Raw genomic sequence first — 57,671 nt, 5'->3', positions numbered from 1 at the left:
GCGGTGACGAGGAGGCCAACAATCGCTGCTTGCAGTTGCTCACCCGGGCGGGTTCCGCCCGTGGAGTGACGCCGCGATGCCCGTCACCGTTGACGTTTCCCGCCGCTCGCGGCTGCTGTGTGCCGCATGACGTCGTGGCGTGGATAGATGCGCAGCCACCGGCGTTGTGGTACGGAGATGACACCAATCGACCCTTCGCAGGAGCCAAACCCCCGTGACGCACGATGATGACGACGAACCAGACCTGTCCGACGAGGTTCCCGGTGGGCGACACAGCACGCCCGAGCGGGACCGCGGTAAGGGATCCTGGCTCGCCCAATACGGACTGACGCCCGCTGACCTCGCGGGTCGCATCGTGAGTGTCGCGTCGTACAAGGGTGGCGTCGGCAAGACCTTCCTCGCCTACGAGGTCGCGTACCTGCTCGGAGCCATCCTGCTCGACCTCGACTGGGACGACGGCAACGCCACCGTCGCCTGGGGCTACAACGAGGAAGAACGGATGCGTTCTCCCCTGCTCGACGCACTGGAGGCCGGGCGAACTCCCCGACCGCTGGCCGGCGGCCCGTGGCGCCCTGACCTCGTGCCGTGCTCCAGCCTCTTCAGCGACAGCCAGCCTTCGGCCAAGGAGATGGCGAAGGCCGTCGGGGGATGGGCCGCGCACTGGGGACGGGAACTTGGCCGCCCGGTCGTGGTCGACACCCACCCGGGCGGGGTGCCCTCCACGCTAGGCGCGGTGGCAGCGTCACACCTCATCCTGATGCCGACCGTCCTCGGCGAACGCGAGATGGCAGCGGCGAAGAAGATGCTGCGGGAGCTGAAGTCCTATCCGCTGCTGGTGGTGCCGAACCGGATCCCGCTGAGTCCCCCCGAGCGGTACATCACCCAACTCGAACGCGCCGCTGGCGAGGCGCAGGTGCCGATCGGACCCGAGATCGGCGAATACCGGTGGCTAACCACCAGGGCCCGGCGCATGGCAGTCACTGCCACGACGCCGGTGCCCAAGAAGGCCCGAACCTTGGTCGACGAGCTTCACAAAGTGGGGGAGACGGTGGTCAGCTATGTCCGAGCAGCCTGAACAGGAGCAGCACGCCCCCGCCTCGGGATTGCGCGCCCGTAAGGAAAACGCCCGGGCCAGGAACAAGGGCGGGCGCGGTACCCGCGAGATCCCCGCGCCAGATCACCCGCGCGTGCTCGGTCAGCAACTGGGCACCCACGTCACGGCCACCGCTGTTGGCGCACCAGTGGCCGGCGTTCGGCCGCTACCCGCAGTGGCGTCGACGACTCCGGTCGGTGGCGTGCTGGCGCAGCCGGTGGAGAACGTCGCACCCAACCCGTTGAACACCCGTGACTTCGGGCGTGGGTCAAGCAAGGTGGTGGAGCTGGCGACCTCCGTCAAGGAATGCGGGCAACTGCAGCCGGTCCCGGTCGTCACCGCGGCCGCGTTCACGAAGATCTTCCCCGAACACGCGAACACGATCGGCTCAGCCCAGTACGTGCAGGTGGCCGGCGGCCGCCGCCGTGCAGCGATCGTGCTGGCGGCCCTGCCGAGCATCGACGTGGTCGTCAACGACGACCACGCGACCTCCCGTCTGGTCTTCCTCAAGGTGACCGCGGCGGAGAACATCGACCGGGAGAATCTCGACCCGATCGAAGAGGCCCGCGCCCTGGAGCAGATGGTCACCGAATGCGGATCCGCCAGGGCCGTCGCCGACGAACTGCACAAGACCGAGGGCTGGGTGTCCCAGCGTCGGGCGCTGCTGCGCCTTGCGCCCGAGGTCCAGGACGCCATGCGGGCAGAGGACCAGGAGCGGCGGCTGCCGCTGCGCGAGGTGCGGGGGTGGCGCAAAGACTGGGACGAGGCACGGCAGATCGAGGCCCTGCACCGATGGCAGCGCCGCAACGGCCTCGCCGAAGATGACGCGAACGGTCCGCAGATTCCCACCCAGTTCACCAAGGCCGCTCGCCCCACTCCCGCGGCAGCCGCCTGGCGAAGGCTAGGCGGAAATCCCGTCGCGGTGGCGGCGAAGCTGCGTGAGGCACTGCCGGCGGACGAGCTTCGCCAGCTGGCCCAAGAACTTCTGCGCGAGCAGGTAAACGAGCCAGGGTAGGCGCTGTCGTCGCGCCCGTACGGAAGCGTGCGGGCTGCACTTGTCAAAGAAGGGCCAGGATCGCCGTGAGGCGAGCCGGGGCCCTTCTGGTCGCAGTCCACCCAGCCTCGGAGCGGTCTTTACCGCGGTAAAGACGGGGACCAGAAGAGTGCGGCGACTCGGGGAACTGGGGCGAAGGCAGTCGTGGCACTAGGTCAAGAAGTGGAGCGCGGGGACATCCTCGCCCTAGTCCCTTGGGGGTGCCGACGCACAGGTGAGGGATGGAAAGCCACAGGAATTCCGGGTCGAGCTGCGCGCCGTCGGTCGCCTTCAGTTGGTGGGCAAGGAGCAGGGCTGTGACGAGGGCGTCGAGCAGCTCCTCATCGGGTTGGGGAGTGTGCTGCCTGACCACTCGCCACGTGGCTTCCAGTCGGAGACACCGGTGGGTGGCGTCGGCGTCCTGAATGACCCAAGGGATTGCCGCCAGCCGGCGCAGGCTGCTGCTGACGTCGCGGATGCGCAGCTCGCGATACCGCCGTGCGCGGGCGGCGGCGTGTACAGCGCGAAGAATGCGCTGCGAGGCGCCGTTTCCAGCGAAGCGCTCGTGGGATCCGAAGACCTCGGCCGCCGGACGCGCCCGATACGACGCGATCACCGGTAGGTCCGCGTCCGCGCGGCCTTCCAGCGCGTTGCAGGGGTAGCAGACGCAGCCTCGGACAGCCCTCGTCTCGTGGTCATGGTCGACGACCAGAAGGTCGGTGGGCTGTCCGCAGATCGCGCAGCGTCCTGCGTGGAAGTCGACAAATCTCCAGGTAGCCGCAGGCTCGGCGGCGGCATTGCGGCTGACATGCGGCCGAAGGCCGTGTCGGGCGAGGAGTGGGCTGAGGGCCGCTTCGCCGAGCAACTCCGGGACAGGCCAACTCCAGCACGCCGGCTCCTGAGTGCCTCGCAACTCGACGGCCTTCACGAGTAGTCGAGCTTACGGGTATCGAGGCGGTTGAACTCATCGCGCAGGTGTCGATGCCGGACCAGGGCCTGGCTCACCTCGGAGTCCGGGTCGAGGCCGATCGGCTTGGATTGGGGAGAGTGACCCAGTGCGAGTCCCATGGCCCGCACGACAGCGCTGGCCAGGGCCTTCGAGGGCCCCCTGCCGTAGACCGCGGCCCCGGCGGCATCGATCGCCTCGGCGAGAAGCTCCGGCGTCGAAGACGCTGCCACCAGGTCCTCTCGCCAGTCGCTGAGGGCCTCGGCGACCTCGAGCACCGCTGTGTGGTTGGCCTCCAGCCACGCTTGCAGGGCGGGCGCCACCTCCGGGGTCGGTTCGGCCAGCGCGGCCGCGTCCCGCTCGCGCCGGTCAGCCTTCTTCTTGCGCAAGTCGGAGCGATGGCCCCGGCCGAGTCGGTTCGCTACGAACGCGTCGACGGTGGACGCCCGCCAACGCGGCCGGCGCCGGTACTTCGACACATCCGTGCCCTGATGCTCGTCGTCGGGATCGTCCGGCGGGGGCAGAAGGTTCTTGTGCTTGTAGTAGCTCCAGGTCGACCGGGCGAGGTGGGCCCGCTTGGCGGCGTCCTCCGACCACAGCAGCGGATCGTCGTCATCCGCGGGCGCCTGCCTGTTCGACGTCATCGGATCACTATACAAACCAGATTTTTATAGTTGAAGAGTTCCCCTTCAGGTGGCTCATACTGCAACTCGCTCGGGGGATGCGGCGCCCCGGAGGTCAGCCGTTGCTCACGAACCCGCAAGTCAGCGGGGGGTCTGTTCGCTGTAGGAAGTCGCGATATTCCAGTGGGCAATCAGGCTGGGGTCGGCCGAGGCTGGCTCCTTAGCCTGCGGCCGGGGGGCGACGGGCGTGGCCGTGCCCGGCCTCCTGAAAGGAGGGCATGTACTACGTGTTGTACGCGTACGCCAGGTCCAACGTGTTATACGCTTCCGCGATCATGATTTTGTTCGCGAACGCGGGGGAGTGGCCATGAACGCGCCGGTGACAGAGAGCCCGACCTTCCCTGAGATGAAGCGCAACACCCTGTACCACGGCGCCGACATCGAGAAGCGGTTCGACGCCGCTGTCGACGAGGAGTGGCTGCAACGCGGCGCCCGGATCAACAAGCACGAGCTGATCGATGCGTTGCTGCTGCTGGCGATCAGTAACCGCGACCAGTTGCCGGCGTACCTGGCGCAGCTGCGCCACGAACGTCAGAAGGCGGCGCAGCTGGCCGGGTTGCCGGACATGGTCGAGGAAGGAGACGCACGGTGAGCTGGACGGACCTGACCACGTTCCTGTCCGACTACGCCGTGCCGCTGCTCGCGGTAGCCGGCGTCATGGGCATGGCGCTGCTGCTGGTCATGATCGTGTGGGTCAAGCGCACCGGTCGCCCGCTACGGCCGATGGCCTTGGCGGCGTCAATGAACCTGGCGCTGATGCTCAACGCCGAGGGCATGTGGCGAATCGCGGTCGGCGACCTCGCACTGCCGCCGCTGTTCGCAGTGTTGGTGTTCGCGGTGTTCGAGATCTGCTTCTTGACCGCGACCAGCATCGCGGCGGACCAGTACCGCAGCAGCACCGTGTACGGGCCTGACGGCAAGGTGATCACGCCGGGTGACACGGGCCCGATGCTGCACGTGGCGGCGGTGATCGCCGTGATGTCCGGAGTGGTCGTCGCCAGCAACGCGCACACGACCACCGAGCAGATCCTGCGGCTGGCGATCCCCTGCATCATCTTCTTCATGTGGTGGGCGGCGCTGACCGCCGCCGGCCGGCGCGTGCGCCGCGGCCGTTTCGCGCACTCCCCACGCCGGATCGCCGAGCGCCGCGGCTGGATCATCCCGGACGACGATCCCGACCTGGACCGGATGGCAGCGGAGCGGCGCCTGCACAAGATGACGATGCTGGCCCACCGCCTGCACAACACCCCGCTGACCCCGAAGCAGAAGACGAGGACGTCGACGAAGCTCGCGCTCCTGAGCCTGGCGGCGACCCCGGAGGAGTTCCTGGAGGTCCAGCGGCGGGTTGGCCAGGCCGGGCAGGTCGAGCGGCTCACCGACCCCGCAGTCCTGGCTGCGCTGATCCCAGCAGCAGCTGCGGCGCCGGCCGTGCCCACCTCGACCAGCTCGTCGCCGGTCGAGCCCGACGCCGGGCAGCGAGACGACGCTGCGGTCAGCACCGTCGCGCCGGCCGCAGGGGGCCGGCACGCGGCACGCAAAGCGGTGAAGCCGGCCGACACGACCGTGGTGGACACCCCGGCCACGGTGAAGTTCTACGAGCAGTGGCTGACCATCTGGCAGGCGATGCAGGCCGACCCTGATGCCAAGAACGAGGAGCTGGCCGACCGCCTGTCCGTGGCACCGCGGACGATCAGCAAGATCCGCAAGGCAGGCAAGGACGGGCTGCTCACGGCCGAGCGCCTGCAGGAACTGCGGGTCAAGGAGGGAACGGCGCCAGCCGCTGAGGCCGACACCGGCCAGGTGACGAGCGCCGGCCCGCCCGTACCAACCGTGCCGGCGCAGTCGTCCAGGTCGGCCGGCACCGTGGCGGTCGTGTCGACCGACACCGGCGCCGCCGCGGTTGCCAGAGACCAGGACGACCGCGAGCCGGCCCTGGCAGGCTGATCTTCCGTCCAGGGCGGGTCAGGAGCTCGGCACCGGCACTCGGCATCCAACCCGAATGCCCCCGGCTGCGCTCGACTGGCCCGCCCGGCCGGGACACCGCCTTGCCGGCCCATCCCGGACTCCGGCCGACAACCCTCTCCGGTCGCGAACCGCTCACCGGCGCAGGCTCGCAAGTCCACGATCGGCAGGCTCGCAACTCAGCGCCGACGAGGTGGCAAGTCCGGGGGTAGCAACCCGCTTCGACGGGGTCGCAAGTCGGGGTAGCAACCAGCCGTCGGCAGGGTCGCAAGTCCACGATCGGCAGGTCGCAAGCGGCCGGCCCGCGGGTCGCAAATCCGCAGGCTGCGAGGGTAGAAACACCGGGCAGGCAAGGTAGAAATACCCCGGGCCGGCAAGCTAGAAACCCACCAGGGCGGGGCGCCGAGGCGACTCTCGGCGACCGGAGTCCAGGGTAGAAAACAGCAGGTCAATCGCCTAGAAACACCTGCCGTTGCGAGGTAGAAACACCCCCGGCTCGGCGGGGTCGCACATCGACGTCAGGCGCAGCTAGCAACCGCAGCCGCCGGGCGCCGCCCATGGTCACGCGCCGATAGAAAGCAACCCGGGTGCCGAGGGCGCAAGCCCGGCCGGCGGGGGTAGCAACCACTGCCTCGGCGAGGCTCGCAAGTCCACGATCGGCAGGGTCGCAACCGGGTGCCGGCGGGGTCGCAAGTCCGGGTCGCAACCCCGTGCCGGCGGGTCGCAAGTCGGGGGTCGCAACCGCCGAGCGGGGGTAGCAAACGGCGCCTCGCAACCGCGGCCGCCCGGGGGTAGCAAGCCCTGAGATCCGCGTTGCCGACCCGGCCGGCTGGCCGCGTCCGGCGACCGCCTGCCCCGGTAGAAGCCCTCGGCGCCCTCGAGGACCAAGGCCCGTCCAGAGTGCGCGGCCCGGCGGTGGACGGCTCCACGGCGCCAGCCGACGCCGGGTGTTCGCGGCCGGGCGGACACCAGTACGCAGGTCCGCAACCCGGTCCGAGGCTGCGGCCAAGCCCTAGCCGTGGCTCGGGACCGGGCGGTGTTTCTACCCAGGTGGGCCGGTTCTCGGGGGTGTTTCTGCCCAGGTCAGCGCCTACGGCGGGCCGCCGCGGTGTCGGCGGGCCGGGCGGTAACGGGTGTCGTGGGTAGAAACACCTGGCAACACCGCCGGGCACAGCAACGCCTACAGGTCGCATAACACCTGCTCAGCAGGCTTCTCCCCAGCAGCGCAGAGCGGGGGAGGTCGACATGCGACAGGGACTGGTTCGGCAGATGCAAGACGAGTGGCAGGCGCTGACCGCGGCGTCGGCGACCGGCCGGGCCCTCGCCCGGTGGACAGCGGCCTACCCGGCGCTGGCCGGCTACGCCGACCTGGCGGCGCTGCAGACGGCCACCGAGGACCGCAGCGACAAAGACCGCTCCGACGCGATCCTGGCCGCGCTGGCCCGCCTCGCCGCCCGCGACGGCGGCGACGACCCCCTGGCCGCCCGGGTGCTGCTACAGCTGCTGATGGCCGGCGCGGTCCGGCTCGCGCAGCGCATCACCGCGGTGACCGGCGACCCGATCGGCGCCCAGGCGGACGTCCTGGCGGAGCTGTCTGCCCTGATCCGGACCTACCCGTGGCGGCGGCGGCCGCGGCGCATCGCCGCGAACCTGCTGCTGGACTGCCAGCAGCGGCTCAGCCGCGCGGCCCGCCACGACCGCGGGGAGGTCCCGGTCGGGCTGCAGCCGCTGCCGGACGACGAGACGGACCAGGCCGCGAGCCGGGAGGCCGACGAACGCGTCGAGGTCATCGACCTGTTCGTGTGGGCGCAGACCCGTGGCGTGCTGTCGGCCGAGGAGGCGCTGCTGCTGGCGGCGCACCGCGTCGACGAGATCCCCGTCCGGCAGCTCACCGGCCGGCTCGGCCGCTCCGCGACCGGGCTGTTCACGCTGCGCAACAACGCCGAAGCGCGCCTCCGCGACGCCCTTACCAACGCGGCCTGACCTGCGGGTTGTACTCCAGACGGTCCCCGATGCGCTTGGTGTAGGTAGAGGCACTTTCCGAAAGGAGGCACGCGCCGTGGACGACGACCTGCACCAGGTAGCGGCCGGGCTGGCCCACATCACGCAGACCGAGACCGAGCTACGGCTGCTGCTCGACGAGCTGCTCGCCTCCCGGCGGGCCCTGGACCGGCCCCTCCTCGAGCGCCTCGACACGTTCCTGCACGGGCCGGCCCGCCAGGCCCTCGCCGTGTTCGACGAGCTCGCCGCCGTGGACCTGGCCGTGCTGCTCGCGGCGATGCCGCAGACCCGGCGCCGGCTGGCGGTGGCCTGATGCGCCGCCCCCCGGCCCGCCAGGTGCCGACCTTCGTCGCCGCACCACCACCCGCTGCCGGCCGCGCCCCGCAGCCGGCTCCGGCCGAGACCCTCGACGACTGGCCGGTCGACGGGCTGCGCGGCTCCAGCCGTACCCAGGCCGCCACCAGCCGCGGCGTGCACGGGCTGCTGTGGACGCTGCTGATCGGCGCGGTCGCGCTCGGCGTGCTCGGCCTGGCCAACCTCGGCAGCCGCCGCGCCGCGCCCGCTGCCGCCGCGCCCGCTGTCCCACTCGTGGCGGCCGCGCCGCCGGGCGGCTGCGCCGAACTGCTGGTCAGCGCCTGGCTGGCCGGGGACGCCACGACGCTGGGCACGCTGGTCAGCGCCGACGTGCCGCGGCTGCCGGCCCGGCAACGCGCCGCAACCCGCACCTACACCGTCAGCGCCCAGGCCGACCCGGCCAGCACGGCGGGCTGGTCGTACGTGATCGGCGCCGACGTGGTGACCCTCGACAAGCAGGGCCGCAGCACCGGCGCCGGCGTGCAGTTCTTCGCCGTCACCCTCACCCGGCCGGCCGCCGGGGCGGCCGCCGGCGGGACCTGCGCCGGATGGGCGGCGCCGACACTGCCCGCGCAGGTCGCCGGCCTGGCCCCCGCCGGCCGGCAGGAGCTGGCGTACGGGCGAGCACTGCCGGTGACCGGCCAGCCGATCCCGGACACCCTCAACCCGTTCTTCACGGCGCTGCTCGCCGGCGGCCCCGAGATCGAGCGGTACCTCGCCCCGGGCACCACCATCGCCGCGGTCACCCCGGCGCCGTACACGGCGGTCCGCGTCGAGCGGCTGTCCGCGCTCAAGGACGCCGAGGTGGGCACCGGCCAAACCCTGCCCGCCGACGGCACCCGGGTGCAGCTGCTGGCCACCGTCGCAGCGAAGGTCGGTGACCAGCCGGGGGAGTGGCGACTGACCTACCCCCTGACCCTCGCCGTCCGCGGCGGCCGGTGGGAGATCACCGCCATCGACACCACCCCGGCGGTCCCGACGCCGACCCCCAGTTCGTCGACGCGGCCCGCCGTCATCGCCCCGTCCGCCCGCACGGGCGCCCCATCCGCCCCGGCGTCGGGTACGCCGGGCACCCCCCGCTAAAGGAGCTCCGCTGTGGAACCCGTTGTGCTGGCCGGCGACATCACCAACTGGGTGGACAACACCACCAACTGGTTGAGCACCACCATCCCGGTCGTCTTCCTCACCCTGGTCTTCGGCTTCGGGGTCTGGTTGCTGATCATGACCCGGGGCGGCATCCGCAAGCTGATCGTCTTCGCGATCGGCGCGGCGGTCGTCTACATGCTGCTGACCAACGTCGACGCGCTCGCCCGCATGTTCGGGACCGAGGTCGTGGGTGCACCCGCCCCCGCCTCGATGGTGGCCGTGGTCGACGCCGGCCGGGAGATCTGATGGCCGGCGCCGAGCAGCGGCACACCGCCGTCGGCCGCTCGTACACCGCCGGTCGGCGCCAGCCGTACCTGATTCGTAAGTGGCCCGGCAGCCGGTGGACGCTGCCGCTGGGCCCGTACACCCTGACCCAGCTGACCATCCTGGTCGGCAGCATCGTGCTGCTGGTCAAGACCCGGGCGGTGTGGGCGCACTTCGGGCCGCTCAACCTGGTCATCGGTGTCGGCCTGCCGGCGGTGCTGACGTATGCGGCCCGCCGGACCCGCATCGAGGGCCGCGACCCGGTCCGCACGCTGCTGGCCGCCGCCACCTACGTGCTGCAGGCCCGCGCCGGCTACCTGCGCGGCCGCGCCCACCGGCTGCCCGCCCCGGTGAGGTTGGCCGGGCGCGGGTTCGTCGTCGCCGAGCTGCCCGACCCGTCCGTCCTGGCCGTGCAGCCCGCTGCCGCCGCGGTGGCGGCCGTCCGGGCCCGCCCGGCCGCGCCGCGGCCGCGGACGGTCGGCCTGGCCGACCTGCTCGCCGCGGCCGCCGAGAACGGAGGCCGCTGATGCTGGGCGCCGCCCTGCCCGCCGAGCCGCTGCGCGCGGTCGTCGGCAATTTGGCCTGGACCCACGACGGCAGCGTGTGGGCACTGTGGCGGGTCGACCCGGTGCCGTACCGGTACGCCACCGCCGAGGACAAGGTCTCCTACGGCCGGTCGGCGGCCACCCTGCTGCGCGCGTTGCGCGGCGAGCCGCTGCTGCTGAGCCTGTGCGGCCGGGTCGGCGCCGATGACACCGCGCGGCGCACCCTGGCCGGCATCGACGCCGCCCGGCACCCGGTCTACACCGAGATCTCCGCCGCGTACCGGCGGCTGCTGTCCGGCACCGACCTGCGCGAGCGCTCCTACTGGCTGGCGCTGCCGTTGCCGCACGGCAACACGCTGACCGCCGCGGTCGGTGCGCTCGCCGGCGCCGGGTCGCAGTTCGCCCGCAGCTTCGGGCTGGCCCCGTCCGCGCCGTCGCTGGCCGAGGTCCGGGCCCGCTCGGCGCAGGCCACGAAGGTCACCCGGGCGATCACCGGGCTGACCCCGGCGACCCCGGACGAGGTGCTGTGGATCCACCGGCGGGCACCGCGGCGCGGCACCGCCGGCGAACCGGAGCTGGCCGCCGCGCGCCGGCAGGGCCGGGCCGAGGCGACCTGGCGCGGTGGCCGGCTGCGGGTGCCCAGCTACGCCGCGCTCGGCGAGGTCCACCTGGACGAGGGCGGCCGGGCCGCGGCCGCCGCCGGCACCCGCCCGGCCGGGCGCAGCTCACTGCTCGAGTCGGGGATGCGCTGGCTGCGCGACGGCGGCCCGGCCACCGGTGGCAACCCGTTCAGCCACCGGTACGTGCGGATCACCACCCCGGACGCCGGGGTCTCCCACCAGGCGTTCCTGGTCCTGTCGGACCTGCCCACCGAGTGGCTGTTCCCGGGCGGGGAGTGGCTGGCCGGGTTGCACGAGGACGTGCCGTTCCCGGTCGACTGGGCGATCCGGGCCACGGTGCTGCCCGGCGGTGAGGCCAAGACCAAGGTCGGCCGCAAGCGCCGGCAGCTCGCCGACCAGCTCGGCGAGTACACCCCCGGCGAGAACGAGGACCCCGGCCTGACCGAGGACGTGCCCGACTGGGTGCTGACCGGCCAGCAACAGCTCGCCGACGAACAGGCCAGCCTGGACGCCAACCAGGCCGAGGTCGAATTCCAGATGAGCGTCGTGCTGGGCGTGTGGGGCGCCAACCGCACCGAGTGCGAGGAACGTGCCGAGGCGCTGCGGCTCACCTTCTCCGACGACCTGATCGCGGTGCGTCCGACCGGCGACCAGATCGCCTGCTACGCCGCGATGCTGCCCGGCGTGCCCCCGCCCCGGGTCGTCGACGACTACCGGCAGTACCTGCTGGCCGACGACCTGGCCAAGGCGATGCCGCTGGTCGGCGGCCGACTCGGCGACCGCACCGGGCAGGTTCTCGGGCTGACCGCCGACGGCGGCCTGGCCGAGCCGGTCCAGCTCAACATCGCCGGCTGGACCCAGCGCGACATCTCCGCCAGCCTCGGCCTGTTCGCGGAGCTCGGCGCCGGCAAGTCCGTCACGCTGAAGAAGATCCTCGCCGACGTCGGCGCCGGCGGCGGCCGCACCATCGGCTGGGACCGCACCCGCACCCAGGAGCAGTCGGTGTTCCTGCGCGCCGTGTTCGGCGACCACGCGGTGCAGGTCGTCGACCTGGCCCGCCCCACCGCGTTCTCCCTCGATCCGCTGCGGGTGCTGGCCGGCCTCGACGGGATCACCGCCGCGGAGACGTTCGTCGCGCAGCTGCTCGGCGTCGACGCCACCAGCGAGACCGGCACCGTGCTCGCCGAGGCCCTGGCCAGCATCGCCGAGGATGCCAAACGCAGCATGAGCGTGCTGATCCAGGCCCTGGCCGAGGACGCCGAACGCGGCAGCACGGCGGCCGGGACGCTGGCCCGGCAGCTGTCCGCTGCCGCACGCCGTCCGGTGTGCGCGGTCATCTTCGACCCCGACCTGCCCGCGCTGGACCTGACCGCGGCGCACATCGTGTTCGCGACCCACCAGATGGCCCTGCCCAAGCGGCACGAGCTGCGCTCGGACCTGCAGGCGGCGAAGCTGCCGTTCGCGGCGCTGTTCGGCCGGGCGGTACTCACCTTGAGCGCCCAGCTCGCCAAGACCGTCGCGTTCGGCGACCCCCGATTCGTCCTGGTCCACGCCGACGAGTGCTACTGGCTGACCCGCGAAGGTGAGGGCTCGCCCGGCTACGACACCGTCCTCGAGCTGATCCGCGACGGCCGCAAGAACCACGCCGGGATCCTGCTCGCCGGTCACGACCCCGACGACACCGGCGACGACACCCTGCTCGGGCTGCTCTCGGCGACCTTCATCGGCCGGCAACGCAACCGGCGCCTCGCGAACCGCTACGTCGACGCGCTCGGCGTGTCCGACCCCGACGTGCGGGCCCGGCTGCTGCGCACCATCACCGACGACCTGTCGCCGCTGTCGCACATCGACCCGGCCAGCGGCGACGCGGTCGTGCAGCCCGGCCGCGAGGGCGAGTTCATCGCGAAGATCCACCAGCGGCTGGGCCGGCTGCGGGTGCTCATCCCACCGATGCCGCGGCTGCAGGCCGCCATCCGCACCACCCCGGACACCGAAACGAGCCGACCATGACCACCACCAAGGCGACCATCACCGCTGCGGGCCGCGGCCGGCGGTGGCTGTACCGCGCCATGGTCATCCTCGCCGCGGTGTTCGTCGCGTGGCTGCCGACCAGCCCCGCGGCCGCCGACCCCGGCGACGCGATGTGCTACGTCGGCTCCGGCAAACCCTATGTGGAACAGCCCGGCCCCGCCGGTCCCGGCACCGGTGCCCCACTGCCACCGACCAGCCCGATCGTGCCGTGCGACCAGCTGACCAGCTACACCAAGCCCGGTACCTTCTTCGGCGGCGGCTCGACCGTCATCGACCGCCAAGGCAACCCCCTCGACAGCTACTACTTCGACTCCGGCTACCACGGCATGACCGACAGCCTCACCCACGGCGACGTCAAACTCGCCACGATGGTCGCCGACTGGATCTTCAGCCTGAACTCGATGATCGTGTGGGTGGCCTGCTGGCTGCTCGGCGTCAGCGTCAACTTCGGCGTGGCCGACGCGATGCTCGGCCCGGTCGCCCAGATCGCCCAGAAGTATCAGACCCAGGTCGTCGACCGGTTCGGCCTGCCCACCCTCGCGCTGATGCTGTGCGTGTTCTGGTTCGGCTTCGCCGCCCTGCGCGGCCGGGTCGGCAAGGGCGCCGGCGAAATCCTCATCTCCTTCTGCCTGGCCGCGATCAGCGGCGTCGTGCTCGCCGCGCCGGCCGACACCGTGCTCGGCGACGACGGCCTGCTCGGCTCCACCCGCGACGTCGGCATCACCTTCGCCGCGCTGCCCCTGGACGACACCGGCCCGGCGACCAACACCGGCCAGCTGACCCCCGACAACATCATCACCCCGTTCCAGAACGCCGTCATCGACACCTTCGTGCGCCAGCCCCACGAACAGCTCGCCTACGGCGTGATCTTCGACGACACCGGCGACGGCGCGCACCCCTGCCTGGACACCTACAACAAGATCCTCAAAACGGAGCACGCGGACGACGAGAGCCCCATGTACGACCTGATGAAGCAGTGCGACCCGCGCCTGGCCGAGCACCTACGCCAGGACACCGGCACCCGCATCGTCGGCTCGATCCTGGTCCTCATCGGCTCACTGATCATGCTGTGCTACGTCGTCGTCGGCGTGGTCATCCCGCTGCTCGGCGGGCAGATCGCCCTGGCCGTCCTCGCGATCCTGCTGGTCCTGGCCCTGCCGGCGTCGCTGCTAGGCGGCCCCGGCCGGCGCGCCCTGTGGCTGTGGGTCGGCTCCACCGCCACGGTGCTGGCCGCCATCGTCATCGGGTTCGCCAGCCTGTCGTTCTTCCTGGTCACCACCGGAGCGCTCACAGCCGTCGAGGGCACCGGGTTTCTGCTGAGGCTGCTGCTGGTCGACATCGTCGCGGTCATCCTGCTCGCCTGCCACCGCCGTCTAGGCCAGAGCACCCGCTCGCACGTCCGGTTCGCGGTACGCCGCCTCGACCGCGCCAAGATCGGCGGATCCGGGATAGGCGGCATGGGCATCGGCGGCCGCGGCTGGAGCGTGCGCGGTGTTTGGCGCGACGTGCGCACCCTCGACGCGAACGCGGGCCGGGCCTTCCAACGGGTACAGGTCCTCGGCCGGGAGTTCCGGCGCGGCTTTACCGGCGAGGAGCGCGACGACGGCGGCTACCAGCGCGACCCCTTCCCGGTCGATCGGCGCCCGGAGCCGGCCGGCACCTGCCCGACCTGCGACGGCGAGGGCACGATCAGCGTCTACCTTGAGTCGGCCGATGACTTCGAGGACCGCGAGTGCCCCACCTGCGGCGGAAGCGGTAACGCGTGAACGCCCGCCGGGTCGCGCTCGTGCTAGCGATCGCGGCGGCCGCCGTCATCGGGCTGCTGCGCCTGGCCGGCACCGACGACGCCCCCGCACCCTCGGCCGCCATGACCTCGGCACCCCTACCGACCGGCGGCACCGCCACCGCTGTGGAAACGCCCTCGGCGGACGCGGCCATTTCGTCGCCGGCCCGGGTCACGCCGCCGGTCGCGGCCACCATCTCCCCGGACGACATCGACGACGACTCCACCCACGACCTCGACACCGCCGCCGCGGCCGCGGCCACCAGTCGCTTCGCCCGATCCTGGACCCGGCACACCGGCGCCGACGCCACCAGCTGGGCGCCGCGGCTGGCCGCCCTGAGCACCCCCGTCCTGGCCGGCAAGCTGCGCCACGCCGACCCGGCCGGCGTGCCCGCCGACAAGGTCACCCGCACGCCCCAGATCACGGCCATCCCCGGCGGCGCCGACGCCCGCATCACCACCGACGCCGGCACCCTGCACCTGACCCTGCTGTACCAGGGCCGCTGGCTGGTCCACACCCTCGACTGGATCCCGGCCCGATGAGGCTGCGAACCGCCGCCGTCATCGCGGCGGTGCTCACCGTGCTGTGCTGCGTCGGCACCGGCGTGATCGGCGGCGGCTACCGGATGCTGACCAGCAGCGCCTCCGCCGGCTGCGACGTCAGCGTCGACCCCGACCTGTCGTCGCCCAAGGTCGGCGACCTCAACGACGAGCAACGCCACAACGCCGCCATGATCATCGCCGTCGGGCGGCAGAAGAAGGTCCCGGCCCGCGGCTGGGTCATCGCGATCGCGACCGCCCTGCAGGAGTCCAACCTGCACAACCTCGGCGACCTCGGCGCGAACAACGACCACGACTCGCTCGGGCTGTTCCAGCAACGCCCCAGCGCCGGCTGGGGCACCCCGGCGCAGATCCTCGACCCGGTCTATGCCGCCGGCAAGTTCTACGACAAGCTCATCACCATCGCCGACTGGGCCACGATCCCGCTCACCGAGGCCGCCCAGGCCGTGCAGATCAGCGCCTACCCCGACGCCTACGCCAAGCACGAGCCCCTGGCCACCGCGCTCGTCAACGCGCAGGGGCCAAGCGGCGACCTTGGACTCGGCTGCGCCGACATGGCACTGGGCACGGCTGAGCCGGCCCCCCGCAACCCTGACGGAACCTGGCCGGAAGAGAGCTGCAGCATCGTCCCCGATCCGACCACCGGCGCCGGCTGCCTCACCCCACGCACGCTGCACCTCGTCCAACAGGCCACCGCGGCCGGCTTCCCGAAGCCAGGCTGCTACCGCGTCGACGACCACGGCGAACACCCCAAGGGCCGCGCCTGCGACTTCATGATGACCTCCGGCGGCGAAGCGTCAGGAGCCCAGAAGGCACGCGGCGACGCGATGGCCGCCTGGGCGGTCTCCAACGCCGACCGCCTCGGCATCAAGTACGTAATCTGGTTCCGCATGATCTGGACCCAGACCCAAGGCTGGCACGCCTACAACAACCCGTTCGGCGGCAACGACCCCTCGGGCTGGCACACCAACCACGTACACATCTCGATGTATTAAGAGCAGGCGGCGCCTATCCGCCACCGAGTAGGGCCTTGACGGCCACACCGGCAGCCGCCGCCACCGCGGCCTTCGGGGTGTCCCTGAGCAGGTCAACCACCTTGCGAAGAAGCGACTTCTTCTCGTCGTTCTGCTCCCGCTCGGCGAGCTCGACCAGCGTCTGGATCAAGACGTCGGGTATCACCGGCCACAGCCCCACCCGCCGCCGCGCCTCGCCCGTGGGGAACCGGACCGACATGATCCGGCCATCGCCGTCCTCGAACTGCTTGAACAACGGCGGATCCTCGTTGCGAAGGGCCCGAAGCGCCGCCTGGACCGTCGCTTGATCAAACCCGGTCTGGCGCTCGATGGCATCGTCGCGAGCCTGCTCGAACTGATCCGGATCGCACAGCGCAACCGCGGCCGCGAGCACCGGATAGTCGCGGTCGTCCCAGGTTCCCACACTCATGGGCTGATCCCCGTCTTCGCCGGCACACCGTCACGAGCTATCTCCGCCGCCGGGATGGTCCTCGGCAGCCTCATTACAGGGTGCGTGTAATACCTGCTCGGAGGGCTAGAAACACCTCCCAGAAACACCCCCGGGGTGGGCACCGTGCGCAACCGTCGCCATCGTGGTGGTGGTTCTGGGCGCCGCGCGGCAGGGGTGCCGCTGGTCAGGCGGACAGCGCGCGCATCCCGCGGAACGGCACGTGCGTACGGCTGGGCCGCATCGCCAGGCCAGCGTCGGTGACCTCGACGTTCGCTTCGCGGTAGACCAGCTGCACCTCGCGCAGGTGCTTGGCGAAGTCGCGCCGGAACTGCTGGCGTCCCTGCTTGGAGTCGGCCAGGTTGGATCCGAACTGCAGCATCAGCCCCGCCCAGGGGACCACGGTGGGTCGCTGCAGGTACGACATGCGCCAGGTCAGCCACGCGTAGATGTCCAGCCGCATCGGTGAGCCGCGCAGCGCGGCCAGGGCCTGCATGTTCAGCGGTACCGGATGCTGGACGATCTCGTTGAAGAAGTCGGTCGACAGTTGGATCGTCGACGGCAGCAGCGGGTCCTGGTCGTCCTTGCCCCAGAACAGGTCCCAGCGCAGCGCCACCGAGATCTGTCCGGCCTGGTCGCGGTCCAGGCCGCCGTCGACCTCAACGCTCAGTCGGGCCTTGAGCAGCCGTTCCATCTGATCCCGCAACCGAGTGATGGAGCCCTTCGCGCCGCCGGTGGGCTTGAGCCCCAGCTCCTGCATGAACATGGTCAGAGAGGGTCCAAGCACGAGCGTCGGCGACTTGGTCTTCACCGCCTGGCTCGACATCCAGATCAACAGCAGCCGCGGCAGGATGCCGTACGGGTAGATCGGCCGATAAGTGCCGTCGGGCTGCCGGCGCTGACCCGGCTCGACCCGCAGGTGCACGTTGCCGTTCTGGCGGCTCCACACCGGGACATCGCCGGGATCGCGGTACGGCAGGTTCGTCTGAGTCAACAGCCGGGTGAGGTATCCGATGTCGGGATCCTCGTTGTCCCAGACTTCCGCTGCGGCACGCAGCAGCTCCACGCTGGTGCGTTTCGGCCGCGGCATGTCCTCCAGGCTGGCAGGCTCGTTGACCAAGGTCGAGGTCCTGGCCCGGCGTGTCGCAGCGCGAACATCGAATCGCATCTCGTCACGCGCCGAATCTGGGCAGGTCAGGCTGGCCGAGACCGCCGCCCCTGGGGTCTCGGCCACGGCGCACCTGGGCTGAGGGTGAGCGTCAGGCTGCCGGCGTCGCGTCGGCGGGCACCGAGCCGATGGTCAGCTCGACCGGGGTGGCGGTCTCGCTGGCGGGCACCTGCCGGGTCTGGTCGCCGATGTGCAGGCCGTAGAACTGATGGCCGGCGGGGACCCCGGTCACGGTGAACGCGTAACGGCAGCCGACCTTGCGGAATCCGGACCGGTCGCGGGAGCCGACCAGGTCGGCCTCCATGAGCTGCGGATCGGTGAGAGCACCGACGGCGACGGTGGTGTTTGCGGCGTCGGCGACGGTGACCTGGCCGCCGGTGGTGAGCGCAGCAGCGGCGCCGGTCCCGAAGCAGGCACCGGTCTCCCAGTCGAGGCTGTACAGGTTGTATCCCGCGGTGATGTGGCCGGAGATGGTGAGCGGCGGGGAGGCCGGGGCCGGGGACGGGCTGGTGCACCCGGCCGTGAGGGCGGTGACCGTGAGCGCTATGGCGGCGGCGGTGTGTCGATTCACGTCCGTGCAACGACGTCAGCCGGCGAGGAGTCGCGGACGCTACCCCCGGGCTCGCGAGGCAGATCCGTGTACCGCAAGGTTCCTGCGGGCAGAGCACCTCTCCACCGTGCGGGGTTTCGGCTACAGGAGAGATAACTACAGGAAAAAGCTATAGGGGGCCGCGGAAAACGGGCCTTGAGCTGGGGAATCGTCCGGGCTTGGTCGGCAGGGTATGCGTGGTGGTCGGCGAGTTATGCGTGACGCCACGCTCTCTACCTGCGGGCCCTAGTCGGCCAGATATGCGTGGACAGAGCCCTCGTAGGCCGGTTGTCCACAGCGTTCGCGGTCGCGGTCGGCCAGGTATGCGTGGACAACCGCAAGCCAGGGCACCTGCAGTCCGGAGCGGTCGGCCAGATATGCGCGAGCAAGGCCGCTCGGCGCCCCGAGGTCGGCCAGGTATGCGTGGACGATGGCCGCGATCCGGCCGGCGAGGCTCAAGCGCGAGCAGCCCTCGGGTTCGAGTGCCTTCTCGAGGGCCCGCTGGTCGGCCAGATATGCGCAAGCGCGGAGCCGGGTGAGCCGGTCGGCCAGGTATGCGTGGACAACGGTCAGGCCATCCACAGGCCCTGTTTGCCGAAGAGTCCGACGGCTGTCCCTCAAGCGCCCGCAGCAGCACGTCTCAACTGCTCCGAGGGCTAGAAACACCCCCTAGAAACACCCCGAGCTGGCGCCGTCACCGGTCCACCGCCGAGGCGCCCGGTTCTCCCGCGGGTACGGCCGCTCGGCGTGCACCACCCAAAGGGGCTCTGACCTGGGGTTTGTACTCCAGACGACTCCAAATGCGCTTGGTGATAGTAGGAGCCCTCTTCGCTCTGCTCTCCCCGGTGGAAAAGGAGATTGCCGTGTCTTGGTGGCCAAGCCCGCATCGTGTCCGCCCCCAGCCGGCGCTGCCCTGCTCGGTGTCGCGATCATGTCGTTTTCACGTCGCGATCACGTCGCATAGGACGGTCCAGCCGTGACCGGGTTTACGCAGCTCACTGGTGGTGGAAACACCCCGCCGCGGATCCCGACATCTTTACCCACCCCAGAAAGCGTGATGCCTCAGTTCCTGCTGGAGTGGTTCAGCCATGTGACCGTGACGGCCATCGCGGCGTGGAGCGGCGTCGCAGCAGGTGTGGCCCTTGGCGTGGTTATCGTCCACGGTGCACTGACGCAGCTGGGCCTGAAGACCCGAGCAACCTACGAACTTGTCCCGGACTCAGTCTTCGACCCACCTCCCGGTCCAGTTCTGCAAGCAGTCGCTCAGCTCGCTCGAGCCCGCCGTGCCGTCAGCCTGCTCCCGCGCTCGGCGAGCGCGGTCCGGGTGTCGCTGGTCGGCGACGGCGACGGGCTGCTGCGCTACCGGATGTCGGTGCCCGACTACGCCAGAGCGGTCCTCAAGACCGCCCTGTGGCCCGGGGTGGCGCCGCTCGCGCCGGGCGAGAGCCCGGCCACCGCGGCCCCGCCGCGGTTCCACCCCGACGAGCCTGTCGACGCCGGCGCACGATGGTACGGAGAATCCTCCTCCCCCACCGGCAAGTCCACGGTGCTGCGGGCCGAAATGACCCTGGCCCGCACCGACCGGCTGCCGCTGGCAGACCGCGGCCTGGACCCCGACCCCCTCGACGCGTTCGCGCGGGCACTGGCCGAGGTCACCGACGGCGACCGGGCGGTGGTGCACCTGGACCTGGCGGCGGTCACCCACGCCCGGGAGCGGCTGTGGCGCCGCTGGGCGGTAGCCACCGCCGAACGCGAGCAACGCCGCCAGGACGACGCCGCCGAGTCCCGGCAGAAGCAAGGCAGCATGATGGGGGGAGGATCCACCCGCCTGCGCCGCGTCGGCATCGTCGCCGAGCAGATGCGGATCCAGACCCGGGCGCTGAGCACCAAGCTGTTCGCCACCGACCCGCTGTGGCAGGCCCAGGTGCTGATCCGGGTCGAGTCGCCGTCCAAGGAACGCGCCCGTGCGCATCTGCTGACCCTGCTCGCGGCGTTCGAGCAGTTCTCCGGCGAGAACTACTGGAAGGTCTGCGGCATCAACGTCGGCCGGACCTGGTTCGACGGCGCCGACTCCTGGTGGCGGCGTAGCTGGTTCGACCACCGCGAGCGCACCGGCCGGTTCAGCCCGCGCCGGACCCGGCGGGTGCGGACCACCGAGATGCTCGGCCTGCTCAAGCCGCCCACGCTCAAGTGCACCTCCGAGGCGGTCGCCCGTACACCGGCGTTGCCGCCCGCGCCGGCGCACATGCCGACCTACGTCAGCCCGGCCAAGACCCCCGGGTTCCTGCCGCAGGGGTTCGCGGTCGTTCCCGGCGGCGGCTGGCGCCCGGTCGGCACCCGCGCCAAGGAGAGCCTGTTCTCCCTCAACCTGGGGCGGGCGGAGTACGGCAAGAGCGAGAGGGCGATCGTGCAGGCGGTGCACCTGGCCAACATCGAGGACGCGCGGCGCCCCGATCGCGGCCACGTCGGGTTCCTGTACCTCGACCCGCACGCCGACGCCCTCGAGCGCATGAAGCCGTTCCTCGGCGCGGCCGCCGACCGGGTGCTCGAGCTGAACCTGTCCGCCGGCGGGGACACGCAGGCCGGCTGGAACCCGCTGAGCATGGCCGGACGCCGGCCCGAGGAACTCGAGTCCCGGGTCTCCGCGGTGGTCGCGTCGTTCGCCAGCGCGATGGGCTGGGGCACGGTCAACAACCGGGCGCAGACACTGACCCAGATGGCCGCCCAGTCGCTGTGCGAGCTCGGCATGAGGCTGCCCGCCGACCTGCAACCGACGATCTTCCAGATGACCACGATCCTCGCCGACGAGGACTGGCGCACCGTCGTGCTGCCGTTCCTGAGCGAGCACACCCGGAGCTTCTGGGAGACCCGGTTCGCCAAGCTGTCCGCGGAGGCGATCACCCCGGTCACCAACCTGCTCGACCGGCTGCGGGCCTCCGACCGGGTCGCCGCCCTGTTCGGCAGCCCACAGTCGACGTACGACGTGCGCCACGCCATGGACAACGGCTACATCGTGCTCGCCTGCCCGTCCGGGACCGGCGACAAGGACAAGTTGATCACGGCGTTGCTGCTGTACGACACCCTGCGCGCCGCGCTCAGCCGCCGTGACCTGCCACCCGAGCAGCGCCGCCCGTTCTGGCTGTTCGCCGACGAGATCCAGCAGTACGCCACCCGCGACCTGGCCCGGATGTTGGAGGAGACCCGCAAGTTCGGGCTGCGGATGGCCGCCGCCGCGCAGTCGATCAAGCGGCTGCCCGACTACCTGGAGGAGGCGTTCCTGACCAACCGCTCGCATCTGATCACGTCGGCGTCCAGCGTGGAGAGCGCCCGCACCGTCGCCCGAGAATGGGGCAAGTTCCCGCCGGAGCAGATCACCGCCCTGGACAAGTACACCGCGATCGGCTCGTTCCGCGTCGACGGCCGCAGCACTAATCCGGTGTTCCTGTACGGCTTCGAGGTCTCCGACATCTACCAGGAGCTCTACGACCCGGACGCCCCGCAGGTCATCGACGCAGCCGTCGACCGCAACCTCGCCCGCCGGCCCATCCGGGAGATCCTCGCCGGGCTGGACACCCTCGACGAGCGCATCGCGACCGCCCTGCTGAGCCGGCGCCGACAGAACCGCCCCGCGCAGCCCGCATCCGCCGCGCCGGCCGCGGCTAGCGGCGGCGGCACAGTCGTCGCGCTGCCGCCGCGGCGCAGTACCCGACCGCTGAACCAGAGCTGACGAGGAGGACTCCGGATGACCCCGACCGCCGTGCGGCAGCTGTCGCAGCTGGAACTCGACATCCTGACCGCCTGCCTGCACCACCGGCTGCTCACCGCCGAGCAGCTGCGGGCGCTGCTAGCACCCGACGTGCACCTGCGTACCCTGCACCGGTCCACCCGCCGGCTCTCCGACGGCGGGCTGCTCGGGCACGTCCCCGACCGTGACGCCCGCCGACCGCCGCGTCCGCGGCGGGTCTGGTACGTCACTGCCGCCGGCCGGGCCGCGGTGCAACACCTGGTGCTCGAGCGCCGGCACCTGATGACCGCCGAGAAGGCGGCCAACGCCCTGCAGCGGCACACGCTGCTCGCCAACGAGGTGGGTATCGCCTTCGCCCGGCACGCTGAGCGGCTGGGGCACTACTGCGGCCCGTACGACTGGGATCACGAGGTCGGCCACCGCTACGGCGTCGCACCCCGGGCCCGCGTGGTCGTGCCGGACCTGGTGGTGCGGTGCTGGCTACGTACCGCCGCAGACGACACGCTGCTCACCCGCTTCGTCGAGATCGACCGCGGCCGGTACAGCCCGCTGGTGCTCCGCAACAAGATCCGTCAGTATGCCGAGCTGCTCACTTATACCGGGCCGGCAGCCCCCGGCACGGCAAACCCGCGTCCGGTGTGGACGCGCGCCTACCCGGCCTTCCCGAAGATCCTGATCGTGTTCGCCGACCAGAGCCGCACGGCCATCGAGCGGCGCATCGACGTGTTCTCCGAGCTGTGCCGCACCGATCCGGCGATCCGTCGCCATCTGCCCGTGCTGTGGCTGGGCTGCGCATCCATCGACCAGGTCCTCACCGAGGGCCCGTATGGACCTATCTGGCGTACCCCTCTGGCCGACGAGCGGGTCGACCTACTGGATGTAGCGTTGGCCGGGGCGGGCGCAGAGACGAGGGCGGGAATCGAGATCGGTGCCGGGTTACGGTCGCGAGGCTGATGACCGCTCACCTGGGTGGCGCGCTCGAGGTCTGGCACGCAGGCCGTTCTGACGTCTCGATCGGGCACGGCCAGCCGGACGAGACCACGACCAAGAGGGTTATCGGGCCGCCCGGGATGAGCCGCTCCACCTGCACTAGCGCCTTGTAATCACGGGCCATGGAGACACACAGGACCCGGTTGTCGCTCAATCCAGCGGCCGACACCGGCGTTCTATTCATCCCCATGCTGGGGCAGCGGTTCACCCCGCCGACCGTCTTGCCGTCCGCGCCGCTCATCCTGCCGTCTACGTGGTTGAGCTTCGTGCTCTTGTTGTCGTCCGGTACCGCCAAGTAGCCGTCGCGATACACCAGGTCGGCGAGCTCCGGATCAGGATCAGGATCCTGGATGTCCAGACGCGTGAGGTCGGCGGAGCCACCGGGCGGGAGCGTCACACGGTATGCCGCCTGGTCGTCTGCGGGGCGGATCTCCGGCGGAAGGCCGACCCGCCCAGCCGCGGGCAGACTACCCCCGGCTCGCGAAGCTGCTGGCGTGGCCGCAGGCGACGAGCCCGGCGCCGCATCGTCGGCCGACGGCTGGCTCTCCGGCCAAATCCACCATGCGGTACTGGCACCGAGTACGAGGATCAGCACCGCAGCGGCCTGCGAGAGCCGGTACGACCAGTGCCTCGACGGTGGATCCGCAGACGGGGCCGGGTGCACGTTCCCGGTCGCTGGCGGCGCGGGCTGCGTCCGAACGCTCACCCACAGGCTGACGCCGCCCAGGGCCACGGAGACGACGGAGAGGAAGAAGCTCCCGACGCTGGACGCCTGGTCAGCCTTGTCCAATCCCAGTCGGACGAAGCCAGCAACGCCGCAGGTGAACAGCGCCAACCCGAGCGCGGCCAGCGGCGCCCACCAAGCGCGGCGTCGTCCCACCTTGCGCGCCGCAGGTGGCGGCGCCGGTGTGGGCTCGGGCGGGGAATCGGTCGCCGAATCGGGCTCGGAACCGGTCACCGGGAGGGACCTACTCTCACTCGGTCGGGGCGTCAGTGGAGCGAAGCACGTCGACGCTCTGTCAGTCCACGGCGCCCGTTGCGTGCGGTCCGCGGGCCCACGGTACGCCGGCCAGGACGACCCGAGGCCCTCCTCTACCCCTTTCGGGGGCCGCCAGCCGGGCGCGCGGGTGGGGAGCTGGAGTCGATCCTGTGAGGCCCTGGGGCAGCAGCAAAGAGCGTTGGCCGACTGCAATCACGGCTTCCAGGAAACGAATTTTCGGGCATAGCTATGCGGATCGGACGTCGGGCTGTACTCCAGGACCTCCGCGATGCGCTTGGTGAAAGTAGGAGGTGATTCTCGTATGGACAGGCCGGAGAGCTCGGTGTCGCTGCTGCGGCGCCTCGGCGCGTTGTCCCCGCGGCTGCGGCAGCGCCGGTTCGAGCTGTTGCCGTTGCGCGGGCCTGGCTCGCCGGGCACCGACGTGCAGGGCCGTGCGCCGGGTGACTCGACGGTGCCGCGGGAGCTCGCGGACCTGATTTCGTCGATCGCGGAGATCGGCTACCTGCAGCCGATCCTGGTCGAGGAGATCCCGTCCGGTGACGGCCCGCCGCGGCGGGTCCTGGCGCTGGGGGAGCGGCGGCTGCGCGCCGGCCGGTGGGGTGCGGTCCACATGGAAGACAACCCGCACTTCCAGACGATCCCCGCGGTCGTCTGCCCGGGCCCGCTGACCGAGGAGGAGCGCCGGGTCTGGCAGCTGGTGGAGAACCTGGCCCGTGAGCCGCTCACTCCTGGAGAGCAGGCCGCGGGGCTGCTGTTTCACCGCTGCGCCGTGCTGGTCGGCAAGTTGCTGGCCGCGGGCAGGCCCGTCCCGGCCGAGGTGTACGCGCTCGACGATCCGGCCGAGCGGTTCCGGGCCCTGGAGCGTCTGCGCGGCGGCGACTCGCGCTGCGCTGCCCCGTGGTCGGAGGTGCTGACCCGGCTGGGTCTGCAGATGAGTCCGCGCAAGGCCCGCGAGCTGGTGCGCGCGTTCGAGTTCCTGCCCCGCGACCTGGTCGAGGACATGGACGCCCACAAGGTCGCCCTGCACACCCGGATCCGGTTCGTGGGGCTGCGCCGCGACCAGGGCGCCGTCGCCGACGAGATCTGGGCGGCGGTCAAGAGCCGGGGCCGCCCGGACCTGCTCGCCGCTGCGGTGACCGAGGCCGAAGCGCCCGCCGGCGCGGGCGATCCCGGCGCCGTCGTCGACGCCGCCGAACGCGGCCGGGACCTGTCCAACCTGGCCCGGGCCGAGAAGCTGCGGGCCTCGGCCCCCGCCGTGCCGGCCCCCACGAATGGCTCTTCGGGCGCCGCCAGCGGTGGCCTGCCCGGCGCCGGGAGCGTCAGTGCCGGGCCGGCGCCGGCCGCGCTGGACACCGCCGTGGTCACCGAGGCGCTCGACGTGTTGCGGCGCCTGTCGGCCGACCTGCGCGTCGGTGCACGCCCCGGCCGCTTCGACGCCGCCTCGCTGCGGCTGCTCGCCGAGCAGATCCTGCAGCTGCTCGACACCACCACCGCCGAGCCCGCGGCGCCGGCCGCGGCCGCCGCCTGAGATTGGGGGACTGACCGATGCCCATCAACCTGCCCTTGCTGGCCCCCGCGGCCGGCTGCGACTGCCGGCGCTGCCCCTGGTACGCCGGGCCCGACCCTGTCGACGCGTCCGCGGTCATCGCCCCGCTGTGCTCGGGCTCCAACCCCGACTGCTCCTACTGCGGCTGCGCCCGGGCCGAGGCCACCGCGACCACGGCCGCCGGCACGGACGTGTGCCGTACCTGCCCGGTGCGGTGCGGATCGCGGACCGACATCGGCGCGTGGATGGCCGATGTCGGCGGCACGCTGGAGTTCGACGACATCGACCTCGGCGAGCGGCGCCTGCCCGCAGGGCTGCCGAGGTTCGTGCCGCAGACCGACGGGTCCGCGGTCACCACCTGGGACGCCCAGCTGCGGTGGCCGGCCTACGGGGTCGGGCTGCGGCGGGTGTTCAGCCCGGACACCGCCAGCCTGTACCGGCGGTTCACCGACCGCGACGTGCACGAGGTGCTGGGCCTGCGGCCCGGGCAGCTGGCGGTGCTGGTCGGCTACGGCCTGGACCCGCTCGTCGAGGCGTTCTGGAGCCGGCGCCGCGTCGACCGGCTCGTCGAGCGGATCGCCGCCATGGGCTGGGACCTGGTGCTGGCCCCCAACTACAGCATTTTCGGCAACTGGCCGCGGGCGCAGCACCTGCTGTCGATGCGGATGTCGCTGCTGATCGCCGACGAGTTCGTCAACGCGGGCATGAACACCGTGCCGAACCTGTACTGGTACCGGCTCGAGGATCTGCGGCGGTGGGCCGCCTGGGTCGACGACACCGACCCGCCCGCCGTCGCGATCAACCTGCAGACCGTGCGGCAGGACTCTGACTGGCAGACCTGGGTGCTGCCCGGGCTGCACTGGCTGGCCGAGAACCTCCCGGCGCACCTTCCGGTGATCATCACCGGGTTGTCGCGGGCCGCGCGCATCGACCTGGCCGTCGAGCTGTTCGGCTCGCGGCTGCACCTGGTCTCCCAGAACCCGCACCAGTTCGCGTTGCACGGCGCGGTGATGACCGCCGGCGGCCGCCAGGACCTGCACGCCCGCCCGGTCGACGCGTTCACCGCCAGCGTCACCTACATGGCGTCGTTGCTCGACACCGCCGAGGCCCGGCGATGAGCGCCGCCGCCGCGGTGCTGGCGCGCCGTTTCCTGCTGCAGGTGTGGGACGCCGAGCTCGGCGCGTGCGTCGACGTCGTCGGAGTCCTGGCCGTCGCCGGCGGCGAGCACGCCGCGGTGTGGCTGCCGCGCGTCTGGGACCGGGCGACGCGCTGGCAGGAACGCCTCGACGGCGCCGACGACGTCGCGGCCGCCGTCGAGCAGTGGACGGACGAGGCCGGCGGTCTGCAGCTGACCGAGATCGACCCGGACCCTGCCGGCGTGGACGTGCGGACCGCCGCCGAGTTCGCCCTGGACGAGCTGCTGGCCGTGGTCCTGCCGCTGGTGGACGGGGCGGTGTAGCCGTGGGTACCGGAGGCAAGACCGCGCACCAGGCGTACGACGTCACCCCCACCGCATCGGGACCGGGCGACGGCACCGGGCCGTCGGAGTCCGCAGGGCAGGCGGCGCAGATCCCGGCGGAGCTGCAGGCGCTGACGGCGTCGCTCACCGACGGCGGCCTCGACCCTGCGGACATCGCCGGCTTCCAGGCCGCCACCCCCAAGGTGGCGGCCGCGCTCGAGCAGTACGGCGACGGCAGTGATGAGCTCAAGGCAGCCATCGGTGACGCCCACGCGCAGCAGCTGGCCTGGCTGCAGCAGCTCACCCCGCAGCAGCTGCAGCAACTCGCCGCGGCACAGGGTTTCCAGCATTCGGAGCTGGTCGGGCTGTCCGGAAAGCAGCCGCACCCGTTGGTGCACTGGCTCGACCCGTTCTACCCGGCCGACATCACCTCCAAGCAGAAGATCCAGGAGGTCGCGCAGGCCCGGTACGCGGCCCTGGCGGCCGGCGAGACCATCAACGGGCTCACCCTCGCCGACCTGACACCCCCGCCGGCGCCGGAGCCCGGCGATGGAACCTGGACCGCGAGCCTGGCCGACGTCGTCGGCCTGCAGGCGCAGATCGCCACCACCCTCGCCGACCTGCCCTACGCCAAGTGGGGCATGAGCGTCGAGCAGATCACGGCCGTCGACGCCGGACTCGCCGCGATCGTCGACGCGGAGAACAAGCTGGCCACCGCGTCGTGCCCCGACGACCCGCAGACCCTGGCGGTGGCGCAGGCCGCCGCCGCGCACAGCATCAGCCAAGCCCTGAACGGCAAGGTCAAGACCGGGGCGATTCCTCAGCTGCGGGAGGCGGCGGTCGCGTCCGGGATGCTCACCGCCGAGCAGGCCGGGGTCCTGGGCAACAAGGAGCTCATCGCCGCCGCCCGGCGCAGCACCCCGCAGGGTGAGGCCGGCGCGCTGCTGCAGACCGCCGACGAACGCGCCGGGCAGGTCGCTGACCGCCTGCAGGCCGCCGTCGCCATCAATGACCTGATCGGCGGGCCGCTCAAGCCCAAGGACCCCGCCAGCTGGGACGCCGCCGGAACGGCCAAGCTCGCCGAGCTCGCGCCGCTCATCGGCAAGGGCTACCAGGCCGAGGCCGCCATCAACCTGTGGCACGGCCAGGCCGGTGTCCCGCTGCAGAAGCTGTCCACGGTCGGCGCAGCAGACTGCGCCACCGGGTTCCGGCAGTGGGCGAAAACCCAGCCGGTGGGCGAGCTGCGCAGCGTCGCGGCGGCTCTCGGCCTAGAGAACGCCGGGGTCGGCACCCGCGCGCAGGTGCAGAACTACATCGCGGGGCAGTGGGACACCGCCATCGACACCGCGGCGCTGCAGAGCGCGGTCACCGCGAAAGCCACCGCCGCGAAGCCCACCCCGGCGGCGGGCGGCGCAGCACCCGCCGCGGCCACCCCGGCCGTCACCGGCGCGGCCACCGAACCGGCCAGCACAGCAGCAAAGCCCAAGCCGGCGGGCACGGCCAAGGCCGGCGGCCCGGTCGTGGCGAAGTCGGCCGGGTGGGTCGCCCAGCACGCCAACCTGGTCGCTGCTCTCAAGCACGCCGCGGCCAGCAGCAGCGGGCTGCCGGCCCGCCAAGACGACAAGGTCGTCGCCGGCTGGGACTTCGGCAAGGGCACCTCCGGCAGCCACCTGGGCGGCACGCACAGCAAGAGCCTGCACACCGGCCCGGACGGCAAGCCGTGGATGTTCAAGTCCGACTCCAGCGGAGGTGCCCGCGCCGCCGCGGAGTCCGACGCGGCCCGGGTGTTCGCCGCGGCCGGGCTACCCGCCGTGCCCGTCTACCGGGCCACCGTCGCCGGTAAGAGCGGCTCGGTGCAGCCGCTGGTCACCCAGGCCGACCACTTCCCCGCCTCGCCGAAGTCCTGGGGCCAGGCCGACGCCGACGCGATCGTGCGCTACCACGTCGCCGCGTGGGCGGTCAGCAACCACGACGGGCACGCGGCGAACCTGCTGCGTACCCCGGCCGGCGGGATGCTCGCGATCGACCTCGGCCAGGCGTACAAGTTCTGCGACTCCGACAAGCTCAGCATGTCCTACAACCCGGTCGGCTCGACCATCACGCACACCCTCTATCAGGCCCACCAGAGCGGATCGCTGCCCAAGGGCGTCACCGTCAACCCGGCCGCGGCGCACCCGGTGCTCGCCGCGATCGAGAAGATCCCCGACAGCCAGTGGCGGGCCATGCTGCACGACACCGCCCACACCGGAGCGAAGAAGGGCGTGTCCTGGGCGCCGGCGATGCGCCAGCGCGCCGCGAAGACCCACGGCATCCCCGCCGACAAGGTCAGCACCGCCCAGGTCGCGGAGGCGTTCCTCGACGCGGCCGTCGACCGCAAGAAGGGTCTGCGCCAAGCCTTCACCACGTTCTTCGGCGGCGAGCTCAAGCTGCCCGGCGCCAGCACACTGCTCAAGGGAGGCCAATAGTGGGAACCGGCGGCAAGAGCAGCCACCAGTCCTACGCCGTCGCACCCACGGCGGCGCCCGCACCCGACACCACCACCACCGCGGCCACCACCACCGCGGCCGCCACCACCACGGCGGCCGCGGCGGGCCCGTTGCCGCCGCAGGTCAGCGACTTCCTCGACGAGCTGATGGGCGCCATCGACACGGTCATGGGCCACGAACCGGTCACCGAGCTCGCCGCGGCCACCGAGACGGCCGCCGCTGGCGACCCCGGCGCGGACGTCGAGGCAGAACCATCGCCCGAGCAGCCCGCCGGCGAGGCGACGCCACCGCCGGCGGCGGACGAGGACCCGGAGCAGACACCCGCGCGTGACGAGCCGCTGCTGCCGGTGCCCGACGAGGTGCCGGTGGGGCTGGCCACCGGCGTGCCGGCGCTGGTCGGCGGCGCCGACCTCGTCGACTCCGCCGCCACCGTCATCGCCTACGACAGCCCGGACGGGCCGCGCGAGGTGCTGCTGGCCACGGTCGACGAGGCCGCCGAGGCGAAACTGCTCGAGGCGCTCGCCGACGGCTCGACCGAAATGGTCGCCACGCAGGTCCAACAGCAGGTCAACGGCCGGCTGCCCGTCGACGAGCAGCAGCAGCTGCACGAACAGGTCGCCAAGGCCGCCAAGAGCGTCAACCACCGGCTCAAGAACGGCGAGGCGATCCCGGAGCACGTCGTCGGGTACCTGACCGCCGCGGAGCAGGCCGTCGCCGCAGTCCAGAACGACCCCGGCGCCACCGCGGACGAGAAGGCCATGGCGGCGCACTACGGCCAGCACCTGGCCGCGATCCGCGACCGGGTCGACGGGACGGTCAACGCCGGCTACACCGAGGGCGGCAAGATTCCCATGGTGGAGCCGTACCTGCACCACGGCGTGGCCACCGTGACCACCATGGTCCCGGTGCCCGGCCAGACCAGCGACGGCCTCGCGATCACCTCGCGCAAGGCCACTCGGATCAACGCCAGCATCGACCCGGCCACCGGCACCGCGAGCTGGGACGGCACCGCGCGCAGCAAGGCCGACGGCACCGAGTACGCCATCGACCTCGGCGACGGCTACCAGGCCGTCTACCGCCCGTACGCGGCCAACGACCCGAAGAACACCGACTACAGCCTGCGCGGCAAACTCGAGGTCATCGCCCCGCCCGGCGCCGGGCACGCGGCCGAGCTCGTCGACCGGCTCGGCCAGCTGCACCTGGTGAACCGGCCGATGACCGCCGGCGAAGGGGAGTGGAGCTACCTGCAGGCCAACATCACCGCCCAGGGCCTGGCCAGCAACCCGGCCGTGGCCGGCGCGCTGGCCGACTCCGCCCAGCTGCACGACCTGGTGCTGCAGGAGCTGTACTACAGCCACGCCCACGAGGCCGTCGGCAAGAGCGACACCGAGCTGGCCGCGATGGCCCGCGGTCTGCAACTGGAGGCCGCCGCCCGGGTGCTGCCGAAGAAGGTCACCGCCGTGCGCGACGCCGTCGCCCAGGCCACCGGCCACACCGACGGCGCCGCCCTGGCCGCCAGCGCCGGCTACGACCCGACCCCGCAGCGCAGCGGCGGCTGGCTGACCTGGTCGCGCTTCGACGTGGGCGGCAACGCGGACGGTGTCGCGCAGGCGTTCAAGGGCAAGAAGCTGGTCCACCGCCTCGGCGGCGGCGGCCTGACCCAGATGCTATCCACCGGCGTGCTGGCCAGCACCGAACGACGCGCCACCATGGGCACCGCCACCGGAATCGGGATGAGCGAGGCCGCCGACAAGAAGTCCGGCGGCGCCAACAGCGTCTTCCTGCGCGTCTCCGGCAAGGCCCCCAGCGGGCCGGCCCTGGTCTGGGACGACCCGCACGTGCTGATCCGCCGCGCCGACTGGTACGGCTACAACGGCGACCACCTCGGCGCCATCAACCCGGCCAACCAGCACTACTCCGGCTCCCTGACCCGCGACCCGATGAAGGTCGCCACCTTCGGCGCCAGCAACAACGAGGTGATGTTCCGCGACGGCCTCGACCTGCTCGGCGCCGAGGCGCCCAGCCGCATCGTCTGCTCCGGGCCCGGCGAACGCGCCCAAATCCTCAAGCTGCTGACCGACCGCGGCATCACCGAGCTGCGCGGACGCCCCATCGACCAGGTCGTCACCTGACGGCTCTGTCCACCTCGACCCACCGGGAGCACTCCATGAACCCTGACTGGCACCGCACCCTGCAGCAGCTGCTCGACACCGACGCGGAACTGGTGGTCTCCGACCCCGGCGGCGAGATCACCTTCGCCGCGCCGCTGGCCCGCGCCTGGCGCCTGGACACCGACGACGCCGACTGTCTATGGCTGCGACCGTTGTCCGCACCGGTCACCGGCGAGGACGGCACCACGGTCTTCGCCCTCAACCAATGCCCGCGGCGCGCCCTGCAGCTCGCCGACGTGCGCACCGACAGCGGCGAGCTCGTCATGCAGCTGCGCAGCGGCCAACGGGCCCGGATCCGTCCCGCGACCGGCGCCGCGGTCGATGTCCTCGCCGCGTGGGACACCTTCGTCGGCGCCCGTCTGGACGCCGCCGAAGAGCTCGCCCTCGACGCGCTCGACGAGGACTCCTGGACGGGCCGGTACGCATAACCCCTTGTGCTTATATCAAGCTAACGTTACCTTGATATAAGAACGGCGGTGGAGCCGTAGACAGGAGGACTGACATGAAGGTCACCAAGGACACCTACGTCGCCGCGTACACGCTCGCCCCCGCACAGATCGAGGGCCTGGGATGGGTGGCGACGGGCACCGACCGCAGCTTCCACAAGGGTCTGTTCGGCATCGGGGAGACGCCGGAGCTGGCCGCCCGCAACCTGGCCGCGGCGATCCGCGACGCGCTGCACGGCCCGGCCGCCGCCAAGCGCGGCTGGGCACCGGACCGGTTCAACCGGGTAGTGCTCATGCAGGCCGTGCAGTACCAGCTGGACGAGCTGCCCGAGGCGGCGTAACGCCGCCCGAGCGCCAGCCCGTCACCAGCACCGACGAGAGGTAGCCATGACCCGGGCCCGCCACGTGATCGAGGCATTCAGCGCCGAACGGCTGCGCACGCTGCGCCGCGAGCGCCGACTGAGCCAGGAACAGCTGGCCCGCAGCCTCGCCGCGGCGGCGTCGGACAGCGCGGTGACCCGGGAACGACTCAAGATCGTCGCCTATGAGGGAGGAACCCGCCGCCCGGCAGCGAAGGCACTGCACGCCCTGGCCGCGGCCCTCGGCGTCGACGCGGCCGAGCTGCTCGACCCCGAAGCGCCGATGACGGTGGAACTGTTACGGGCGCTGCGCAACCTCACCCAAGGACAGGTCGCCGCGCACCTGGGCATCACCCAGGCCCGCTACAGCCAACTCGAATCCGGTCAGGCACAGCTCGACCCCCAGCGCCGCGAACAACTCGCGGAACTGCTGCGCGTACCGCTCGACGCCCTCGACGAGCTATTGGCCGCCCGCGGGCAGGGGCAGCCATGAGCGCCCTCGTGCAGCACCGCCAGAGCCTGCTGCACCACCACCTCGACCAGGCCGACAGCGCCGCCCGCGCCGACCTGTGGTGGCTACTCACCCGCACCCACGCCTACGCCGCGGCGGCCGGGATCACGGTGGACGTCGTCCTCGACCCGCGCTCCTACCACCGCCGGACCGGCCGCACCGTCGGCCGCTGGTGCGCCGGTGACGCCTACACCGGCCCCGCCGGTGCCCGCTGGCCGGTCCCGCTGATCTACCTCAGCCCGCGGCTGCTGCCGACCCGCGGCGACGCCGAAACCGTCATCGCGCACGAGGTCATGCACGCCCGCTGGCCCAGCTACGGCCACAAGAAGATCGCGTTCGCCCGCGCGCAGCAGCTGCTCGACGCCGTCGCCGGTATCGCCTGAACCATCCCGCCCGGCCCACCCGCCGCTGAAGACAGCCGCTGACGTGGGGCCGCCCTCCACCTTCGACAGGAGTACCGCCATGCAGCACGCCACCGGATCGCTGTTCGGCCTCGCCTACGGCGACGCCCTCGGCAAACCCACCGAATTCCAGACCGTCGAGCAGATCATCGCCCGGTATGGGCCCGGCGGGCCCCGCGACCTGGAAGGCGACCCCGCCCTGGTCACCGACGACACCCAGATGGCGCTCGCCGTCGCTCACGCACTGCACGACGACGCCGCGCTGACCCCGGACGAGCTGGAGCCGAGGCTGCGGGCCCGGTTCGTCGCCTGGTGGCGCAGCCCGGACAACAACCGGGCCCCAGGCGGCACATGCATGGCGGCCTGTTCCCGACTGGCCCAGCCGGGCCGGTGGCAGCACGCCACCGTAATCACCTCCAAAGGCTGCGGCGCGAACATGCGCGTCACCCCGGTCGGACTCATCCCCGGCCTCGACCTCGACATCCTCGCCGGGATCGCGCAGCTGCAAGCCGCGCTGACCCACGGGCACCCCACCGGCCTGACCGCCGCCGAACTGACCGCCTACGCCGTCCGGCTGCTCCGCGACGGCGCCGACCTGGACACGCTGCCCGCCACGCTGCGCGACCACTGCGCCAGCCAACGCCGCCGCTACCACCACGACTGGCTCGGTGACCTGTGGTCGGTGGCCCGGGCCAGCACCCCCGAGGCGTTCATCGCCGCGGGCTGGGACGAATGCGCAGCAGCCGTCGACCGGCTCAGCGAGGCCCTGATCGACCCCGACCGCGGCGCTGACCCGTGCGCCGCGACCGGCGCCGCCTGGATCGCCGAGGAAGCCCTCGCCACCGGCCTGTACTGCGCGCTGCTGTTCCCGGACAACCCGGTCACCGCCCTCGCCCGCGCGGCCACCAGCTCCGGCGACAGCGACTCCATCGCCTGCCTCACCGGAGCATTCCTCGGAGCCACCGGCGGCGCCGAGATCTGGCCCGCTCACTGGGCTACCCGCATCGAGTACGCCGACCAACTGGCGTCCCTCGGCGCCGCATGGGACGCCACGGCGGACACCGAAAGGACCGACAGGAACCAGAAACAGTTCCTAGCCCCGTAGTGGAGACCGGCCCCAAGCGGCCGGTGAGTCCTCAGCATGCCCAGGTAGCCCGCTCTCCGCAGTCTCGCTGGCCGCGGAGAGCGGCGCAAGAAGCCGCTGAAGCCTGGACTGACCTGCGTGGCCGGCGGTGACGCCGCGAGGCGCCGGCCGCAATGGAGAGCGGCGTGGGGATGCCGCTGAAGCCTGAACCATCCCGGCCAGGATGATGATGGCGCCCTCGCGGCCGCAATGGAGGGCGGCGTAGGGATGCCGCGAAATCCAGACGATTGTAAACCTGCCGGCCTGGTGAGCGCCGCAATGGTGAGCAGCATAGGGACAGCCGCTGAGGCACAATGATCCGGCGCGACAACCCCCGGCTATTGGTGCCGCAATGGTGAGCGGCGTAGGGCTGCCGCTGAAGCTTGGACAGCACGATGCCGACGGGCGGGCCAGCCGCGCCGCAATAGAGAGCGGCGTAGGGCTGCCGCTGAAGCTCCCCCGCGGGTACGAGGCCCCGGCCCTGTTCGAGCCGCAATGGAGAGCGGCGTAGGGATGCCGCTGAAGCACGCCGGATCTCGCCTTTCAGGACCGCCCCACTGTGAGGAGCCGCAATGGTGACGGCGTAGGGCCGCCGCTGAAGCCAAACACCGCGCCGGGCTCCCGGCGGGCAGCCGCCACGCCGCAATGGAGAACGGCATAGGGATGCGGCTGAAGCGAACGCGACGCCGAACGGCAGACCACCGAGGCATGGCCGCAATGGAGAGCGGCATAGGGACACCGCTGAAGCCCACCAACAGGCGGGAAGCCGCTCCGACGTGGTGCTGAGCCGCAATGGAGAACGGCGTAGGGATGCCGCTGAAGCCGCCGTCGACGAGCTGCGCCGCATCGGCAACAACCTGCCGTAATGGAGAGCGGCGTAGGGACGCCGCTTAGGCGCCGCAGCGCTTGCGCCAAGACCGCCACCGGGCCAGGCCGCAATGGAGAGCGGCGTTGGGATGCCGCTGAAGCTGCCGGTCTCGCAGATCCTGGCCTTCCTCAACGAGCCGCAATGGAGAGCGGCCTTGGGATGCCGCTGAAGCTGAGCCGCGTACGGGGACGAGTATGGGCGAGTGGTTGGCCGCAATGGAGAGCGGCCTGGGATGCCGCTAAGAACTCCTAACTCAATCGGGTGTATCGGTATGACCTGATCTTCGGTGTGGTCGTTGTCGGTGACATGAGGAAGCGCGACCCGCAACCGTGGCTGGTCGACGACGACCTCTGGACCCGGGTCGAGCCGCTGATTCCGAAGCAGCGGCCGCGGTCGGGTCCTGGTCGTCGACCGGTCGATGACCGCAAGGTGTTGTGCGGCATCCTGTTCGTTCTCTACACCGGCATCCGCTGGGAATGGCTGCCCCGCGAGCTCGGCTTCGGCTGCGGTATGACCTGCTGGCGACGGCTGCGCGACTGGAACAACGCCGGCGTCTGGCAACGGCTGCACGAGGTCCTGCTGGCCGAGCTGCGTGCCGCGGGCAAGCTCGACCTGTCGAGGGCCGTGGTCGACGCCAGCCATATCCGAGCGCTCAAGGGTGGCCCAAAACCGGCCGGAGTCCGGTAGACCGCGGCCGGCCGGGCTCCAAACACCATCTGATCACCGACGCCGGCGGTGTTCCCCTCGCGGTGCTGCTCACCGGCGGCAACCGCAACGACGTCACGCAACTGCTGCCGCTGGTGCAGGCGGTGCCGCCGATCCGCGGCAAACGCGGACGGCCCCGCCAGCGGGCGCCGAAGGTCTACGCCGACCGTGGCTACGACCATGACAAGTACCGTGCCCAGGTCCGTGAGCTCGGCGTCACTCCGGTCATCGCCCGCCGCGGCACCGCGCATGGTTCCGGGCTGGGGAAGTTCCGCTGGGTCGTCGAGCAGACCTTCGCGCTGCTGCACTGGTTCCGTCGTCTACGCATCCGCTGGGAGATCCGCGACGACATCCACGAAGCCCTGCTCAAACTCGGCTGCGCCCTCATCTGCTGGCGCCGCCTCCGGACCACGAAGAGTTAGGAGTTCTAAAGCCGGAAGGGGACCGCCAGGAGCCGCTCGGCCAGCTCGCCGCAATGGAGAGCGGCCTCGGTGTGCCGCTAAAGCTCCTCCGCGGGTACGAGGCCCCGGCCCTTTTTGAGCCGCAATGGTGAGCGGCGTAGTGATGCAGCTGAAGCCTGATCCTCGAACTCCTCATCAAGGCCGTACCGCAGCCCGCAATGGTGAGCGGCGTAGGGACGCCGCTGAAGCGACGCGCTGGCGGCGCAGGTAGCCGAGCTTCATCCGGCCACAATGGTGAGCGGCGTAGGGATGCCGCTGAGGCAGATCCGCATCCAGCGCTGCAGCTGGGCCGCCTGGGCTGCAATGGAGAGCGGCGGCTGAGGGATGCCCCGCTGAAGCCCGCGAGATCGGTGGAGTACGTGCGCCACTCCGCCTTGCCGCAATAGAGAGCGGCGTTGGGATGCCGCTGAAGCCTCAAGACCACCAAGCAGTGCAAGGACATCCGGATCTGGCCGCAATGGAGAGCGGCGTAGGGATGCCGCTGAAGCCGGTTCACCTTCTCCTGCCGGCGATCCTGGGAGTTACCGCAATGGAGAGCGGCGTAGGGATGCCGCTGAAGCCCTTTCTGGCCAGGAGATTCTTGGCACGTGTCGTAGATCTTCAGACTCAGGCTATGGCGCATCGTCCGAGCCCATCCCGTTTTGAGCTGCGGAAAGGTCCGCTTGGTGGCTGCATGCTGGAGATTCCTAGATCCACTGGGCGCGCGACACCACATCGAGGTAAGTCCGGTCCGTGCAGATCACGTGATCTGGATTGAGGTGGGGGCGAGCTCGCCGTCGGATTTGGCTTTTGCGAGGCGTCGAGCCGCGGCGATTGTGATCACTCCGAGGGGGCGTAGGCGGGTCAGGCTGGCGGTTGGCACAGCGTCGATGACTTCGGGCCGGATGGCGGGGTGTTCTAGCAGGGCTTGAGTGGCGTGGGTGTCAAGAGGTGGTCGCCATAGGGGCCAGATCATGATCTCGGTGCCTTGTCCGGGGAGCTCGTACCAGCAGGTAGCGGTGCGGCGGGCGCCGGTGCTAGTGAGGCGGAGTAGTGGCAGGGCCATGGTGGCGAGCCAGGTGGCGCCGGGTACGGCGGACGGGCGGGATTCGCCGTCGGGTTGGTCGACGGCGTCGCGGATGGCGCGGTGGTCGAGGCTTTCGCCGGTGAGGATGTCGAGGCGGGGCAGGCGGTCGATGCGCCGCCATCCTGTGAGTGCTTCCTTGAGCGCGGGTGGGTGGCGGCGCACAGCGGTCAACGGTTTGTGGAAGAAGGTGCGCAGAGCCTGTTGGCCGGCGGGCGCGGTGTAAGGGGTGGGTCGGCATCGTCCTCTGTCGTCAACCGCGAGGTCGGTGACGAGGGCGCCGTGCCAGGCGTGGGCGCGTCCAGTGGTGTCCTGATCGTTCAAGGTGATGGCCTTGGCGTTGTACGCATGCCGTGGCACGCGTAGGGGGTCACCGCCGGTTCCGGGGTTGGCTGGCGGGAAGTCATCCGGCACACCGGGGATCGCGGCGTGCTCGGACGTCGAGCTGACGATGCCGCCGAGGGCGGTAACGATGGTGTCGATGTCAGGGTGGCCGCTGTGGATGATCGCGGTAGCTGTCTGGGGGTCGAAGGACAGTAACGTGCCTGGGTGGTCGTGGTCGGTGAGCAGGCGCAGGACGCCGAGGGCGGCGAGGAAGCCGAGTGGGTCGCGACCGTCGAGTGCGGGCAGATGCACTGGGTGGGTCATGGCTGGGCGCCTTCGTTGCGGGCGGAGCAGTAGATGTCGGCGAGCCGCACGATGGTTTCGAGCAGGGCGAGGTTCCAGCGGCCGTAGCGGTCGTTGAGGGTGGCGAACCGGCGGGGGGCGGCCCAGTCAACCGTGTGGGCGGTGCTGAATGCGATGCCGTTCGCTTTGATCGTTTCGGGGTGGGGGTCGTCGACCGGTGGTAGCAGGGGTCGGTTGCGGCCGTGGTGGGCTGCGATGAGGTGGACGACGAGGTCGACGTCGAGGTCGGGGCTCGGGTTGGCGGTGAGGTACGCGGCGGCGAGTTGAGCGGAGAGCGCTTCGTGGCGCATGCCGGGTGGGTAGCCGGAGCGGCGCAGGGCACGCCGGAATGCGGGCCGGTCTGCGGGGTCCATGCCGGACTTGGCGAGGGGGTGTTCGGCGATGTCGGCGGTGAGGTGGTCGCCGCCGTGGAGCATGGCCTGGAACCGAGGATCGATCTTTCCGTTGTCATGACGGACTGCAGCCGTATGGAGGGCTGCGAGGATGGGTTCGGGTAGACCAAGGTTGCGGCCAATCTGGGTGGCGCGCGCGGCGACGGCCTGCTGGTGGGCGTCCAGGCTGAGCTGGCGGCGACTGCCCGTGGCGGAGCTGGCTTCAGTGCTGTCCTCGGTTAGGGCGAGGGTGTTTGCTGTAGTGAGCACGGCGAGGTAGCCGGGGGCACCGGTTGTTGTGCTGGCGTCCAGCACGGTGATGCGGGCACCGCGCTCGTGCAGGCGCCGCAGATTGTGGCCCAGCCGGGTGTCGGGTGCCACGGCGTCGGCGGCCTCTCGCAGCAGGGCTGGCAGTTCTGCCGGGGACGTTTGGCCGCTGGAGGCGGCACCGCCCGCTCCACCGACACCGTCGTGTGTGAACGCGCCAGGTCCACCACCGGCTGCCCCGAGAAGTTTCTGCAGTGGACGGGCAGCGTCGGGCACCTCTCCCAGTGTGCTGCGGGTCGCGATGGTGAGGGCGGGTCCGAGACGGAGGATGGGATTGCCGCGGCGGCGGGCCAGGTCGGCGACGTCGACCGCGTGATCGGTGGATTCGGGGTGCCAGCCGTAGCGGTCGCAGCCGCCGTAGCTGGTGGGCACGACGATCAGATCGCCGGGGCGGATGTGCTCTGCGGGTATGACGGTGGCGTCGGCGCGGTCGCGGTAGCGCAGGACCAGGGGGCGGCCATCGGGATCGCGTCGTCGCGTCGCCGAGGTGGTGGCTGGGTCGTCGGCGGGGTTGTGGTGCTGGTCGTCGCGGTCGCTGAGCTGCGGATCGGTGATCCCGGCGGTTAGCCAGCGCCGTACCGAGGCTAGCGGCACGGCGACGGATTCTTCTGCGGCTGGTGGGGCGGCGTCCAGGGCGGTGGGCCAGTCGTCGGGTGGGGTGGTGTGCAGTTCGCTGCGCCAGAGGATGCCGACGGCGGGGGCGGTGTCGGTGATGCCGTGCAGGTAGGGGGCGATGGGCGGGTCGGGGTGCGGGGTAGGGCTGGTGCGGGTCCAGGCGTCCAGGGTGGCCTGGTGCAGGACCGGGGTGTAGGGCTGGGGCTCGCGCAGCCCCGAGGGCGCGGTTGTGATGAGCCGGCGCAGCGCTGCGGGGCAGGCGTCGAGGCCGTCGGTCAGCTCGGCCACGCTCGTCTGTCTGGTGTAGGGGTGCACGGTGGTGTGGCTGGTCAGCCACTGCCATGTGAGGACGCGGGCGGTGCCGTAGACGGGGTCGTCGTCGACGGCTGGTGCCTGTTCGGGCTTCGCGGGTAGGTGCACGGCGAGGTGGCTGGGGTGCACCACGATGGCGCGGGCGTCCGGATGCAGACCGAGGCGGTTGAGTCGTCCCAGGCGCTGGATGAGCGCTGGCAGGGACGCGGATTCGGTGATTAGGAGGTCCAGGTCGATGTTGGCGCCCACCTCGACGGTCTGGGTGGCGACCAGCACGAGCGGCAGCGTGCCGGTGCGGTCCCGGTCGGCGGCCAGGCGCGGGTAGTAGTCGGTCAGAAGTTGGTCGCGGCCGATGTCGTGGTTGCGTCCGGTCAGCAGCACGGCGGGGATCCCGGCGGTTTGCAGGGCGGTGAATACGGCGCGGGCCCGGGCAACGGTGTTGACCACCGCCCCGGTGAGCTGCACCTCGGCGGCCGCGGTGGTGGCCAGGTGGGTGAGCGCGGCGGTGACGGTCGCGTCGGCGTTCTTGCTGGTGGTGGCCACCTGGACCAGGTGCAGGCGTTTTGGCGCGTTCAGCCGGCCACCTGCGACGGGGTGCTGTTCGTCGGCCGCGGTGATGGTGTGGACCCGGCCAGCGCCGGCGTCGGGGATGGTGGCGGACATGGTGACTAGCTGTGGCGGCGGCGCCAGGGTCCAACCATCCATGCCGATGGCGGCGTTCAGGGTGTGCAGCAGCGGTTCGACCAGGTGCGCTTCGTCGATGATGATGAGGCTGTCGGTGCCGACTAGCGCAGCGTCGATGCTGCGGGCGTATTCGGTGACGCCGTAGCCGCGGAACAGCATCCGGCTGCCGACCTGATCGACGGTGCCGGTGATGATGCTGGCCCGGTCGGGTCGTTCTGCCCACAGCCGGTCCCAAGTTGCGCCGCCGCGCATGCGGGTCACGTCGAGGATCGGGCCGTCGTCGCCAGTGGCGGCGAGCGCCTCGGCCACGGTGGCGGCGACGCTTCCCGCCGCCGCGTCGGCCAGGGCCTGTTGCAGACGCCGGGCGTGCAGATGTGCCTCGTCGACGACGAGCCGGCGGTCGACCACGAAGAAGATGCGCCGTCGACCCAGATGCGGGGCGACGGCCGTGATGAACACGGCTGCGTCGAGCAGGCTGGTCTTCCCGAGCCCGGTTGGCACGTCGATGACTTGCGGCCAGGCGCCCTCGGTGAGCACTCGCTGGACCAGGGCCTGCTGCCAGGGGAACGGCTCTCGCCCGTGCGCGGCGGTGACGAACGCGGGGAAGTCGGAAGCGGTCAGGGTCATCGCTCACCTGCGGGCTGGTGGGGGATGAACAGCCCGACACCGAGGTAGCGCAGGCTGCCGGCGATGACCGGGCCGCGCACCGGCATGGGGAACTGGATCCGGCAGTGCACCCACGGTCGCCGGGAACGGCTCTTGGGAATGCTGCCCGGGCGCAGCGCATTGATCGCCCCGCTGGTGGCGGGTCCGGTGACCACGTCGACCTGTTCAGGGCGGGGGTAGCCGGCGGTGACCAGCGTCTGTGCCACGAGCTCTTCGGCGGTCTGGGTCGTCGGGTAGCGATCCAGCATCACCGGCGTGGCGGTTACCCACGCCCGGGCACCGCCGCTGCTGTTCCACCGTTCCGGCAGCAGCCCGTAGGGCCGACTCCGGTCCGGACGGTACGACACTGCCAGTGGGCGCCCGCCGGGCAGACATAGCCGGCGCAGCCCGTCACCGGCCAGCAGACCGCGCAGCACCGAACGCCGCTGGTCCGGGGGCAGGTCACCGGGCAGGGCCACACCTACACCGAGCAGGTGCCCGTCGCTGTACGGGTGTCCCACGTCGGGGAGCGCCAGGAACGCGGCATGCGGTCTTCCGTCAGCACCGTGCCCGCTAACTTGGGCCGGGACCGGATCCGGGACTCGGCTGATCGTGGCGGCCCGCAGAGCCTGCGTCACCGTCAGCACGTCTGCGCCGGCGATCGGCGTCACCGACTGGTCGATGCCGAACACCACCAGGTCCGTGAACGGCCCCGCCACCACAGAGTGACCGGCATCGGGCTGGGCAGCTTCCTCATCGCTGGTGGTGTACTCCAACGTCCTGGTCGCCACTTCCCAAGCGCGCCGCCCCTCGGCGTGCGCGGCCCGCAACTGGTCGACGTAGCCCGGTTGCGGTACCCGCAGGCCGACGCTGCCTGGCGTGCCCAAGGGGGCCGGCCGGTAGCACACCCAGTCGGCGCGCGGCGCCGGCGCCTCCGCCGCGACCGTGACGACAACCGATGAGGTGGACCGGCCCAGGTACGGCACCCGGCGGGTCAGGCGCAGCAGCCGCCCCAGCACCGCGTCGTCGATGTCGGTCTGCGGCCACACCAGTCCTATCTCATCTGAGGCTGGGATCACCGATACCCGGCGTCGTTCGCCGTTGGTGCGCCCCGGCCAGGCCGTCGACCCGGACTTTCGCTTCACGGCGTTGGTGACCACAAACCCGGACCGGGTGGTCACCTCGGTGTCGTCGACCGGGCACGCCAGCACATGCGGGGCTGGCGCCTGTTCGAGCCAGCGCAGCGCCGCCCAATCGGCGTCCTCAACTGCGGAGGCCACCAGCGCGCAGAACACCCGCGCCGGATGCGGCGGCCACTCACCGCGGTCCCGATGGCCAACTGCGGCATCGAACCGGCCGTCGCGCAGCCGGATCGAGATGCTGAACGCCACCGCGCTATGCCGCCGTGTCCGTGTCGGCGGGTGCGGCCTGCGTCAGCGAGAACCGGATCGCCTCTGCCAGCTGCGGCGCCGGCTCCAGCGCCACTACATCGCTGTCCATCACAATGCCCGCATCGGCGGTGCGGTCACGCAGCTCTACGAACGCGGCGAGGGCCTCCGCGGCCGACACCTGCACCGGCTCCAGCTCACCGCCGTCCAGCTCAAACCCGAGGGTTTCCTGCACCCGGGTGAGGTCGCAACCGGACCGCAGCATCAACGAGGGCCGCCCGAATGCCAGCCGGTCACCCGCCACCGCCAACGCCGCCAACGTGGCCCGGGCCAACTGCGCTGCCTGCGGACTCGCGTCTCCGAACCCCAGTCGTTCCAGACCGGCGAACGATACCCAGCCGCGTCGGTGTACCTCGCTGACGGTGACCCCACCGATGGCGGGATTCGGGGCGATGTTGCCGTGCCCGCGCTCGCTGAGCTTGCTGCCTTTGACCTTCTCGCCACCCGCGACGTACTGCCAGTCCGGGTCGCCCTTGTCGCCCTTGGCCGCGCCGCTCAGATTGAACGGGTCCATCCGCCCGCCGTACCGTGTGCCGACGACCGGATCCAAGCCGTACATCTCCGACGTGTACACCCTGGCGAACCTCGGCTGCACGCCCTTGCGGTGCGAGTCCCAGGCGCCGAGCACCGCAGAGTACGGCTCGCGGCGGTACAACGCGCGAGCGTCGCGAATGTCGGCCGCCCGCAGCCGCCGCCCCAGTTCGCTGTCGTGGAATCGGACGCCATCGAGCTGGCTGTCACGCAGATAGGCATCGGCGTAGCGGTGCGGAAAGTCCAGGGAGGTCAGGACCTCCAGGCCGCCGTTGACCTTCGCCTCCAGCTGCAGCAGCGGTAGCGCCACCCGACCGGCGCGCGTCGCGGTCAACAATGCCTGCTCTACCCGGTTCGCCTGCGACGGCACCTGGTCCAGGACCACCGACTCCCGAACCGCGTCCTGGTACCGGCGCGGCTCCATCAGGTAGACCGGCAGTGCGCCCTTGGTCGGTGGCGGGAACGTCGGCGGCATCAACCGGCCACCGGGCCCACCCACCGGCTGATAGCTGGCCCGCATCACGAAACCGGCTTCTCGCCGGTCGTCTCCAACCGCGCTTACTAGCCGATCGGCCAAACTCGCCACGAATACCTCCCTGACAACGCTGGGTCGTCAGCAGGTCTACACCACACCACCGACAAAGTTCGATATGTCAGGCCGACCTTGGCCCTGGACGTCCCCACGGAGGCGGCATCGAAGCAGTGGGCGGTCCAGCTGATGCTGGTCCAGGTCAGGGAGTCGCTGGCGCGTGTGGAGGCGGTAACTTGCATACGTCGAGGTCGCTACGCCGCGGCTTTTGGCGATGGCCAGAACCCCTGCGTTGGTCAGGGATCGCGGTCAGCTCGCCGCCGCGGGCCATACGGTCGCGACGAGCACGGCGCCGGCGACGAGGAATGGTCCGAACGGCAGACTGTCCTGACGTCGGCCGCCGCGCGCGAGCAGGACGATCGCATACCCGGCGGCTAGTGCGAACGCCACGAAGACCCCGGCGTACAGGGCGGCCCAGCCCAGCCAGCCGAGCACGGCACCGACCGCGACCGCGGCCTTGACGTCGCCCCAGCCCAGCGCGCCCGGACGCAGGGCGGCGATCACGGCGAACAGCACCGCGACGCCGACGCCAGCCAGGGCGGCGCGGACCCAGTCGCCGCCGCGGTGCTCGACCAATGCCGCCAGGCCCAGGCCCGCGAAGACGCCGCCGGCCCACGCCGCGGTCAGCATGTTCGGCAGCCGGCGTACCCGGATGTCCACGGCGGCTAGCAGGATCCCGAGGACGGCGAACCAGCCATACGCCGGCAACTCGGCGCCCGGGCGCGGACCCAGCACGAGCGCGGCGAGCGCCGCCGCGAGCGCGAACTCGAGCACCCAGGCCCGGGGACCGAGCCGCGCCCCGCACCCCGCGCACGCGCCGCGCACCGTCACACCGGGCCCGGTCGCGGCGAACAGCCGGCGTCCACACTTGGGACAGCCGCTCATTCGAGGAGTACCGGCCGGCACGCTGCACGCGGTCACCGCGGCGCGCAACCAGCCGCCGACGGACACGATCCGCCACCGCGCCGGAGCGCTGCTGGTGCCTTGCCTGTCGACGTCGACGACGGTCGGCTGCTCAGTCACTGGCGGCCCCATTGGCGCGCAGTTCCTGCTCGACAGTGGCCAGATCGAAGCGCCACGCAGTGCGCGTGCCGGGGGCGCGCATCGCTGAGATCGCGCCGCTCTTGGCCAGCTTGTAGATCGTCTTGGTCGACAGGTTCAGACGCTGCGCCAGCTGCGCGGTTGTGAGCAGGGGAGGTATGCCCGCGGGCCTGTCTGGCATCTGACATAGCTCCCTGTCGAAAAATTTCGATGATCACTGTCCGCAGTGGCAACCCGGCGGATTCATGACGACCGCGACGGTAATCGACCGAAACAAGGGATCTGTTCCGGTTCTTTCCCTTGAGGACGGTGCCGATCCCGTAACGATCAGTGATCCCAGTGGATCAACTTCGGAACTGCTCGGAAGATTATGCCTGGTGGTGACCTACGTCAATCGGCTAGATTGGCGGCCCTCGAACTTGATCTCAGGCGTATGGGCGCCGGGGGAAGCGAGGCAGGCGCGGGGGAGTGCCTGCAGGAGTCGCCACGCCAGGGGAGGCGTTATGGGGCGGGATTCCGGGCATTCGCAACGTTCGATACTGATCACGAAAGCGGGCGCAGCCCTCGCCGTCGGCGCTGTACTGCTGGCGGCCGGCTGCGGCGACAAGAAGCCCGCCGCGCCGAGCACCTCGTCACCCGCGTCACCGCCGGTGTCGGCGAGTCCGTCCGTGGAGCCGGCCGCCGCGGCGGCGTCCGCGACGGTGCTGGATCGCTACCGCCGCTTCATTCAGCTCAACGTCGAGGCGGGCCAAGCGGCTGACTACCAGAACAAGGACCTGCTCAGCTACCTCGAGTCGCCGATGAAGCAGGAAGTCATTGCGTTCCTTTACCAGCTGCGGTCGAAGAACATCATTTACAAGGGTGTTCCGCAGTCGACTCCGACGGTCACGAAGGTGAACCTGGCGGCGAAGCCGCAGACCGTGATCATCGAGGACTGCTACGACGCGACCAACTACATCCTGGTCTACAAGAGCAACGGAAAGCCCGTGCCGATCAAGAACGGCGGACCGCGGCGCATCGTGCAGCAGACCACCGCCACCAACTACGGCGGCACGCGGGGTTGGCTGTTCACCAAGTCGCAGATTCTGCAGGGGCGGACATGCTGACCCGGCGGTTGCTGACAGCCCTAACCGTTCTCGTGGCCGCGCTGAGCGTTGCCGGACCGGCCTCGGCTGACCCGCCCGATGGCGGCTGTGTCGGCCCGGACTGCACGGTCGTCGGTGACGTGCCGGGCGGTCCCGGCGGCGGAGGCGGCAGCAACAACGGCGGTGGCGGCGGCACCGGTGGTGGCGGCGGATGCCACTACCAGGGCAAGACGGTGCCGTGCAGCATTCCCGGCCTGGGGTCATTCCACGCCAGTGACGGCTGCTACTACCTGACCTCACCTCCGCCACCGCCCGGCGCCGCTGATCCGCCGCCGCCCGGCGAGCAGGGCAACTGGTACACCATCACCTGCGGCGGCGAGGCGCGGCTGCAGTGGGTCGCGGGTGCACCGATCCAGGCGCCGCCGGACCCCGAAGTGCTGGCCCGCCGAGCTCTCGCGAAGATCACGCTGAAGGGCGCGGACATCGGGATGGCGCCCGCCCCGGGCAAGGCCGGGCTGGTGAACCTGCCGGCCTGGATGTGGACGACCGTCACGCCGAACACGTGGGGACCGGTCAGCGCCTCGGACAGCGAGGCCGGCCTGACCGTGACCATCACCGCCCGCGCGCAGAGCATCACCTGGAACATGGGCGACGGGCACAGCGTCACCTGCACCGGCCCGGGCACCCCGTTCCGCGCGGGTAACGGCGGCAAGTCCTCGCCGGACTGCGGCTACACCTACCCGCAGTCCAGCCGGAACCAGGCCGGCGGCAAGTACACGGTGACCGCCACGACGGACTGGCGCGTCGACTGGGACGGCGGTGGTGTCACTGGCGTCATCGACCAGACGCGTACCTCGCAGACAACCGTCCGGATCGACGAACTCCAGGTGGTCAACTGATGAGCCTGACCGACACCTCCCGCAACGGTGCCGCCCTGCCGGCACCGTCGATCGCCCCAGCGGTCAAGGCCGCGCTGCCCCGACGCCGCCGGCCGGGCCTGATCGCTGCGGGTGTGGTCATCCTCGTGCTGGGCTGCCTCGGCGCGTACGCGTTCGCCCGCGCCGCGGGCACCAATGAGCCCATGCTCGCGGTGACCACCACGATTACTGCCGGACACCAGATCACCGACGCCGACCTGAAGGTGGTCCAGGTCAACGCCGCGTCCGGGCTGACCCCGATCCCGTCGACGCAACGCAACACGGTCGTCGGCAAGTACGCGAAAGTCGAACTGGTCGCCGGCACCCTGCTCACCAATGAGCAGCTCACCACCACCGCGGTCCCCGCCGCCGGGCAGCAGCTGATCGGCCTGGAACTCAAGCCGGCGCAGCTGCCCTCGCGGCCGCTGCGCCCCGGCGAACCGGTGCTGCTGGTCATCACCTCCGACCCGCGCAACGTCACCCTGGACGGCGGGAAGAAGGCCACGTCAGCGGACCTGCCGTCGCCTCCGACCGTGGCGGCCACAGTGGCCGGCGTCGGCGCCAAAGCCACCGACGACACGGTCGTCGTCGACGTCGTCGTACCGGAGGCCAACGGGCCGGGCCTGCTCGAGCGGGCCTCGCAGGGCCGCGTCGCCGTCGCCCTGGTGGCGAGGTGACCCGATGGCACTGATCGCCGTCACCGCCGCCAAAGGAGCACCCGGGGCGACCGTCACCAGCCTGGCGCTGACCCTGGCCTGGCCCCGCGCCGCGCTGCTGGCCGAGTGCGACCCGTCCGGCGGCAGCGTCCTCAGCGGCTACCTGGGCGGACAGGTCCCCGCGGACCGGGGCATCGCCGGGCTGGCGGTGGCCGACTACCACGGCCGGCTTGTCGACGACTTCGCCCAGCAGTTGCTCTACCTCGACGATGAGGAACCGCACCGGCTGCTGCTGCCGGGCATCACCGACCCCGCCCACAGCGCCGGGCTCACGGGCCTGTGGGACCGCCTCGGCGAATACCTGCGCCAGCTCGACCGATCCACGCCGCCGGTCGACGTCATCGTGGACTGCGGCCGGATCCCGGCCCCGCACGCCCCGCTGCCGCTGATCCGGCACGCCGACGTGGTGCTGCTGGTCATGGGCCGCACCCTCGGCGCGATTGACGCCGCAGCGAGCCGCCTGAGCCTGCTGCGCCGCGAGCTCGAGCACAGCGGCGGCGTCGTGCGCCTGGTCCTGCGCGGCACCGGCGACTACGAACCCCGCGAGATCGCCAAGCGGCTGGACACTCCCGTACTGACCACCCTGCCCGAGGACACGAAGACCGCCACCATGCTGTCGACCGGTACCGGAACCCCCCGATCGAGCGCCACGCTGCTGCGGGCCCTGCGCTCGGCGGCGACACCCTTGCAGACCCTCATCGATCAGCGGCGGCACGTGTTTGCTGTGCCCGCACCGCGGGAGGCGGCCCGTGCCTAACCCTCCGGTCTTCTTCCGTCCCGACCCGAGTCCGGCCGAGCACACCCACAACGGCCACCACCGGGCCATCGAACCGGCCACCATCGCGGCGGCTGTCGCGCCGCCGGCCCCGGCGCCGCTCGTCGCGCCAGCAGGCATCACCGGCTACCCCGGACAGCGCGCCGCGGCACCGGTGCCGGGTCAGCCTCCCGTGCTCGACTACGACCTTGTGCGCACACTGCAACGCGAGGTCAGCGACCGGATCGGCGAGCGGCTGCGCGGCGGGGCCGTGTCCAGCACCCAGCAGCGGGCGATCGCCGAGGAGGAGACCCGCAGGCTGGTCCGGGAACACGTCGACAACCGCATTGCCGCCGGCGAAGGGGCCAGCATCGCGCCCGGATACGAGGCCGCGCTGCTGCAGGCGGTCACCGCCTACCTCGTCGGCTTCGGTCGGCTGCAGCCGCTGATCGACGACCAAAGCGTCGAGAACATCATGGTGATCGGCCACGACAAGGTCAGGGTCGAGTACGCGGACGGTCGTGTCGACCAGTCGTCGTTCACCGCGGCGGGCAGCGACGAGGAACTCCTCGAGCTGCTGCGCCGGCTGGCAGCCGGCGGTGCGACCGAACGGACCCTGTCGTCGTCCAAGCCGATGCTGCACCTGCGGCTGCCCGACGGCTCCCGGCTGGTCGCCGGCTACATCGTCACCCCGCGACCGGTCGTGGTCATCCGCCGGCACCGGATCAAGCGGGTCACCCTCGACGAGCTCGCCGCGTCCGGCACGCTCAGCCCGCAACTGGCCGACTTCTTGAAGGCCGCAGTTGCCGGCCACCTCAACATCATGATCGCGGGTCTGCCGTCGTCCGGGAAGACCACGCTGCTGCGCGCGATCGCCTCCGAGATCCCCTCCGACGAGTGGTTCTCGACCATGGAGACCGTCTACGAGCTCGCGTTGGACCCGGAACGGCACCCGTGGGTGGTGCCCTTCGAGGAACGCCAGGGGCACGGCGAGATCGGACCGAACGGCCGCCCCGAGGGCGAGAAGACCCTGACCGATCTGTTCCCGGACATGCTGCGGATGAACATGCAGCGGGTGGTCGTCGGCGAGGTGAGGGCCGGCGAGATCGTGTCCATGTTCGACGCCGGTGACACCACCCAGGGCACGCTGTCGACCATCCACGCCCGGCACGCGCACGCGGTGTTCGACCGCCTGGCGAGCCTGCTGATGCGTTACGGGGCAGCGCAGAACGCGCAGAACGCCTACATGCAGGTGGCCAATGCGGTGGACCTGGTGGTGTTTCAGGCGATGCAGCGCCGTCAGGGACAGCCCGCACGCCGGTACGTCTCGCATGTGCTGGAGGTCAACGGCCTCACCGAGAACGGCATGGGTGTGGCCCGCAGCGAACTGTTCGCGCCGCGCCAGCCCGGCGGGATCGGGCTGCCGACCGGGGTGCGCCCCAACGCCCAGATCCTGGAGGCGCTCGCCTACGGCGGCCTGGATCCGCAGCTGCTCGACGGCGGGTCCTGGGAGCGGGGGCGCTGATGCAGCCGCTGATCTTCGCCGTGGCCGTGGGCGCAGCGCTCGGCGGCCTATTCCTGCTGATTACCGGGATCGTGGGCACCACCCGGCCGGCGGCGCCGACGTCGAGACTGCGCCGTCGGGTGGTGCGGCTGTGGACCGGCGCCGGCCTGTCGCGTGCCGAACGCCGCGCCCGGCAGCTCATCATCGTGGCCGCGGTCGTGGTGACCGCCGGCGTGTGGTTGATCACCGGTATTCCGGTGGCCGGTCTCATCGCGGGTGGGGCTGTCATCGGTGTGCCGTGGCTGTTCGGTGCCGGCCGGGTCGAGCAGCGTGCCATCGCTCGCCTGGAGGCGCTGGAGACCTGGACCCGGCGGCTGGCCGACCTGGTCCGGACGGGCCTGGGGCTCAACCAGGCGATCGTCGTCAGTACCCGCGACGCGCCCGCGCCGCTGGCGATCGACCTGCGCGAGCTCGAGACGCAGCTGCGCGCCGGAGTGCCGATCCTGACCGCGCTCGACCGGTTCGCCGCCGCGCTCGGCGACGCCACCAGTGACGAGGTCATCGTCGCGCTGCGCCTGCACGCGACCGACCGCGGTCAGCGCCTCACTGACATTCTCGACAAGCTCGCGGAGAACACCGCCCGGGAGGTCACCGTGCGCCGTGAGGTCTGGGCCAGCCGTGCCGACCCGCGGCTGACCACGAAGTTCATGACCGGCCTGGGCCTCGGCGTGTTCGTGCTGTTGTTCGCGAACCCCACCTACATGCGCCCCTACACCAGCCTCGGCGGGCAGAGCGTGCTGGTCGGCTGCACCCTCGCGTTCGTGGCACTGCTGGCGTGGATCCGCAAGCTCAGCACCGCTCGCAAGGCGCCGCGTCTGCTCAACGCCAGCAGCGAGGTGAACCAGTGATCTCCCTCGTGACGCTTGCGATGGTCTGCGGTGGACTCGCCGGCCTCGGCCTCTGGGTGCTGCTCCACGGTCTGCTGCCGGCCGGCCCGCGCCTGGACGCCGCCCTGCAGCGCCTGCACGCACAGCAGGCCGCCGCGGCGGATCCGACCCTCGGTCCGGCCGGCCGGTGGATCGCGGCCCGGTTCGGTCCCCGGCTGCGTCCGCCGACGCGGGAGCTGCGCGTGATCGGCAAGAGCACCGAGCGGTACGCCCTGGAGAAGGTCGGCCTGCCGTTGGTCGGGATCCTGTTCGTGCCGTTCATGACCTACATGCTGTCGGTCATCGGCCTGCATCTGCCGATCGTGGTCCCGGTGGCCGGCTCGCTCGCCCTGGGCGTGGTGTTCTTCTTCCTGGTCGACGTCATGATCAAGCAGCAGGCGGCGGAGGCGCGGGAGGAGTTCGTCCGCGCGGTCGCCGTCTATCTCGACCTGGTGGCCCTCGAGCGGTCCGCCGCGCACGGGCCCGTCGAGAGCCTCGAGCGAGCCGCGCAGGTCGGCGGCGGCTGGGTATTCCGGCGCATCCAGGAAAGCCTCGACGCGGCCCGCTACGCGGGGATGCCGCCGTGGGACGGGTTGAGCCAGGTCGCCGACGAGATCGGGGTTCCCGCGCTCGGCGACGTCGGCGACATCATGCGCCTGTCCGGCACGGAGGGCACCCAGGTGTATCAGACCCTGGTCAGCCGCGCCCAGTCGCTGCGGGTGGCGCTGCGTACCAAGGAACACGACCGCGCGAACACCAGCACCACGCTGCTGTACGTGCCCACCAGCCTGACCGTGCTGATCCTTTTTGTTCTGATCGGCTACCCGTTCCTGATCCGCCTGGTCAACCCGTAGCACAACAAGGGGGAGTCTCATGAATCAACTGGTGGCGTACGCGCTGTCGTGGGCGCGCGAGCGCGGCCGCGAGGCGATGCGCCGTGACGACGGCGCGCTTTCGGTGGAGCAGGTCATCCTCACCGTCGTGCTGCTGGCGCTTGCTGTAGCCGTCGCGGCTGCGATCACCGCGGCCGTCAACGGCCGGATCGGCGGTATTACGTGAGGCTTACGCCTCGCATCGCCCGCTGCCGCCACCGCAACCGGTGGCGGCAGCGGGACCGCGTCCGGTGGCAGCAGCTGCTGGCCACCGTCCGCAACGACGACGGCGCCGCGGCGGTGGAAACCGTCGTCGTGATCCCCGCGGTGTTGCTGGTCATCTTCTTGAGCCTGCAGATCGCGATGTACTCCTACGCCCGGTCCATCGCGCTCGGGGCCGCGCAGGAAGGGCTGTCCGCCGCCCGCAGCTACGACGGCAGCGCCGGCGCAGGTGCGGCGCGGGCCCGTGACTTCATCGGCCGCGCCGGCGGCGACAGCCTGTCCAGCGCCGGAGTGAGCGTCAACCGCGGCGCCGAGACCGCAACCGTGACGGTCACCGGCACCAGCCTGTCGCTGATCCCGGGGCTGCAGTGGCGCGTCAGCCAGACCGCGACCGGCCCCGTCGAACGGTTCGTCGACTGACGAGCCAGCCTGAACTGACGTACGTCCCATGAAGGAGGCGCCGACCATGACCAGCCCGCGGACCCAACGCCGCGACGACGGCTCCGCCGCGCTGGAGACGGTCATCCTCGCCCCGCCGCTGCTGCTGTTCGTCGCCCTGGCCGCGATCGGCATGCGCGTCGAGGTCGCCGGCGGATCCATCGAGGGCGCCGCACACGACGCCGCACGGGCCGCGAGCATCGCCCGTGACAGCCGCCAGGCGTACTCCGACGCGGTCACCACCGCCCGCCGCAGCCTCGGTGCGCAGGGCCTGCACTGCGCGGACCTCGATGTCGCCGTCGACACCGGCGGGTTCTCCGCCCCGCCCGGCCGGGTCGGGGTCGTCAAGGTCAGCATCGGGTGCACCGTCACGTTCGCCGACGTCGCCGCCGCCGGGATGCCCGGATCCCGGCGGATCAACGCCAACTTCACCAGCCCCGTCGACCCTTTCCGGGCCCACTCATGATCACCCACCTGCGGCGGTGCCGCGACGACGAGGGACGCATCGCCCTCTTCGTCGTGATCATGGCGTTCGTCGTCCTCGTCATGATCGGGCTGGCCGTCGACGGCGGCGGCAAGGTCCGCGCACTGCAGCGGGCGGACAACATCGCCGCCGAGGCCGCCCGCGCCGCCGGAGAGGCCATCGACCTCGACCAGGCCGCCACCGGCGGCCGCAAGGAAGTCGACCCGGACCGAGCTGTTGCCGCGGCCCGCCAGTACCTGGCCGCCGCCGGCGTCAGCGGCAACGTCACGCTCAGCGGCGACCGGCAGCACGTCAATGTCACCGTCACCGCCCAGTACGACCCCGTCATCCTCGACCTGATCGGCTACGGCCAGCTCACCGTCACCGGACACGGCAGCGCCCAGCTGCTGACCGGCTGACCCCAGGAGATCCCCATGGCACACCCCGTACGCCGGGCCGGTCAGATCCTGACCGGTCTGACGGCGTTGCTGGCCCTGCTCGCCCTACTGTTCGGCGCCCCGGTCGCGTTGGCGCTGCTCGGCGGCAACCCGCTGCCCGACACAATGCCCAGCTGGACACAGATCAGCGACGCCCTAACGCGTCCCGACGACAGCGGCGCACTGTTCATCGCCGCGGTGACCATCGTCGGGTGGATCGCCTGGGTCGCGTTCGTCGTCCCGGTCATCGTCGAGGTCGTCTCCCGGATCCGGGGCATCCGGACGCCGCGACTGCCTGCGCTCAGCGGGATGCAGAGCATCGCGGCCGGCCTGGTCGCCAGCGTCAGCCTGCTCATCGCCTCACCCGCCGTCGCCGTCGCCTCCAGCACACCGGCGCAGGCCAGCCCCGCCACCGCCCACACCACGACGATCACGGCCCTCGCATCACCGGCGACCACAACGGTGACCACCGCCACGACCGCCCCCACGACCGCGGCGAGCCACCACGCCGGTGCCGACACCGGCGCCCCGGCCACCTACCGAGTCCATAAGGGTGACAACCTGTCCGCGATCAGCCAGCGGGTTCTCGGCGACGACACCCGCTACACCGAGATCGCCGACCTCAACCCCCGCCTAATCCATGACCCCGACCTGATCCACCCCGGGCAGCGGTTCGTCCTGCCCGACGGGGCCCACGACCACGGCGCACGCCGCCACGCCACCGGCCACGTCACCGAAGCGACGGAAGCCGCCACGCCGCCGGCGAGCACCCCAGCGCCGCAGCCTGCCGACACCGACCCGGCCCCTGCAGCGACCACCCCGGCAACCGCCGCGCCCACCCAGGCCGCGCCGGCGCCCGCCGCCTCGCACGAGAGCTCCGGCACGAGCACGCCGACCCGGCCGACGAACCCGACCGCCGCGGCCAGCGCCGCACCGGCACCGGCCCCGACCGCGGACGCCGACGACACGAGCAGCGACGACGACCTCGTCGTCCCGGTCGCCGCCACGGTGGGCAGCCTCGGGGTCCTCGCCGCCCTGACCCTGCTGGCCCTGCGCCGGCGCCGAGCCCGCCAGCAGCAGCACCGCCGGCCACGCCGGCGCATCGCGCGGCCCGTCGACGGCAGCGCCGAGGCGAAGCTGCACGTCGCCGCGGTCTCCACCGACTGGAACCGGCTCGACGCCGCCCTGCGTACCCTGGCCGCCGGCCTCGCCGACCGCCCCGACGAGCAATGGCCCGACGTGGTCGCCGCCTGGGTCGACGACGAGGCGATCCACCTGGTCCTCACCAAGGAATGCCCCGCCCCACCGCCGCCGTGGACCAGCGACAGCCCCACCATCTGGACCCTGCCCGCGCAGGCGGAACTGCCCGACGCCAGCGACCACCTGGCGCCACTGCCGTCCCTGGTCACCGTCGGCTCGCAGCCGGGCCAGCACCTCCTGATCGACCTCGAACGCCTCGGCATGGTCACCGTCACCGGCGACCCGGCCCGCGCCCTGGACCTGGTCCGCTACATCGGCGGCGAACTGGCACACAACCGCTGGTCGGACGAGGTGAACGTGGTCCTGGCCGGCCTCGACCCGGACGAGGCGGCCTGGATGGCCAAACTCGACAGCCACCGGATCACCGTGGCCGACTCCATCGAGCAGGCCGTCGCCAAACTGCGCCGGCGCCTGGCCGACACCCGCGACGCACTGGCGGCCACCGGCGCCGCCACCACCATGGTCGGCCGCGGCACCGAAACCGGCGAGGCGTGGCCGCCGCAGGTACTGCTCATCGCCAACCCCGCTGCCGAGCACCAGGAGCTGCTCACCGAACTGGAGCAGGAGCTGATCGCCGCACCCTCCAGCGGGTACGCCGTCGTGGTCACCGGCGCCGAGCAGCCACCCGGCCGGTGGCCGCTCACCGTCGACGCCGACGGGCAGCTGCGCGTCGCGTTCCTGACCGACGCCGCCCTGACCGCGTCAGCGCTGCCGCCGGCGATGCTGCAACCGCTCGCCGACCTGCTGGACACCGCCGAGAACACCGACGACCAGCCGACACCGCCGGCGGCCGACACCGAGGCGTGGGCCGAAGGCACCGACGCCGCAGGCGGCCTATACGAGCCCGCCGCCGAGCAGGACGTCGACGACGTCGCCGGTGGGATGGACGACATGTTCGGCCCCGCCGACGACGGGGAGGACGAACAGGACTCCACCGACTCCGAGCCGGTCACCGCAGCAGAACCAGTTCCGGTCCGGCCCGCCAGCGCCGTGACCTGGAACCTGGCGAACACCGAGACGACGCCGCGCCCTCTGCGCCCCGCGCCGGTCTCGACCGACCCCGCAACCATGGAACGTCGGCGCCGGGAACGCGACGAGCGCGACCCGCACCTCGACGCCGACCTTGCCGCCTGGACGAGTGGCGACGCCGCACGGCCCCGGATCAGCGTGCTCGGCCCGGTGCAGATCGTCGGCGCCGGTCAGGAGCCCAAGGAACGGCAACGCTTCTACGCCGAGTTCATCGTCTACCTCGCCTCCCGCGGCGCGAAGGGCAGCACCGCCGCCCAGCTCGAAGACGCCATCTGGCGCGACCAGACCGCCAGCTCCCGGTCGCGACGCTCTGCCATCTCCCACGCCCGGACCTGGCTGGGAGAGACCCCCGACGGCGGGCTGTGGATGCCGCGGATGGCCGGTTCCCAGCCGTACCACCTGGTCGAGGGCTACCTGTTCGACTGGAGCCTGTTCCGGCGGCTACGGGCGCGCGGCGAGGCCCGCGGCACCGACGGCGCCGACGACCTGCGGGCCGCCCTCGAACTCGTCCGCGGCGCCCCGTTCGCCGGCGTCCAGGACGGCTACCACACCCAGCGCACCCCGTACGCGTGGCTGCCCGACTCCGACGTCGCGCCGATGCACCTGGTCGCCGCGATCGTCGACACCGCCCACGAGCTCGTCGAGCTGTACCTGGCCGCAGGCGACCTGCCCGGCGCGCACTGGGCGGTCGAACGGGCCTGGCTCGCCGACCCCGAACGGCACGAGGGCCAGCCGTGGCGCGATGCGATGCGCCTCGCGCACGCCGAGGGCCGCGACAGTGAACTCGCCGCGTTGATCGCCGACCTGATGCGCCACCGCGACGCCGAACACGAGGAAGACCTCGACGTCGCCACGTACCAGCTGGTGCGCCGGCTCACCTTCCCGAGCACGCTCGCCAGCTGAGCAGTCCAAACCGGTGAAGTGCTGCGCGCCGCGGCCCGGCGAGTCCGCAGGTGGCCGGTACCGTGCCGCCATGACCGACCTCGTCGACGAGGACAGCCCCGCCACCGTTGCGCTCACCCGGCTCGTGACCGCGGGAAGTGCCCTGGCCGCGGCGCAGGCCCGGCATGCTGATGCGTGCACCGAAGTCCTGGAGCAGGTGCGGCAGGCCCGCGCCCGGGTGGACTCGCCCTTGGAGGAGCAGTTCCTGGCGCTGCTCCGGCTCGTGTACTGGCAGCATCCGGAGGTGCAGGCCACCGCGCTGACGCAGGCTGCGGGGTTTGCCTATCCGGCGCAGATGACTGCGGCGATCGGTCCGGTACCGACGGGGATCACCTGTGACGGCTGCGGCACGGTGCTGATGCGAACCTCACGCTCTTGGCAGATGCCGGAGGGCATACGGCGGGGGATGCCGTGGTCGTGTCCGGCGTGCTGGGCTCCGGTGGCCGCGGCACGGCAGGCTGAGTGGGACGCGCGGCAGCGGCGGTGGGAACGAATCGAGGCGGCCCGAGTGTCCGGGCCTGCAACGGACTGGCGGGTCGCGGTGACGCTCGTGCTCGCCTATCCGCCGGTCACGGGCGGCGGATGGGACGGATACGAGGCGGCCCGGCTGGTCAGCGACCGGCTCGCACACTTCGCCACCGATGCGCTGGTCTCCATGACGGTGAACACCGCTTTGGACCTGTTGGACGCGGCCGACCAGGTCGTGCTCTGGAACGCCGGTGCCGCCCGCCGCCGCGTGCGCTCGTTCACCGCGCTGGCGCCGCAGGAGGTCCTTGACCGGCTGCGGCGACGGGCGGAACTCGCCCGGGAGGCGGCCGCCGCCGAACCGGACGCCTGACCGCCTGGACGGGGACGTAGAACTGTCCCGTCTCGGGACTGGGGGCGCTGGCAACAGCGCCGCGCGGAGTCATTGACCCCGAGAACCGTGATCTCACTTATGGGCGGATCGGGTACCGCCCGAGCCGGTCGATGAGGCGATCACGGCCGGTCGGCTTTCCTCACCCTCGCGGCTAACCGTGTACCGGCCCGGTCAGCCAGCTCAGGTCCTACCGTCGTAACCCTGCCCCGGAGCCTCGTCCCGTCGATCCTGCCAGTCCATCGGGGAGCGTCGTCTGCTTCCGGACGCCGTCCCTGCCCTCGCCTTCTATCACAAAACATGTTATGATCTACGATAGAAGGCCAGTTGATGGCAGTCGGCAATGCCGGGAGGCAGGCGCTCAGAGACACGACCGCCTGCCTCCCGGGACCGCGGACCGCTCCAGGAGGGACACCATGTCGCGTC

54 protein-coding genes (1 of these 54 only partly in view) are annotated in these 57,671 nt (G+C 71.4%); 41 read left to right on the top strand and 13 right to left on the bottom strand.

The genetic code is table 11. The features are described 5' to 3' along the window. Window positions 1-214: 214 nt before the first annotated feature. Together EV385_RS33595 and EV385_RS33590 are read left to right on the top strand one after the other, a co-directional pair. Complete coding sequence (locus EV385_RS33595) at window positions 215-1,075, top strand: ParA family protein (RefSeq protein ID WP_130513867.1); 861 nt, start codon at window positions 215-217, stop codon at window positions 1,073-1,075. Further along, a complete protein-coding gene (locus EV385_RS33590; RefSeq protein WP_130513866.1) occupies window positions 1,059-2,108 on the top strand; it encodes a ParB/RepB/Spo0J family partition protein in 1,050 nt (349 codons plus the stop codon). The genes EV385_RS33595 and EV385_RS33590 overlap by 17 nt, the downstream gene beginning before the upstream one ends. 43 nt (window positions 2,109-2,151) lie before the next feature. Here the strand turns inward: EV385_RS33590 and EV385_RS33585 are convergent, their stop codons facing one another. Then, a complete protein-coding gene (locus tag EV385_RS33585; RefSeq protein WP_242625403.1) occupies window positions 2,152-2,862 on the bottom strand; it encodes an endonuclease domain-containing protein in 711 nt (236 codons plus the stop codon). On the opposite strand from EV385_RS33585, the gene EV385_RS35565 reads away from it, so the two are divergent. Then, on the top strand, window positions 2,824-3,060 hold the full coding sequence (locus tag EV385_RS35565) for a hypothetical protein (protein WP_242625404.1): 237 nt from the start codon (window positions 2,824-2,826) through the stop codon (window positions 3,058-3,060). The two genes, EV385_RS33585 and EV385_RS35565, sit on opposite strands and share 39 nt — an antisense overlap. Here EV385_RS35565 and EV385_RS34730 read toward each other — a convergent pair. Then, on the bottom strand, window positions 3,051-3,716 hold the full coding sequence (locus EV385_RS34730; protein ID WP_207230194.1) for a hypothetical protein: 666 nt from the start codon (window positions 3,714-3,716) through the stop codon (window positions 3,051-3,053). The two genes, EV385_RS35565 and EV385_RS34730, sit on opposite strands and share 10 nt — an antisense overlap. A gap of 346 nt (window positions 3,717-4,062) precedes the next feature. Between EV385_RS34730 and EV385_RS33575 the strand changes: the two genes are divergently transcribed. From EV385_RS33575 to EV385_RS33525, 11 genes are all read left to right on the top strand, one after another. Next, window positions 4,063-4,347, top strand: a complete 285-nt coding sequence (locus EV385_RS33575) for a hypothetical protein (protein WP_130513864.1) — start codon at window positions 4,063-4,065, stop codon at window positions 4,345-4,347. Then, the gene (locus tag EV385_RS33570) at window positions 4,344-5,699 is read left to right on the top strand and encodes a helix-turn-helix domain-containing protein (protein WP_130513863.1); all 1,356 of its coding nucleotides are present in this window, start codon (window positions 4,344-4,346) and stop codon (window positions 5,697-5,699) included. Before EV385_RS33575 ends, EV385_RS33570 begins: the two co-directional genes overlap by 4 nt. Window positions 5,700-6,962: 1,263 nt before the next feature. Then, entirely contained in the window at window positions 6,963-7,700 is a 738-nt protein-coding gene (locus tag EV385_RS33565; RefSeq protein WP_130513862.1) for a hypothetical protein, read from the top strand. Window positions 7,701-7,776: 76 nt separating this feature from the next. Further along, entirely contained in the window at window positions 7,777-8,031 is a 255-nt protein-coding gene (locus EV385_RS33560; protein WP_130513861.1) for a hypothetical protein, read from the top strand. Beyond that, the gene (locus EV385_RS33555) at window positions 8,031-9,155 is read left to right on the top strand and encodes a conjugal transfer protein (RefSeq protein WP_130513860.1); all 1,125 of its coding nucleotides are present in this window, start codon (window positions 8,031-8,033) and stop codon (window positions 9,153-9,155) included. Before EV385_RS33560 ends, EV385_RS33555 begins: the two co-directional genes overlap by 1 nt. Window positions 9,156-9,167: 12 nt before the next feature. After that, window positions 9,168-9,464, top strand: coding sequence for a hypothetical protein (locus tag EV385_RS33550; protein ID WP_130513859.1), 297 nt, complete (start codon window positions 9,168-9,170; stop codon window positions 9,462-9,464). Then, window positions 9,464-10,009, top strand: coding sequence for a hypothetical protein (locus tag EV385_RS33545; protein WP_130513858.1), 546 nt, complete (start codon window positions 9,464-9,466; stop codon window positions 10,007-10,009). Before EV385_RS33550 ends, EV385_RS33545 begins: the two co-directional genes overlap by 1 nt. Beyond that, entirely contained in the window at window positions 10,009-12,657 is a 2,649-nt protein-coding gene (locus EV385_RS33540; protein ID WP_130513857.1) for an ATP-binding protein, read from the top strand. Before EV385_RS33545 ends, EV385_RS33540 begins: the two co-directional genes overlap by 1 nt. Continuing rightward, window positions 12,654-14,444: a DnaJ-like cysteine-rich domain-containing protein gene (locus tag EV385_RS33535; RefSeq protein ID WP_130513856.1), complete on the top strand. Its 1,791-nt coding sequence runs from the start codon at window positions 12,654-12,656 to the stop codon at window positions 14,442-14,444. Before EV385_RS33540 ends, EV385_RS33535 begins: the two co-directional genes overlap by 4 nt. Beyond that, window positions 14,441-15,004 carry a hypothetical protein gene (locus EV385_RS33530; RefSeq protein WP_130513855.1) on the top strand — a complete coding sequence of 188 codons (564 nt, stop codon included), beginning with the start codon at window positions 14,441-14,443 and terminating at the stop codon, window positions 15,002-15,004. Before EV385_RS33535 ends, EV385_RS33530 begins: the two co-directional genes overlap by 4 nt. Next, window positions 15,001-16,017: a VldE C-terminal domain-containing protein gene (locus tag EV385_RS33525; RefSeq protein ID WP_130513854.1), complete on the top strand. Its 1,017-nt coding sequence runs from the start codon at window positions 15,001-15,003 to the stop codon at window positions 16,015-16,017. The genes EV385_RS33530 and EV385_RS33525 overlap by 4 nt, the downstream gene beginning before the upstream one ends. A gap of 13 nt (window positions 16,018-16,030) precedes the next feature. On the opposite strand, the gene EV385_RS33520 is transcribed toward EV385_RS33525, so the two are convergent. The 4 genes from EV385_RS33520 to EV385_RS33505 form a co-directional block, all read right to left on the bottom strand. Continuing rightward, window positions 16,031-16,465 (bottom strand): hypothetical protein, encoded by a 435-nt coding sequence (locus tag EV385_RS33520; protein WP_130513853.1) that lies wholly within the window; start codon window positions 16,463-16,465, stop codon window positions 16,031-16,033. A gap of 205 nt (window positions 16,466-16,670) precedes the next feature. Continuing rightward, window positions 16,671-17,603 carry a replication protein RepA gene (locus tag EV385_RS33515; RefSeq protein ID WP_207230193.1) on the bottom strand — a complete coding sequence of 311 codons (933 nt, stop codon included), beginning with the start codon at window positions 17,601-17,603 and terminating at the stop codon, window positions 16,671-16,673. A gap of 139 nt (window positions 17,604-17,742) precedes the next feature. Next, on the bottom strand, window positions 17,743-18,222 hold the full coding sequence (locus EV385_RS33510; RefSeq protein WP_130513851.1) for a hypothetical protein: 480 nt from the start codon (window positions 18,220-18,222) through the stop codon (window positions 17,743-17,745). Between the two features lie 264 nt (window positions 18,223-18,486). Further along, window positions 18,487-18,822 carry a hypothetical protein gene (locus EV385_RS33505; RefSeq protein ID WP_130513850.1) on the bottom strand — a complete coding sequence of 112 codons (336 nt, stop codon included), beginning with the start codon at window positions 18,820-18,822 and terminating at the stop codon, window positions 18,487-18,489. A gap of 742 nt (window positions 18,823-19,564) precedes the next feature. On the opposite strand from EV385_RS33505, the gene EV385_RS33500 reads away from it, so the two are divergent. Both EV385_RS33500 and EV385_RS33495 read left to right on the top strand, forming a co-directional pair. Continuing rightward, the gene (locus EV385_RS33500; RefSeq protein WP_130513849.1) at window positions 19,565-21,967 is read left to right on the top strand and encodes a type IV secretion system DNA-binding domain-containing protein; all 2,403 of its coding nucleotides are present in this window, start codon (window positions 19,565-19,567) and stop codon (window positions 21,965-21,967) included. Between the two features lie 15 nt (window positions 21,968-21,982). Next, window positions 21,983-22,939 (top strand): replication-relaxation family protein, encoded by a 957-nt coding sequence (locus EV385_RS33495; RefSeq protein ID WP_130513848.1) that lies wholly within the window; start codon window positions 21,983-21,985, stop codon window positions 22,937-22,939. Between the two features lie 7 nt (window positions 22,940-22,946). On the opposite strand, the gene EV385_RS33490 is transcribed toward EV385_RS33495, so the two are convergent. Continuing rightward, window positions 22,947-23,933: a hypothetical protein gene (locus EV385_RS33490; protein WP_130513847.1), complete on the bottom strand. Its 987-nt coding sequence runs from the start codon at window positions 23,931-23,933 to the stop codon at window positions 22,947-22,949. Window positions 23,934-24,276: 343 nt separating this feature from the next. Between EV385_RS33490 and EV385_RS33485 the strand changes: the two genes are divergently transcribed. From EV385_RS33485 to EV385_RS33430, 11 genes are all read left to right on the top strand, one after another. Continuing rightward, window positions 24,277-25,503, top strand: coding sequence for a ParB/RepB/Spo0J family partition protein (locus tag EV385_RS33485; protein WP_130513846.1), 1,227 nt, complete (start codon window positions 24,277-24,279; stop codon window positions 25,501-25,503). 17 nt (window positions 25,504-25,520) lie between these two features. Then, on the top strand, window positions 25,521-26,639 hold the full coding sequence (locus EV385_RS33480; protein WP_130513845.1) for a DUF4417 domain-containing protein: 1,119 nt from the start codon (window positions 25,521-25,523) through the stop codon (window positions 26,637-26,639). Continuing rightward, the gene (locus tag EV385_RS33475; protein ID WP_130513844.1) at window positions 26,636-26,980 is read left to right on the top strand and encodes a hypothetical protein; all 345 of its coding nucleotides are present in this window, start codon (window positions 26,636-26,638) and stop codon (window positions 26,978-26,980) included. The genes EV385_RS33480 and EV385_RS33475 overlap by 4 nt, the downstream gene beginning before the upstream one ends. Window positions 26,981-26,982: 2 nt before the next feature. After that, on the top strand, window positions 26,983-29,445 hold the full coding sequence (locus tag EV385_RS33470; RefSeq protein WP_130513843.1) for a hypothetical protein: 2,463 nt from the start codon (window positions 26,983-26,985) through the stop codon (window positions 29,443-29,445). Further along, the gene (locus EV385_RS33460; RefSeq protein WP_207230192.1) at window positions 29,445-31,598 is read left to right on the top strand and encodes a hypothetical protein; all 2,154 of its coding nucleotides are present in this window, start codon (window positions 29,445-29,447) and stop codon (window positions 31,596-31,598) included. Before EV385_RS33470 ends, EV385_RS33460 begins: the two co-directional genes overlap by 1 nt. A 35-nt stretch (window positions 31,599-31,633) precedes the next feature. Beyond that, window positions 31,634-32,065: a hypothetical protein gene (locus EV385_RS33455; RefSeq protein ID WP_130513842.1), complete on the top strand. Its 432-nt coding sequence runs from the start codon at window positions 31,634-31,636 to the stop codon at window positions 32,063-32,065. Between the two features lie 74 nt (window positions 32,066-32,139). Further along, window positions 32,140-32,424 (top strand): hypothetical protein, encoded by a 285-nt coding sequence (locus EV385_RS33450; RefSeq protein ID WP_130513841.1) that lies wholly within the window; start codon window positions 32,140-32,142, stop codon window positions 32,422-32,424. A gap of 46 nt (window positions 32,425-32,470) precedes the next feature. Beyond that, on the top strand, window positions 32,471-32,935 hold the full coding sequence (locus EV385_RS33445) for a helix-turn-helix domain-containing protein (protein ID WP_130513840.1): 465 nt from the start codon (window positions 32,471-32,473) through the stop codon (window positions 32,933-32,935). Beyond that, window positions 32,932-33,336 (top strand): hypothetical protein, encoded by a 405-nt coding sequence (locus tag EV385_RS33440; protein WP_130513839.1) that lies wholly within the window; start codon window positions 32,932-32,934, stop codon window positions 33,334-33,336. The genes EV385_RS33445 and EV385_RS33440 overlap by 4 nt, the downstream gene beginning before the upstream one ends. A 79-nt stretch (window positions 33,337-33,415) precedes the next feature. Then, the gene (locus EV385_RS33435; RefSeq protein WP_130513838.1) at window positions 33,416-34,459 is read left to right on the top strand and encodes an ADP-ribosylglycohydrolase family protein; all 1,044 of its coding nucleotides are present in this window, start codon (window positions 33,416-33,418) and stop codon (window positions 34,457-34,459) included. A gap of 1,192 nt (window positions 34,460-35,651) precedes the next feature. After that, a protein-coding gene (locus tag EV385_RS33430; RefSeq protein WP_207230196.1) for an IS5 family transposase occupies window positions 35,652-36,472 on the top strand; the annotation gives its coding sequence in 2 pieces (ribosomal slippage) (window positions 35,652-36,009 and window positions 36,009-36,472; 822 coding nt in all). Window positions 36,473-37,250: 778 nt separating this feature from the next. Here the strand turns inward: EV385_RS33430 and EV385_RS33425 are convergent. The 6 genes from EV385_RS33425 to EV385_RS33400 form a co-directional block, all read right to left on the bottom strand. Further along, window positions 37,251-38,210, bottom strand: a complete 960-nt coding sequence (locus EV385_RS33425) for a type I-G CRISPR-associated protein, Cas3-extension family (RefSeq protein WP_130513837.1) — start codon at window positions 38,208-38,210, stop codon at window positions 37,251-37,253. Window positions 38,211-38,218: 8 nt separating this feature from the next. Continuing rightward, window positions 38,219-41,197, bottom strand: coding sequence for a type I-G CRISPR-associated helicase/endonuclease Cas3g (gene cas3g / locus EV385_RS33420; RefSeq protein WP_130513836.1), 2,979 nt, complete (start codon window positions 41,195-41,197; stop codon window positions 38,219-38,221). Then, entirely contained in the window at window positions 41,194-42,606 is a 1,413-nt protein-coding gene (csb2, locus tag EV385_RS33415; RefSeq protein ID WP_130513835.1) for a type I-G CRISPR-associated protein Csb2, read from the bottom strand. Before csb2 ends, cas3g begins: the two co-directional genes overlap by 4 nt. A 4-nt stretch (window positions 42,607-42,610) precedes the next feature. Beyond that, window positions 42,611-43,780, bottom strand: coding sequence for a type I-G CRISPR-associated RAMP protein Csb1/Cas7g (gene cas7g / locus EV385_RS33410; protein ID WP_242625397.1), 1,170 nt, complete (start codon window positions 43,778-43,780; stop codon window positions 42,611-42,613). A gap of 252 nt (window positions 43,781-44,032) precedes the next feature. Next, window positions 44,033-44,806: a prepilin peptidase gene (locus EV385_RS33405; protein ID WP_165449745.1), complete on the bottom strand. Its 774-nt coding sequence runs from the start codon at window positions 44,804-44,806 to the stop codon at window positions 44,033-44,035. Beyond that, window positions 44,799-45,005: a helix-turn-helix domain-containing protein gene (locus EV385_RS33400; protein ID WP_130513833.1), complete on the bottom strand. Its 207-nt coding sequence runs from the start codon at window positions 45,003-45,005 to the stop codon at window positions 44,799-44,801. Before EV385_RS33400 ends, EV385_RS33405 begins: the two co-directional genes overlap by 8 nt. A 322-nt stretch (window positions 45,006-45,327) precedes the next feature. On the opposite strand from EV385_RS33400, the gene EV385_RS33395 reads away from it, so the two are divergent. The 14 genes from EV385_RS33395 to EV385_RS33330 all read left to right on the top strand — a co-directional run. After that, a complete protein-coding gene (locus EV385_RS33395) occupies window positions 45,328-45,930 on the top strand; it encodes a hypothetical protein (protein ID WP_130513832.1) in 603 nt (200 codons plus the stop codon). Continuing rightward, on the top strand, window positions 45,924-46,808 hold the full coding sequence (locus EV385_RS33390) for a hypothetical protein (RefSeq protein ID WP_130513831.1): 885 nt from the start codon (window positions 45,924-45,926) through the stop codon (window positions 46,806-46,808). Before EV385_RS33395 ends, EV385_RS33390 begins: the two co-directional genes overlap by 7 nt. After that, on the top strand, window positions 46,808-47,503 hold the full coding sequence (locus tag EV385_RS33385) for an SAF domain-containing protein (protein WP_130513830.1): 696 nt from the start codon (window positions 46,808-46,810) through the stop codon (window positions 47,501-47,503). The genes EV385_RS33390 and EV385_RS33385 overlap by 1 nt, the downstream gene beginning before the upstream one ends. Before the next feature lie 4 nt (window positions 47,504-47,507). Beyond that, a complete protein-coding gene (locus EV385_RS33380) occupies window positions 47,508-48,299 on the top strand; it encodes a CpaE/TadZ family protein (RefSeq protein ID WP_130513829.1) in 792 nt (263 codons plus the stop codon). After that, window positions 48,292-49,821, top strand: a complete 1,530-nt coding sequence (locus tag EV385_RS33375; protein ID WP_130513828.1) for a TadA family conjugal transfer-associated ATPase — start codon at window positions 48,292-48,294, stop codon at window positions 49,819-49,821. Before EV385_RS33380 ends, EV385_RS33375 begins: the two co-directional genes overlap by 8 nt. Continuing rightward, the gene (locus EV385_RS33370; RefSeq protein WP_130513827.1) at window positions 49,821-50,708 is read left to right on the top strand and encodes a type II secretion system F family protein; all 888 of its coding nucleotides are present in this window, start codon (window positions 49,821-49,823) and stop codon (window positions 50,706-50,708) included. Before EV385_RS33375 ends, EV385_RS33370 begins: the two co-directional genes overlap by 1 nt. Continuing rightward, window positions 50,705-51,580 carry a type II secretion system F family protein gene (locus EV385_RS33365; RefSeq protein WP_130513826.1) on the top strand — a complete coding sequence of 292 codons (876 nt, stop codon included), beginning with the start codon at window positions 50,705-50,707 and terminating at the stop codon, window positions 51,578-51,580. The genes EV385_RS33370 and EV385_RS33365 overlap by 4 nt, the downstream gene beginning before the upstream one ends. A gap of 19 nt (window positions 51,581-51,599) precedes the next feature. Then, window positions 51,600-51,785 carry a hypothetical protein gene (locus tag EV385_RS33360; RefSeq protein ID WP_130513825.1) on the top strand — a complete coding sequence of 62 codons (186 nt, stop codon included), beginning with the start codon at window positions 51,600-51,602 and terminating at the stop codon, window positions 51,783-51,785. After that, window positions 51,782-52,240 (top strand): TadE/TadG family type IV pilus assembly protein, encoded by a 459-nt coding sequence (locus EV385_RS33355; RefSeq protein WP_130513824.1) that lies wholly within the window; start codon window positions 51,782-51,784, stop codon window positions 52,238-52,240. The genes EV385_RS33360 and EV385_RS33355 overlap by 4 nt, the downstream gene beginning before the upstream one ends. 46 nt (window positions 52,241-52,286) lie before the next feature. Next, complete coding sequence (locus tag EV385_RS33350) at window positions 52,287-52,724, top strand: TadE/TadG family type IV pilus assembly protein (RefSeq protein WP_130513823.1); 438 nt, start codon at window positions 52,287-52,289, stop codon at window positions 52,722-52,724. Next, window positions 52,721-53,140 (top strand): pilus assembly protein TadG-related protein, encoded by a 420-nt coding sequence (locus tag EV385_RS33345; protein WP_130513822.1) that lies wholly within the window; start codon window positions 52,721-52,723, stop codon window positions 53,138-53,140. Before EV385_RS33350 ends, EV385_RS33345 begins: the two co-directional genes overlap by 4 nt. 15 nt (window positions 53,141-53,155) lie before the next feature. After that, on the top strand, window positions 53,156-56,350 hold the full coding sequence (locus EV385_RS33340; protein WP_130513821.1) for a LysM peptidoglycan-binding domain-containing protein: 3,195 nt from the start codon (window positions 53,156-53,158) through the stop codon (window positions 56,348-56,350). A gap of 70 nt (window positions 56,351-56,420) precedes the next feature. Next, window positions 56,421-57,227 (top strand): hypothetical protein, encoded by an 807-nt coding sequence (locus EV385_RS33335; RefSeq protein WP_130513820.1) that lies wholly within the window; start codon window positions 56,421-56,423, stop codon window positions 57,225-57,227. A 434-nt stretch (window positions 57,228-57,661) separates the two neighbouring features. Further along, window positions 57,662-57,671 carry the beginning of a hypothetical protein gene (locus EV385_RS33330; protein ID WP_130513819.1) on the top strand. 545 nt of this gene lie beyond the right edge of the window, so the window shows 10 of its 555 coding nt (coding positions 1-10); it begins with the start codon at window positions 57,662-57,664; its stop codon lies beyond the right edge, outside the window.

The sequence above is a fragment of the Krasilnikovia cinnamomea genome (genome assembly GCF_004217545.1).
Lineage (GTDB): Bacteria > Actinomycetota > Actinomycetes > Mycobacteriales > Micromonosporaceae > Actinoplanes > Actinoplanes cinnamomeus.
The sequence above is the reverse complement of the archived record's forward strand: the minus strand, read 5'-3'. Positions and strand labels throughout refer to the sequence as shown.

Bases quoted from the DNA above. Each gene is read 5' to 3' on its own strand.
- EV385_RS33590 (WP_130513866.1), top strand. From the start codon at position 1,059: ATGTCCGAGCAGCCTGAACAGGAGCAGCACGCCCCCGCCTCGGGATTG.
- EV385_RS35565 (WP_242625404.1), top strand. From the start codon at position 2,824: ATGGTCGACGACCAGAAGGTCGGTGGGCTGTCCGCAGATCGCGCAGCG.
- EV385_RS34730 (WP_207230194.1), bottom strand. From the start codon at position 3,716: ATGACGTCGAACAGGCAGGCGCCCGCGGATGACGACGATCCGCTGCTG.
- EV385_RS33575 (WP_130513864.1), top strand. From the start codon at position 4,063: ATGAACGCGCCGGTGACAGAGAGCCCGACCTTCCCTGAGATGAAGCGC.
- EV385_RS33565 (WP_130513862.1), top strand. From the start codon at position 6,963: ATGCGACAGGGACTGGTTCGGCAGATGCAAGACGAGTGGCAGGCGCTG.
- EV385_RS33555 (WP_130513860.1), top strand. From the start codon at position 8,031: ATGCGCCGCCCCCCGGCCCGCCAGGTGCCGACCTTCGTCGCCGCACCA.
- EV385_RS33545 (WP_130513858.1), top strand. From the start codon at position 9,464: ATGGCCGGCGCCGAGCAGCGGCACACCGCCGTCGGCCGCTCGTACACC.
- EV385_RS33540 (WP_130513857.1), top strand. From the start codon at position 10,009: ATGCTGGGCGCCGCCCTGCCCGCCGAGCCGCTGCGCGCGGTCGTCGGC.
- EV385_RS33535 (WP_130513856.1), top strand. From the start codon at position 12,654: ATGACCACCACCAAGGCGACCATCACCGCTGCGGGCCGCGGCCGGCGG.
- EV385_RS33525 (WP_130513854.1), top strand. From the start codon at position 15,001: ATGAGGCTGCGAACCGCCGCCGTCATCGCGGCGGTGCTCACCGTGCTG.
- EV385_RS33520 (WP_130513853.1), bottom strand. From the start codon at position 16,465: ATGAGTGTGGGAACCTGGGACGACCGCGACTATCCGGTGCTCGCGGCC.
- EV385_RS33495 (WP_130513848.1), top strand. From the start codon at position 21,983: ATGACCCCGACCGCCGTGCGGCAGCTGTCGCAGCTGGAACTCGACATC.
- EV385_RS33485 (WP_130513846.1), top strand. From the start codon at position 24,277: ATGGACAGGCCGGAGAGCTCGGTGTCGCTGCTGCGGCGCCTCGGCGCG.
- EV385_RS33480 (WP_130513845.1), top strand. From the start codon at position 25,521: ATGCCCATCAACCTGCCCTTGCTGGCCCCCGCGGCCGGCTGCGACTGC.
- EV385_RS33475 (WP_130513844.1), top strand. From the start codon at position 26,636: ATGAGCGCCGCCGCCGCGGTGCTGGCGCGCCGTTTCCTGCTGCAGGTG.
- EV385_RS33455 (WP_130513842.1), top strand. From the start codon at position 31,634: ATGAACCCTGACTGGCACCGCACCCTGCAGCAGCTGCTCGACACCGAC.
- EV385_RS33450 (WP_130513841.1), top strand. From the start codon at position 32,140: ATGAAGGTCACCAAGGACACCTACGTCGCCGCGTACACGCTCGCCCCC.
- EV385_RS33445 (WP_130513840.1), top strand. From the start codon at position 32,471: ATGACCCGGGCCCGCCACGTGATCGAGGCATTCAGCGCCGAACGGCTG.
- EV385_RS33440 (WP_130513839.1), top strand. From the start codon at position 32,932: ATGAGCGCCCTCGTGCAGCACCGCCAGAGCCTGCTGCACCACCACCTC.
- EV385_RS33435 (WP_130513838.1), top strand. From the start codon at position 33,416: ATGCAGCACGCCACCGGATCGCTGTTCGGCCTCGCCTACGGCGACGCC.
- cas3g (WP_130513836.1), bottom strand. From the start codon at position 41,197: ATGACCCTGACCGCTTCCGACTTCCCCGCGTTCGTCACCGCCGCGCAC.
- EV385_RS33400 (WP_130513833.1), bottom strand. From the start codon at position 45,005: ATGCCAGACAGGCCCGCGGGCATACCTCCCCTGCTCACAACCGCGCAG.
- EV385_RS33395 (WP_130513832.1), top strand. From the start codon at position 45,328: ATGGGGCGGGATTCCGGGCATTCGCAACGTTCGATACTGATCACGAAA.
- EV385_RS33390 (WP_130513831.1), top strand. From the start codon at position 45,924: ATGCTGACCCGGCGGTTGCTGACAGCCCTAACCGTTCTCGTGGCCGCG.
- EV385_RS33385 (WP_130513830.1), top strand. From the start codon at position 46,808: ATGAGCCTGACCGACACCTCCCGCAACGGTGCCGCCCTGCCGGCACCG.
- EV385_RS33380 (WP_130513829.1), top strand. From the start codon at position 47,508: ATGGCACTGATCGCCGTCACCGCCGCCAAAGGAGCACCCGGGGCGACC.
- EV385_RS33370 (WP_130513827.1), top strand. From the start codon at position 49,821: ATGCAGCCGCTGATCTTCGCCGTGGCCGTGGGCGCAGCGCTCGGCGGC.
- EV385_RS33360 (WP_130513825.1), top strand. From the start codon at position 51,600: ATGAATCAACTGGTGGCGTACGCGCTGTCGTGGGCGCGCGAGCGCGGC.
- EV385_RS33350 (WP_130513823.1), top strand. From the start codon at position 52,287: ATGACCAGCCCGCGGACCCAACGCCGCGACGACGGCTCCGCCGCGCTG.
- EV385_RS33345 (WP_130513822.1), top strand. From the start codon at position 52,721: ATGATCACCCACCTGCGGCGGTGCCGCGACGACGAGGGACGCATCGCC.
- EV385_RS33340 (WP_130513821.1), top strand. From the start codon at position 53,156: ATGGCACACCCCGTACGCCGGGCCGGTCAGATCCTGACCGGTCTGACG.
- EV385_RS33335 (WP_130513820.1), top strand. From the start codon at position 56,421: ATGACCGACCTCGTCGACGAGGACAGCCCCGCCACCGTTGCGCTCACC.